We start from the raw sequence: 54,601 nt of genomic DNA on the forward strand, positions 1-54,601 counted from the left end.
AGGTCCGGCACCGGGTCGGCAAAGCTTTCGTCGACCACCAGCCGGCCCACGGCGCCCGACAGTGCCAGCAGATCGGCGGGCGCATGGGCCTGGCCGTCGGGGTTGTTCGGATTGACGACGGCGGCAAGATCGGCACCGGCAAGGTCGGTCAGCCGCGCCACCTCCTCGACCTGCCAGCCGGCGGCGCGCAGCTGCGCGGCATGCTCGTTATAGGTCGGCGCCAGCACCCGGGCGCGCCCGGGCGGGCCAAGGCGCGGCAGCATCTGAATCGCCGCCTGCGCCCCGGCCAGCGCCACGCCCGGCGCTGCGGTGCCGAAGGCCGCCTGCGCGGCGGCAAGCAGCGCGGCCTTCGCCGGGGTCGTGGGCAGCGCCGTCCAGACCTCGGGCGGCAGCGGCGGCAGCGGATAGGGCGCGCGGTTGATCCCGGTCGAGAGGTCGATCCAGCCGGTGCCGCCAAAGCGTGCCCGCGCCGCATCCAGATTGCCACCGTGATCGCGCATCAGATCCCCCAAACTGCGGCCACCGCGAGGAGAATCCCGAGCCCCGCCATCGCCCGGCGGTAAAGCGCAAGGCCACGGGCAAGGTCAAGCGGCGCCGGGTCCGGGGCGGCGCCGTTCAGCCAGGGCTCGGCCGCCACCGTGGTGCCATAGATCCGCGGCCCGGACAGGCGCACGCCAAGCGCCCCGGCAAGCGCCGCCTCGGGCCAGCCGGCATTGGGCGAGCGGTGCGCGCGGGCGTCGCGCACCATCACCGCAAGCGCGCGGCCGGGGGCGCGCGAGACCAGCGCGAAGATGACCCCGGTCAGCCGCGCCGGGATCAGGTTCGCGACATCGTCGATCCGCGCCGCGGCCCAGCCGAAGGCCTCGTGCCGCGCGGTGCGGTGGCCGATCATCGAATCGAGCGTGTTGATCGCCTTGTAGGCGGCAATCCCCGGCAGCCCCGCCACCACGCCCCAGAAGAGCGGCGCGGTGATCCCGTCCGAGCTGTTCTCGGCCAGGCTTTCAAGGGCCGCGCGGGCAACGCCCGCCTCGTCGAGCGCCGCGGGATCGCGGCCGACGATCATCGACACCGCCTGCCGCGCGGCGCCAAGGTCGCCGGCGACCAGCGGCCGGGCGACCGCGGCGACATGGTCGTGCATCGAGCGGATCGCGACGAGCGGCCAGGCCAGCACGCCGCCGATCACCACGCCCAGCGGCCCCGCCGGCAGCAGCGCCTGTGCGACCGCCCCCGCCCCCGCCGCAAGCGCGATGGTGGCGAGCGCGGCAAGGACGCCGCGCGCCCGCCGTGCCGTGCCCTCGCGGTTCAGCCGGCGGTCAAGCGTCGCGATCAGCGCGCCGAGCCAGGTGACCGGGTGGCCGATGCGGCGAAACAGCGCGTCGGGCCAGCCGAACACCAGGTCGATCGCGCAGGCGATCAGCATCATCGCGGCAAAACTCATCTCTCTCCTCCGGTGAAGCGGCGGATGCCGGTGAAGCCCGCCGCGCGCAGCACCGCCCCTGCCCCCGCGGGCAGGGTGCCCGGCACGAAGAGGAAGGCGCGGGCGGCGCCGGTATGGGCAATCGCATACCCCGCGGCCCCAAGGGCGCCGGCGATCTGGGCCGAGGGATCGCCCACGGGGCCGCGCAGCGCAAGGGTGCGGCGTGCGCTTTCGCTGGCAAGTGCCGCCAGGGTGGGCAGATCGCCGCCCCGGGCCCAGAGCCGGGCGAGGTCTGCGATATCGGGAAAGGCCACGTCGCGCGGCTCGGTCCGGCGCGGCGGGCCCCAGAAACCGCCGACCGCATGAAACCGCGGCAGCGCCGGCAGATGCGCCAGCGTCCGGCCCTCACGCGAGGCCCACAAAAGCCGCGCGGGGGCCGCGAACATCAGCGGGTCCGAGGCGCCCTCGGCCGCGATGCAGGCACGGGCGAGCCCCTCGGGCGGGCCCTGCCAGCCCGCAAGCCGGGCGAGCGCCACCAGCGCAGCCGTCGAAACCCCGGTGCCCATGCCGGGAGGCGCGAGCGGGCGCAGCGCCACACGGCCGGGCAGCGGCAGGCTAAGCCGGGCGAGCAGCGCGCGCGCCTGCCCCGGCGGCGGTCCGCCGTGCAGCATCAGCCCCCGCCCGCCGTTCGCCTGCGCCACGACGCCGAGCGACGGGCAGGGCAGCGTGATCAGCGCCACCGGCCCGTCGGGGCCAAGCCGGCCCTGAAGGAACTCGCCGAAATGGCCCGGAACGTGCAGGCTCCCCCTCATCCGCAAACCCGGTTCACGCCGGCGACCGACCAGCCGCCGCCGGGCAGCGCCAGCAGCCGGGTGAGCGACAGCGGCGCCACCTGAAAGGCAAGCGCGCCGGGCACCGATCCGGTGGCGAGCGCCAGCGCCGCCCGCACGATGCCGGCATGGGCGACGATGGCCACCCGCCCCTCGCCCGCGGCCAGCGCCGCGATGGCCGGGGTGGCGCGGGCGCACAGCTCGGCAAAGCTTTCGCCACGCGGCGGGCGATGCGCGGCGAGTTCAGATGCAGAGAGCGTGCCGATGTCGGGCAGATCGGCGAAGGGCAGCCCTTCCCAGTCGCCGAAATCCTGCTCCCACAGCCGCGGGTCGGTCTCGGGCTCCTGATCGGGCCAGAGCGCCGCGGCGGTCTGCCGGCAGCGCAGCGCGGGCGAGGCGACAACGCGCAGCGCCCCAAGCTCGGCGCGCAGCGCGGCAAGCGTGCCCACGTCCGGCAGATCGGCCGGCACGTCGCGGCGGCCGGCGAGACAGCCGCCATGGCGCGCGGGCGCATGACGGATGAAGACCAGCTCGCGCATCCCCTCGGCGGACATCTCGCATTTCTCCTTTCGCGGCTGCGCCGTTTCTGCTTTGAAGCCGGGCGGGGGACAAGAGAAACCATGAGCCAGACCATCCTGATTACCGGCGGCGTGCGTTCGGGCAAGAGCGCGATCGCCGAGGGCCGCACCCTCGGCTTCGGCACGCCGGCGGTCTATATCGCCACCGCACAGGCCTTCGACGGCGAGATGGAAACCCGGATCGCGGCGCATCAGGCCCGGCGCGGCGCCGAGTGGCGGACGGTGCAGGAGCCGCTCGATCTTGTCGGCGCGCTGACCGCGACCGATGGCGTGCCGCGGCTGGTCGACTGTCTGACGCTGTGGCTGACGAACCAGATGCTCGGCGGGCACGACTGGCAGGCGGCGGGGCGCGATCTGTGCGCGGCACTTGCCCGACAGAGCGCGCCGGTGGTTCTGGTGACGAACGAGGTCGGTCTGGGCATCGTGCCCGAGAACCGGCTTGCCCGCGAGTTCCGCGATGCCGCGGGGCTTCTCAACCAATGGGTCGCGGCCGTGGCGGACGAGGTGATCTTCGCCGTGGCCGGCCTGCCGATGAAGGTGAAATGATGACATTCAAATCGCTTGCCGAGATCGCCGCGCTGGCGGACACGCTGCCGGCCCAGGATGAGGGCGCCCGCGCAGCGGCGCTGGCGCGGCAAAACAGCCTGACCAAGCCGCCCGGATCGCTCGGTCGGCTCGAGGATCTGGCGATCTTCATGGCGGGCTGGCGCGGCACCGACCGGCCGCGCATAACGAAGGCGCAGGCGGTGATCTTTGCCGGCAACCACGGCATCTGCGCGCAGGGGGTGAACCCCTATCCGCAAGACGTGACGCAGCAGATGGTGGCGAATTTCGAGGCCGGCGGCGCCTCGATCAACCAGCTGTGCCGGGTGAACGGGGCCGAGCTGAGCGTCGTCGCGCTCGACCTCGATCATCCCACCGCCGATTTCACCCAGGGCCCGGCGATGACCGAGGCCGAGACGCTTGACGCGATGAACCGCGGCGCGGCGGCGGTCGATCCCACGGCGGATGTGCTGATCCTCGGCGAGATGGGCATCGGCAATTCGACGATCGCGGCGGCGCTCGCCTCGGCGCTTTTCGGTGCGACGCCGGCCGACTGGGTCGGGCCCGGCACCGGCTCGGACGATGCCGGGATCAGGCGCAAGGTCGCGGCGATCGAGGCGGGGCTGCGGCTGCATGGCGGCAAGGACGCGATGACGACGCTCGCAAGCCTTGGCGGGCGCGAGCAGGCGGCGATCTGCGGCGCGGTGCTGGCGGCGCGGGCGGCACGGATCCCGGTGATTCTCGACGGCTTCATCTGCACCGCGGCGGCGGCGACGCTCTATGCCGCCGACCCGCGGCTGCTTGACCATTGCCTCGTCGGCCATGCCTCGGCCGAGCCCGGGCACCGGCGGCTGCTCGCCGCGATCGGCAAGCAGGCGGTGGTCGAATTCGACATGCGCCTTGGCGAGGGCTCGGGCGCGGCGCTGGCGCTTGGCATCCTGCGCGCGGCACTCGAATGCCACAACGGCATGGCGACCTTCGGCGAGGCGGGGGTCAGCGAGGCATGATCCGGGCCCGCGCCGCCGAGGCACAGCTGGCGCTGATGCTGCTGACGCGGCTGCCGGCGGGGCGCCTGCCCGAGCCCGCGCCGGCGATCGGCGCGGCGGCCTGGGCCTTTCCGCTGGCGGGGCTCGCGGTCGGGCTGGTCGCGGCGGCGGTGCTGGGCGTGGCCACCGCGCTTGGCCTGCCGCCGATGCTGGCCGCGGGGCTGGCGCTCGCGGCGCAGGTCGTGACCACCGGCGGGCTGCACGAGGACGGGCTGGCCGATGTCGCCGATGGCTTCTGGGGCGGGCACGAGCGGGCGCGCCGGCTCGAGATCATGCGCGACAGCCGGATCGGCTCCTATGGCACGCTTGCGCTGATCCTGTCGCTCGGCCTGCGCTGGCAGGCGCTGGCGGCGCTGACCGCCGCAGGGCACGGCATCGCCGCGCTGATCGTCACCGCCTGCGCCGCGCGGGTGGCACCCGTGGTGCTGATGGCGGCGCTGCCGCCTGCGCGCGCCGACGGCATGGGGCATCTGGCCCGCGGCGTGCCGGGCGAGGCGGTGGGGACGGCGCTGCTGATCGGGCTTGCGGTTCTGGCGCTCGTGCCCGGCACCGCGCTTGCGCTTCTGGCCGCGGCGCTGACCACGCTCGGCGTCGGCCTGCTTGCCCGCGCGAAGATCGGCGGACAGAGCGGCGATGTTCTGGGCACCGGCGAGCAGGCGGCCGAAATCGCCCTTCTTCTGGCGCTGCTCGCTCAGCTCGGCTGAAGCGGCAGGCGCGGCCGGCTCAGCAACCGCTCCATCACGAAGCGCGAGGTCACGGCGCGCATCGGCACCGCCTCGGTCAGGCGCCGGTAAAGCGCATCATAGCTTGCCATGTCGGCGGTGACGATGCGCAGCAGGTAATCCGCCGCGCCGCCAAGGCGCATCACCTCCATCACCTCGGGGATCGGCGCGAGCGCCGCCAGGAAGGCCGCGCGCCATGCCGGCGTGTGGTCGAGTGCGATCACCTCGACATAGACGGTCAGCCCAAGGCCAAGCGCCTCGGGCGCCACCCGGATCGTGCGGCCGGCGATGACACCGGCCTCTTCGAGCTTGTGCACCCGCCGCCAGCACGGGCTTTGCGACAGGCCGACGCGATCGGCAAGCGCAGCGATCGGCAGCGAGGCATCGCCTTGCAGCTCGCTCAGGATGCGCCGGTCGATGGCGTCCATCTTGCCCTCCTCAGGCGGTCAGGAACTCGCGCACGAAGGCCGAGGCGGGGCGGGCGCGCAGATCGGCCGGGCGGCCCATCTGCTCGATCCGGCCCATCGACATCACCACCACCAGATCGGCAAGCTCCATCGCCTCTTCCTGATCGTGGGTGACGAAGATCGTGGTCAGTCCGGTGGTGTCGTGGATCTCGCGCAGGCCATGACGCAGCTCCTTGCGGACCTTGGCGTCGAGCGCCCCGAACGGCTCGTCGAGCAGCAGCATCCGCGGCTCGATCGCCAGCGCACGGGCAAGCGCCACGCGCTGCCGCTGCCCGCCCGAAAGCTGCGCCGGATAGCGCCCGCCGATCTCGGGCAGGCGGATCAGCTCGAGCAGTTTCGTCACGCGTCGGGCGATCTCCTCCTTTTCCGGCCGCAAGGCGCGCGGCCGGGCCTTCAGACCATAGGCGATGTTCTCGAACACCGTCATGTGGCGAAAGAGCGCGTAGTTCTGGAACACGAAGCCGGCGCGGCGCTCCTGCACCGTCAGGCCGGTCGCGTCATGGCCGTCGAACAGCACCCGGCCCGTCTCGGGGAATTCGAGCCCGCCGAGGATGCGCAGCAGCGTCGTCTTGCCCGAGCCCGAAGGGCCGAGCAGCGCCACCAGCGCCCCCGAGGGGATCGACAGCGACACCGGCTGCAGCGCGGCGGTGCGGCCGAAGGTCTTCGCGATCTCGTCGATCTCGATATGCATGGCAGGGCTCCTTTCAGGCACGGCGGATGGCGGAAAGCGCATCGGCGTGACGCCATTCGAGCGCGGTCTTGAGGGCAAGGGTCACCAGCGCGAGGCTCGCAAGCAGCGCGGCAAGCGAGAAGGCGGCAACGGTGAGGTATTCGTTGTAGAGCATCTCGATCGCGATCGGCACGGTCGCGGTGACGCCGCGGATCTTGCCGGACACCACAGCGACGGCGCCGAACTCGCCCATGGCGCGGGCGGTGGCCAGAAGCACGCCGTAAAGCAGTGCCCAGCGGATGTTCGGCAAGGTCACGGTGAAGAACATCCGCCAGCCCGAGGCGCCCAGCGTCAGCGCCGCTTCTTCCTCGGCGCGGCCCTGCTCGACCATCACCGGCAGGATCTCGCGCGCGACGAAGGGGAAGGTGACGAAGACGGTGGCGAGCACGATCCCCGGCAGCGCGAAGACGACCGGCACCCCCTGCCCCACAAGCCAGCCGCCAAGCGTGGTATTGGCGCCGAAAAGCAGCACGAGGCACAGCCCCGCCACCACCGGCGAGACCGAGAACGGCAGGTCGATCAGGGTGATCAGCACCGCCTTGCCGGGGAAGTCGAAGCGCGCGATCGCCCAGCCGGCGGCAAGGCCGAAGACGGCGGTCAGCGGCACCGACAGCGCAGTGACCAGCAACGTCAGCCGGATCGCCGCCTGTGCCTCGGGCTCGGCCAGCGCGGCAAGCGCGGCGCCCGCGCCCTGCGACAACGCCTCGGCAAAGACGGTGACGAGCGGGGCGAAGAGCAGCACCGCCAGCAACACGAAGACCAGGCCGATCAGGCCGCGGCGCAGGGCTGCGGGCTCTTCGGTCGCGGCGCGGAATCGGCGGCGGGCGGGACGGGACGGGGCAAGATGGGCGGCGTCAAACATAACCGATCCTCCGGCGGCTCCAGACCTGGACCGCATTGATGAGCAGCAGCATGGCGAAGGAGATGCCGAGCATGGCGATGCCGATCGCCGCGGCGCCGTCGATGTCGAATTCCTCGAGCCGGATGACGATCAGAAGCGGCGCGATCTCGGTCTTCATCGGCAGGTTGCCAGCGATGAAGATCACCGAGCCGTATTCGCCCACGCCGCGGGCGAGCGCGAGGGCAAAGCCGGTGAGCGCGGCGGGCATCAGGACCGGCGCCACCACCCGGCGCAGCGTGGTCAGCCGCGAGGCGCCGAGCGTCGCCGAGGCTTCCTCGACCTCGCGGTCGATCTCGGCGATCACCGGCTGCACGGTGCGCACGACGAAGGGCAGGCCGACGAAGACCAGCGCCAGCAGAATGCCCGGGGGCGCATAGGCGATGCGCAGCCCGGCCGCGGCCGCGATCTGGCCGAAGACGCCGTTCGGCGCGTAAAGCGCGGTGAGCGCGATGCCCGCAACCGCCGTCGGCAGCGCGAAGGGCAGGTCGATCGCGGCGTCGATCAGGCGTCGGCCGGGGAAGCGGTAGCGCACCAGCACCCAGGCGATGGCGACACCGAGGACAAGGTTGAAGGCCGCCGCGATCAGCGCCGAGCGGAACGAGAGCAGCAGCGCCGAGCGCACCCGCTCGCCCGAGATCGCCGCCGTGAGATCGGCGAGCCCCATCCCGGCGCCGCGCACGAGCAGCGCACCGATGGGCAGAAGCACGATCAGGCTCAGCAGGCTGAGCACCAGCCCCGCGCTGAGCGCGAAGCCGGGCATCGGGGATTTCGCGACGATGCGCATGGCGACCTCACTTCGCGGTATAGATCTGGTCGAAGGTGCCGCCGTCGCCGAAGTGCTCGGGTTGCGCCTTGGCCCAGCCGCCGAAATCCTCGATCGTCACCAGATGCAGCGGGGCGAAGCGGGCGGCATCCTCGGGCGCGGCCTTCGAGCTGTCCCAGGCGCGGTAGAAGTGCTTGAGCGCCAGCGCCTGCGCCTCGGGGCTGTAGAGGTGTTCGAGATAGGCATTGGCCAGCGCGCGCTGCGCGTCGGTCCTGATGTTGGCATCGACCACCGCGACCGGCGGCTCGGCGAGGATCGAGACCGAGGGCACGACGATGTCGAAGGCATCGGCGCCAAGCTGTTTTTCGGCCAGCCAGGCCTCGTTCTCCCAGGCGAGCAGCACGTCACCGATGCCGCGCTGCGCAAAGGTCGTGGTCGCCCCGCGCGCGCCGGTGTCGAGCACCGGAACATGGCGGAAGAGATCGCCGACGAAGGCCTTCGGGTCCTGGCCGTTCTTCTCGGCCCAGGCCCAGGCGGCCAGATAGTTCCAGCGCGCCCCGCCCGAGGTCTTCGGGTTCGGGGTGATGACCTCGACGCCCTCCTTCACCAGGTCGCCCCAGTCGTGGATGCCCTTCGGATTGCCCTCGCGCACCAGGAAGACGATGGTCGAGGTATAGGGCGAGGAATTGTGCGGCAACCGGCCCTGCCAATCGGCCGGCAGCTTGCCGGCGGCGGCGATCTTGTCGATGTCGGAGGCAAGCGCGAGGGTCACGACCTGCGCGTCGAGCCCGTCGATCACCGCCCGGGCCTGTGACCCCGAGCCGCCGTGCGAGACCTCGATCTTCGCCGCCTCATGGCCCTGCGCGCCCCACCAGTCGGCGAACAGCCTGTCGTAATCACGGTAGAATTCGCGGGTCGGATCGTAGCTGACGTTGAGCAGCGTCTCGGCGGCCTGCGTCGGCTGCGGCGCCACGGCAAGGGCCGCAAGCGCCAGCGCCAGCGCCGTCGCCGCGGTGCGCGCCGCCCGCACCAGGTTCACCGGAAATCCGGTGAGGATCTCGCGGCCGGTGGTGATGGTGACGCGCCCGTCGGGATGCGCCTCGACGAGCTGGCCCTGTGCGCTGAGGCGGCCGGCGAACTGGATCGTTCTGAACATGCTTCCCTCCTGTCGTGCAGGGCACCTTGCCCCTTCACGCTTATCACGACAGAGATTGTCGTTATTTGCAACGGAAAAAACTCGCCTTATTTCATCGAGATTTTGGAAAATGATTCCCCGGCGCAGGATGTGGCAACGGGCCGCAGTGCGGCCCGGAGTTTCACGTCAGTTCAGGAAGATGCCGGATCAGCCCGGCGGCAGCGGCTGCGCCAGGATCTTCTGCGCCATCGGCGTGGCATGCAGCATGTCCTCGAGCGTGAGCGATTCGATCAGCACGAGATAGGACCAGTAGAGCTCGGCGAAGACGCGCCGGATCCGGCAGCTGTCCTCGTCGGAACAGTCGTCGCAGCGCTGGTAGGCCTTGCGCGACAGGCAGGGCAAGGGCGCGATCGGCCCGTCGATCATCCGCAGCAGATCCGAGATCGGCACCTGCGCCGGTTCCTTGATCAGCGCATAGCCGCCCGACCGGCCACGAGTCGAGGCGATATAGCCGGCGTTGCGCAGCTCGAGCAGGATGTGCTCGAGAAAGCGCTTCGGCGCACCGGAGCGCGTCGCGATCTCCTCGATGCGCAGCGCCTTGCCCTCGGCGGCCTTCTCGTCGCCCAGCACCATCAGCGCCTTCAGCGCATATTTCATCTTCTGCGTGATCATGTGCCTTGATACCGCAGCCCCGGCGCCCCCGCAACAAAACCGACCGCCCGGGTCGGGTTTTCCCGCCCTGCGCGAGCGCCCCTGCCCCGCCACACCCGGCCCTTGCCGCGCCGGCAATTGCCGCAAGGGCTTGCCGAGCGCGGATTTCCGGCGCTTGATCGGACCAGAGCCCCGAAACCGGAAAGGGAGCGGAAGATGAGCCTGAAGGACGAAATCACCCAGCTTCGCGCGGAATTCGACGCCCATGTCACCTCGCAGGCCGGGCGCGCGCGCAAGGTGGCCGAGCCGGCGCAGGACACGGCCGAGGCAGCGGCAGCCGACAGCGCGCAGCTGGAGGGGCTGATGGAAACCATCGGCGCCGCGCTTGATGACATGTCAGATGAAATCGAGAAGTTTCCGAAGCTGACGGCTTTGGCCGCGCTTGGCGTCGGGCTGGCGCTTGGCGTGGTGATCGGGCGCCAGCTGCGCTGAAAGGGAAAAGCATGACCGGATTCGAATCGACCAAGTTCTACGCCCGTGTCGCGCTGATGCGGCGCCGGCTGCTGCTGAAGCAGATGATCCGCCGCGCGCTCGCGGGCACGCTCGCCGTCGCCGCGCTGATCGTCGCGGCGAGCTTTGCCACCCGGACGCTCTACCTCGCGCTGCTGACGCCGCTGGGCGAGCTCGGTGCAACCGGCGTGCTGGCGGGTGGCTACCTGGTGCTTGCCGTGGGCCTGCTGCTTTTCGCGCTGAGCGAACCCGGCTCGGCCGAGATGACGGCCCTGACCGAGATGGAGGAGATCGCCCGCGCCCGCGCCCTCGCCGAGACCCAGGGCACCGTCGCCGGCGTCGAGGGACGGATCGAATCGCTTGGCAGCTCGATCTCGATCGGGCTCAGCCTGCTTGGCATGCTGCGCCGGATCATGGCCCGGAAGAAGGCGGCGGAGTAAGCCCGCCGTCCGAACTGCGGTCTTGCATGTACAGCGACCAGACCGCGACGAAGAGCGCCGCGATCAGCGGGCCGATGACGAAGCCGTTCACGCCGACGAGCGTCAGCCCGCCCACCGTCGACAGCAGCACGAGATAATCGGGCAGCCGGGTGCTTTTGCCGACCAGCGGCGGGCGCAGGAAATTGTCGATCAGGCTGATCACCAGCATGCCCACCAGCATCAGCGCCACGCCGCGCAGCACCTCGCCCGAGATCAGCAGGTACAGCGACACCGGCAGCCACACGAGGCTTGCCCCCACCGCCGGCACCAGCGACAGCAGCGCCATCAGCACGCCCCACAGCAGCGCCGCGCGGATGCCGAGCGCGGCAAAGGCAAGCCCGCCGATCGTGCCCTGGATCACCGCGATGATGATGTTGCCCTTCACCGTGGCGCGCATCACCGCCTCGAATTCCTCGATCAGCTTGCCGGTGTGGTGGTCGCTGAGCGGGCTGGCACGGCGGATCGTGGCGGCCAGCGCCGGCCCGTCGCGGAACAGGAAGAACAGCAGATAGAGCATCACACCGAAACCGACGAAAAGCTGCGCCGTCCCCTGGGTGATGGTGAAGGCGCGGGTGGCGATGGTCTGGCTGACGTTTTCGAGAAAACTGGTGATGCCCGACTGCATGTCGCCGAAATCGCCCAGGTTCAGCGACGAGAGCACGCGCCGTGCCCCGGCGGGCAGCGCTGCGCGCACCTGGTCGAGCAGCGCTGCGGGATCGAATTCGCGGCTGCTGATCGAGGTGGTGAGCGCCGAGGCCTCGCGCGCCAGCGCCGCGAGGATCAGCACCCCCGGGATCACCACGATGCAGATGCAGGCAAGCACGCTGACGAAGGCGGCCAGCGACCGGCGGCCGCCGAAGCGGCGCTCGAGCCAGACCTGCAGCGGCCGGAACAACAGCGCCAGGATCACCGCCCAGAGCACCGAGCCATACCAGGGCAGCAAGAGCCAGATGAAGGCGACGGAGACCAGCACGACCAGGGCGAAGAAGCTGGCGTTCGGCGAAGGGGATCTGAACATCGGGCGGAGCTCCGCAAGGGTCACGACGGGGGGCGTGCCCCGACAGCGGCAGCATAACGCAGCGCGCCGGCCGAGAACACGCGGATTGCCGCCACGGTTTCCGCAGGGCCGTAAACATCTTGTCAATAAATTGAAAAATATCGGATTTTTCCCCGACGAAACAGTCGAAGACAGCGCATGGCCGCGTTGACAGAGCGGGGCTTTCGCGTCAGCCTGCGCGCAACCGCAACGCCGGCCCCTCCCTGCCGGCCCCGCGTCCCGACGCGCCGGCGCGGGAACCGTTCCGGAAGGAGATCGCGCATGATCCGTGCAAAACAGGTGTCGCTGACTCGGGCTCTTCTTGTCTGCACCTGCCTCGGCGCCACGCTGCCCACTGCCGCCGCCGCCGGCGGTTTCTTCGACGATCTGCTGGTCAGGCTCGGCCTGCGCGAGGCCGAGACCGCGATCGCCAGCTCGAACGGCCGGATCGAGGCGCAAAGCGTCGACGTCGCGCCGAAATACGCCGGGCGGATCACCGAGGTCGACGTGCACGAGGGCCAGATCGTCGAGGCGGGCGAGGTGATCGCGAAGATCGACGACCGCTCCTATCAGGCGCAGCTCTTGGCGGCCGAGGCCTCGGTGCTGCAGGCGAAGGCGGCGAAGGAACAGGCGCAGGCTGCGGTGACCCAGGCGCAAAGCGCGCTTTCCGTGGCGCAGACGACTTACGATCGCACCGTCACCCTGCACGCCGAGGGCCATGCCGCGCAAAGCGTGCTCGATGATGTGACGAATGCGCTCGAGACCGCGAAGGCGGCACTTGCCGCGGCACAGGCGCAGGTGTCGAACGGCGACGCGCTGATTGCTGCGGCCGGGGCGAGCGTCGAACAGGTGAAGGTCGCGCTCGATGACCTGACGGTGCGCGCGCCGCTGCGCGGACGGGTCGAATACCGGCTGCACGAGCCGGGCGAGGTGATCGCCGCGGGCACGCCGGTGGCGACGCTGCTCGACCTGACCGACGTCTACATGAACCTCTATCTGCCGGCGACGGTGGTCGGCACGCTCGCCTCGAATGACGAGGCGCGGATGATCCTCGACCCGATCCCGCAATATGTGGTGCCGGCGAAGATCACCTTCATCGCCCCCGAGGCGCAGTTCACGCCGAAAAGCGTCGAGACCCAGGAAGAGCGCGAGCAGCTGGTGTTCCGCGTCAAGCTGACGATCCCGAAGGAGCTGCTCGAGAAGTTCGAGGATCAGGTGAAGGTCGGCGTGCGCGGCATCGGCTATGTCCGCACCCGCCCCGATGCCGAATGGCCGGCGAACCTTCAAGTCAAACTGCCGCAATAGGCCGGTCATGGGCTTTGCCGCGGAACTCGAGGGCGTCAGCCACCGCTACGGATCAACCGCCGCGCTCGCCGACGTGACGCTGAAGATCCCTGCGGGCTGCATGGCCGGGCTGATCGGCCCCGATGGGGTCGGCAAGTCGAGCCTGCTCGCCCTCGTCTCGGGGGTGCGCAAGCTGCAGTCGGGCAAGGTCACGGTGCTGGGCGGGGACATGGCCAGGACCGCCGCGCGCCGGCGTGCCGCGCCGCGCATCGCCTACATGCCGCAGGGCCTCGGCCGCAACCTCTACCCGACGCTGAGCGTGCGGGAGAACCTCGACTTCTTCGGCCGGCTCTTTGGCCAGAAGGCGGAGGAACGTGCCGCCCGCATCAAGATGCTGCTCGAGGCGACAGGACTTGCGCCCTTTCCCGACCGGCCGGCGGGCAAGCTGTCGGGCGGCATGAAGCAGAAGCTGAGCCTGTGCTGCGCGCTGATCCACGACCCCGACCTGCTGATCCTCGACGAGCCGACGACCGGCGTCGACCCGCTGTCGCGGCAGCAGTTCTGGGAGCTGATCGACAGCATCCGCGCCCGCACGCCCGGGATGAGCGTGATCGTCGCCACCGCCTACATGGAGGAGGCCGAGCGCTTCGACTGGCTCGCCGCGATGGACGACGGCAAGGTGATCGCCCAAGGCACGCCCGCCGAGCTGCGCGCGCAGGCCGGGGCGGAGACACTCGAGGAGGCCTTCATCCGCCTCCTGCCCGAGGACGAGCGCGCCGGCCACAAGCCGGTCGAGCTGCGCCCCCGCGTCATCAGCGCAGACAAGGCGCCGGCGATCGAGGCGCGGCACCTGACCAAGCGCTTCGGCGCCTTCACCGCGGTCGATGATGTCAGCTTCGAGATTCCCGTGGGCGAGATCTTCGGCTTCCTCGGCTCGAACGGCTGCGGCAAGACGACGACGATGAAGATGATGACCGGGCTCCTCGACCCGACCGAGGGTGAGACCCGGCTGTTCGGCGAGGAGCTGAAGAATTCCGACATGCAGGCGCGGCTGCGCATCGGCTACATGTCGCAAAGCTTCTCGCTTTATACCGAGCTGACGGTGCGGCAGAACCTCGAGCTGCACGCGAAACTCTACGGCGTCGCGCCCGAGCGCCGCGCGGCGCGGGTGAACGAGGTGCTGGCCGAATTCGAGCTTGACGAGATCGCCCGCGAAATGCCCGAGAGCCTGCCGCTCGGCATCCGTCAGCGGTTGCAGCTTGCCGTCGCCACGATCCACGAGCCGCGGATCCTGATCCTCGACGAGCCGACCTCGGGCGTCGACCCGGTGGCGCGCGACGCGTTCTGGCGCAAGCTGATCTCGCTCAGCCGCGACAAGGGCGTGACGATCTTCATCTCGACCCATTTCATGAACGAGGCGGCACGCTGCGACCGGATCTCGCTGATGCATGCGGGCAAGGTGCTGGCGGTCGGACGGCCGGCCGATCTGGTTGCCGAGCGGGGCGCACAGACCCTCGAGGCCGCCTTCATCGGCTATCTTCAGGATGCGCTCGGCCCCGAGCCCGCGGCGGGCAACACCGATTTCGATGGCCAGCGCACCCCGCGCAGCCCGCTTCGGCAATCGCTGACCCGGCTGTGGGCCTACACCTGGCGCGAAACGCTCGAGCTGGTGCGCGACCCGATCCGGCTGTTCTTCGCACTGATGGGGCCGGTGATCTTGCTGATCACCGTGGGCTACGGCATCTCCTTCGATGTCGACGACCTGTCCTTCGCCGTGCTCGACCAGGACCAGACCCCGGAAAGCCGGCGCCTGACCGAGCAGTTCAGCGCGATCCGACAGTTCAGCGAGGAGACGCCGCTGCGCGGCACCGGCGACATGACCGCCCGCATGGGCAAGGGCGAGCTGACCGTCGCACTCGAGATCCCGAATGGCTTCGGGCGCGAGCTGCATCAGGGCAAGGTGCCCGAGGTCTCGCTCTGGATTGATGGCTCGATGCCCTTCCGCGCCGAGACCGCACGCGGCTATGCCCTTGGTCTGCTGACCTATTTCTCCGAAATCTATGCCCGCGAAAACGGCCGCTCCGACCGCACGGGCGTTTCGATCGAAACCCGCTATCTGTTCAATCAGGCGTTCAAGAGCACCAATGCGATCATGCCGTCGGTGGTGATGCTGATCCTGATCATGATCCCGGCGGTGATGTCGGCGATCGGTGTCGTGCGCGAGGTCGAAACCGGCACCATCGCCAATTTCCGCTCGACCCCGATCCGCAAGATCGAATTCCTGCTCGGCAAGCAGATCCCCTATATCGTGATCGCGACGCTCAATTTCTGGATGCTCTTCGCACTCGGCATGGTGCTGTTCCGCCCCCCCTTCACCGGCTCGCTCCCCGCGCTGGCGGCGGTGACGCTGCTTTACGTCATCGCCACCACCGGAATCGGCCAGCTGATCTCGTCCTTCACCAAGACCCAGGTCTCGGCGGTGTTTGCCGTCGCGGTGATCACCATCATCCCGACGGTGAACTTCTCCGGGCTGATCGTGCCGATCTCCTCGCTGCAGCCCAGCGGCCACGCCCTTGGTCTCGCCTTCCCCGGCGCTTGGTATCAGACGGTGTCGATGGGCACCTTCCTGAAGGGCTTCGGCTGGGCCGATATCGGCGTCAACACCCTGGCGATCGCCGGCTTCGCCCTTTTCTACATCGTCGCCGCGGTCTTTGCGCTGCGCAAGCAGGAGGCCTGAGCCGATGTGGCGAAGCCTGCTCAACACCCTGCGCCTGACCGGCAAGGAGCTGCGCGCGATCCGGCGTGACACGGTGATGCTGGTGCTGATCTTCTACGTCTTCACCGTGGCCACCTACATGGTGGCCGACGCGATCTCGACCGAGATCAACGACCTCGCCGTTGCCGTGGTCGACGAGGACCAGAGCGCATTGTCGCACCGGCTCACCGATGCGATCCAGCCGCCGCTGTTCAAGCATCCGGTCAGCCTGACCCCGACGCAGGCGGAACAGGCGCTGAAATACGGCGATTACATCCTCGTCGTCTCCTTCCCGCCGAAGTTCGAAAGCGACCTGCTGTCCGGCCACGCGGCGACGCTCTCGATCGACGTCGATGCGACTGCGGTCGCCCATGCCGGCAATGGCGCCGCCTTCATGCAGGAACTGCTGGCGGGCGAGCTTTCCACCTTCTTCACCCCGAACGGCTCTGCCGCCTCGCTCGTCGACGTGGTGTTCCGCAACCGCTTCAACCCGAATCTGACCTCGAAGTGGTTCACCTCGGTGATGCAGCTGATGAACTCGGTCACCATCCTCACGCTGATCCTCGCCGGCGCCTCGCTGATCCGCGAGCGCGAACATGGCACGATCGAGCATGTGCTGGTGATGCCGGTGCGCCCGCATGAGATCGTCTTCTCGAAGATCCTCGCGAATGGCGCCGTAATTCTCGGGGCTTCCGTCTTCAGCCTGCTGGTGGTCATCCAGTGGCTGATCGGGGTGCCGCTGGCGCAAGGTGTGCTGCCGCTCTTCATCGCGGGCACCGCGATCTATGTCATCGCCGTCGCCTCGATCGGGCTGCTGCTGTCGACCTTCACCCATACGATGGGGCAGTTCGGCCTGCTGATCATCCCGGTGATCATCGTGATGATCCTGCTCTCGGGCGGCATGACGCCGATGGAATCGATGCCCGGCTGGCTGCGCGTGCTGATGCAGCTGATCAGCCCCGCGCCGCATTTCGTCGCCTTCACCCAGTCGGTTCTCTACCGCGGCGCGGGGCTTGCCCTGGTCGTCTGGGAGATCGCGGCAATGGCGGCGATGGCGGCACTGGCACTGGCCGTGGCGCTCGCCCGTTTCCGCCGGGTGCTGGCGAATTGATCCGATCGGCCAACCTGTTGCAGGAAGGACAGAACTCGCGCATAGCGTGTAGTCCACTCTGGCGCCGCCGGAATAATTGTGTGACAGTCAACGGATACTGTCGGCGACGGCGAGCGCGAAAAAGAAAAGAATGATGCCCGACAAGAACCGCATCAGACGAATCAACCTGATGATCGAGCTGGCGACCTATGTCGCCATCATGCTCGCATTCGTGTCGCTGTCCTACAACCTCGAACGGTTCTCGCGGCTTGCGGCGCAGGACCAGCAGATGGCCGGTCTTTATACCGCGCAGACCCAGATCACCGAGCGCATCCACGAGGCGGTGAACCGCAAGGAGCTGTTCGCGCGCGGCATCGCCGCGGCGGTGGCGCTGCGCCCGAACATCTCGGAGCAGGAATTCGCGCGGCTCTCGTCCGGCATCCAGCTCGAGGACCCCTCCGTCGTCAACATGGCGCTGGTGCGCGACAAGTTCATCACCCATGTCTACCCCGAAGAAGAGAACCTCGGCCTGATCGGGCGCGACCTGCGCGACGTTCCGCGCCAGAGCGCCGTGCTCGACCGCATCGCCCGGACCGGCAAGTCTGCCCTCGACGGCCCGATCTCGCTGTTGCAGGGCTATGCCGGCTTCATCCTGCGCGAGCCGGTCTTCCTGCTCGGGGATGATGGCGACACCGGCCAGTTCTGGGCCGTCGCCTCGATCGTGTTCGACAAGGACACCTTCCTGGGCGAGCTTGGCCTCGACGACTTCAGCAAAGACTACCAGATCACCATCCGCGCCCACAACATGCTCGGCGACGAGCGCACCATCTATGGCGACAACGCGGTCTTTGCCCGCAATCCGGCAGTCCAGCAGCTCCGCCTGCCCTCCTCGATCTGGACCATCGCCCTCGTGCCGGCGGCCGGCTGGGACGCCGTCCCCGCCCAGACCGAACGCAACCGGATGCTGACCGGCATCGCGATGATCGTCACCCTGGCGATGGCGTGGTATCTGAACCGGCTGCGGGCCGCGAACTGGCGCAGCGCGGCGCAGCTGCGCGCGGCGGTGAATGTGCTGCAGTCGGGCTTCGTGCTCTTCGACCGCAACGACCGGCTGCAGATCTGCAACGAGCGCTACCGCGAGATCCATGGCCCGGCGAGCGACGCCGTCGTCAAGGGCGCGACCTTCGAGAGCATCCTGCGCGAGGGGCTGCGCCACGGCCTCTACCCCGACGCCACCGGCCACGAGGAGGCCTGGCTTGGCAAGCACCTCGCCCGCGGCGACCACAAGGCGAGCCGGTTCGAGCTCGAGCTCAGCAACGGCTACTGGCTGCAGATCCTCGAGCAGGAAACGCCCACCGGCGGCCGCGTCGCGGTGCTGAACGACATCACCGAGCTGCTGCACAGCCGCCAGCGCGCGCAGCTGGCCGAACAGCGCCTGTTCGACGCGATCGACGCGCTGCCGGTGGGCTTCTGGCTGTTCGATGCCGAAGACCGGCTGATCATGTTCAACCGCGTCGCCGGCAACATGCTGCCCGGCATGCAGCGCGCGCTGAAGGAAGGCCGCAATCTGGCCGAGCTGGTCGAGCGCCGCGCCGCGATCTCGAAGGAGATGCTGATCGGCGGCCGCCCCGCCGCCAGCCCGCACGAGATCCTCGACAACCTGCACGCCGAGACCTCCGAGCTCGAGGTCTGCTATGACGGTGATCTGTGGTTCCGCTATTACACCCGCCGGACCTCGGAGAACGGGCTGGTGATGTTCCGCATCGAGCTGACCGACCTGCGCCGCCATCAGCGCCAGATCGAGACCTCGAATACCGAGCTGCGCGCGGCGCTGGCCGAGCGCGATGCCGCCGAAAGCCGCTTCCGCGACGTGGCCGACATCAGCACCGAATGGTTCTGGGAGCAGGACGAGCACCTGCAGTTCACCTATCTTTCGGAAGGCTTCCGCCGCGCGATGGGACGCGATCCCGCCGATTTCATCGGCTGTTCCCGCGTCGAGCTTCTGGTCGAGCCGGACGGCAGCCCCGAGGCGGAGAACCTGATCGCCCTGCGCCAGACGATGGAGCGCCACGAGCCGTTCAAGGACGTGGTCTACAGCTATCGTTTCCATCCCGACCGCGAATCCTGGATCCGCACCAGCGGCAAGCCGGTCTTCGCCAAGGACGGCAGCTTCCGCGGCTACATCGGTACCGCGGCGGACGTGACGCAGTTCTATGCCGCGCTGCGCCGTGCCGAGCAGGCCGACGAGGCCAAGACCCAGTTCCTGAACATCATCAGCCACGAGCTGCGCACACCGCTGACCGTGGTCACCGGCTTCAACAGCTTCATCTACAATTCGGACCGCCTGCCCTCCTACGTCACCTTGCACAAGCTGCTCGAGGCGCAGGACAACCCCTCGCTGCGGCGGCTGTTCGACGCCTATCGCACCGACATCCGCTCCTTCTCCGACCGGATCCGCAATGCCGGCGTGCAGTTGCAGACGCTGATCGACGACATGCTCGACCTGGCCCGGATCGAGGCGAACACGATGCGCATCGAGACCACCCGCGTGGACAGCCTGCGGGTGACGCAATCGGTCCTCGACCAGATGCAGTCGATGGCTGCCGAGAAGCACCTCGAACTGCGCTGCGAGATGGCCGACCTGCCGATCGCCGCCGACGAAATGCGCTTCCGCCAGATCCTGACCAACCTGCTCGGCAACGCCCTCAAGTTCACCGATCACGGCTCGATCACCGTGCGCAACGAGCGCCAGGGCGACATGGTGGTGTTCCGGGTCGAGGATACCGGCATCGGCATTTCCCACGACAAGCTCTCGATCATCTTCGACCGTTTCGCCCAGGTCAACGAGGGCACCGGCACCACGCGCCGCAACCAGGGCGTCGGCCTTGGTCTGGCGATCTGCAAGGACCTGACGCGGCTGCAGGGCGGCTGGATCCGCGCCGAAAGCCGGCTCGGCCAGGGCAGCACCCTGATCTTCGCCCTGCCCGCCTGGAAGGACGCCTGACCCCGCCGGCCAGCCCCGGAGGCGATCCGTGTCGAGACGGCGGCACCGTGCCACGATTTCGACCTTTTCTATCCATAGTCCCGGACCAATTCGGTGCGACACCTGATGTTAACCACGAAGAAGCGGTGTCCCTCCCGGGGTCTCCGGTCGGTAGAATCGGGCTGCAACGAGGTTCGGCATCCGACGGCACGGCATTCAGGGGCTGATCATTGATGGGGTTTTGTTGACGATGGAACGGTCTGTTCGACTCGCTGTCCCGGCTGTGCCTGGGGCTTTTTCGCGCACGGCGCTTGCGTCGCTGGAGGGCATGACCACAGTGACGGCGGACGCCGGCATCGCCCCGCCGAATCCGGCCGGGGACGCAGGCGCGAGGCCGGCGATGGACGGCAATGCCATGGTCATCATCTCGGGCCCGGATGGCCGGATCCGCGAGGTGAGCGAGAAGTTCCTGCACGCCACCGGCTACCGCCGCGAGGAGCTGCTCGGCATGATCGCCGAGCGCCTCTATGCGGACGAGGGCGGGGTGCTGCGCGCCGAGATCCGCGAGACCACCGGTCAGGGCCGGATCTGGTCGGGCGCGCCGCAGGTCAGGGCCGCCGATGGCCACCTGCTCGGCACCCGCTGCGTCATCGTCCCGGTGCTCGAACCCGACGGCCGGAGCCGGCGCAACGTAGCGCTGCACCTCGAGCTGACCGGCGCCCGGCTGACCCAGATGGAGCACATGATCGCCTCGGCCTTCAACAAGATGCGCGAGGCCGTCTATGTCGTCGATCCGGCGACGCAATACCTGTGCTTCATGAACGATTTCGCGCTGCACGAGCAGGGCTGGTGTCTGGGCGAGATCGGCACGCGCACCATGGCCGACACCGATTACCACGCCGAAAAGCAGGTGATCGACGATCTCTTCCGCATGGTCGAAAGCGACGGCAAGGGCTCGGCCCTGTTCCAGTCGGACCACGGCGCGCGCACCTGCGAGGCCCAGGCCTATGCGATCACCACCGAAACCGGGCACCACCGCATCCTGCTGCTCCTGCGCGACATCTCGCTGCAGGCCAAGGCCGAGCGCGACCGCAAGGAATTGCTTGCGGTCATCACCCACGAGCTGCGCACGCCGCTGACCAGCATCAAGGGCGCGCTCGAGCTGCTGAAGGCCGGGGCCGTCGGTGCGCTTTCCGAGCAGGCAAACTCGCTTGTCACCATCGCCGCGAACAACAGCGAGCGCATGCTCGGCCTGATCCGCGACATCCTCGACATGGAAGAGATCGGCCAGGACAGCTTCGAAATCGAGAGCGAGCCGGTCGATCTGAGTGCGCTGGTGCGCAACGCGATCGAGGCGCACCGCGGCTATGGCGCGCATCTGGGCGTCAGCTTCATCGACGGCGGCACCGCGCCGGGGGTCTTCGTCCTGGCCGAACCCGTGCGCCTGGCGCAGGTCCTGTCGAACCTGCTGTCGAATGCCGCCAAGGTCACCGCACCGGGCGGCACGATCGAGATCTGGGCCAGCCGCGAGGCAGGCTGCGGCGTGATCTACGTGCGCGACCACGGCCCCGGCATCCCGCCGCAGCTGCGCGACAAGCTGTTCAGCCGCTTCACCAAGTCCGAGGCGCCGAACCGCTCGCGCGTGTCGGGATCGGGGCTCGGGCTGAGCATCGTGAAAACCATCGTCGAGAAGCTCGACGGCGAGATCAGCTTCTCGACCGAGACCGGCAAGGGCACCACCTTCCGGGTGGCGCTGCCGTCGCTCTGATCCTCCGCCCCGCCGGGGCGCACCGCAGACGAAAGCCGCCGGCACCGGGTGCGGGCGGCTTTCGTCTGCGGCGGGGATAGGGGGGATCAGCCGTCGAAGGCCGCGTCTTCCATCAGGTCCATCAGCCGCTCGAGCATGGCCGACAGCCCCGTCGGCACCCTCGGCCGCGGCGTGCGCAGCAGGCGCTGCAGCTGCAGGTCGAGCGCCGCCGCCTGCGCGCCGAGATCGGGAAAGCCCACGGTCGCGGCAACGCCGCTGATCTTGTGAATGATGGCCGCCAGCCTGCTGATCGCCCCGGCGAGCTGACCGGGATCGTCAAGCGCCGCCTGCAGCCGCTCGATCTCGACGATCTGCGGCACGAGACGCCGGGTGAACTGCTCGCGTGCATCGGCCAGCGCCTTCGCCAGCTGGGCCGGCATCGGTCCGGAGAAGGAAGGAGCAGGCATGCGCGTCGCCTTTGCGGCAGGGAGCCTCAGTTGAACAGACCGCGGAACTGCTGCAGCGCGCCCGACCGCGTCCGGGTCTGAGCGTAGGCCTGCGAGATCGTCTTCGCAATCAGGTCCTTCGGGCTCGTGTCGAACATCGAGGTATGGACCTGATCGCCGACCGAGACCGAGACGTTCATCGGCAGCCCGCAATCGACCGTCAGGCCGAACTCCGCCAGCGTCATGCCAAGCGCCACCTCGAGATCCTCGCGCTCGATGTCGTTCACCCGCGGCACGATCGCGACGAAGCTGCCGTTGCCGTAATAGGTGATCATCACCTCGAGATGGCGCAGGTTCTCGAACACCGCCTCGGCGACGTCGGTCAGGATGCCGCGGAACTCGGACGGGCTGCTCATCGAATAGAGGCTTTCCACCCGGCGGATCTGGAAGCCCACCGCCGCCACCATGAAGCGGCGCAGCCGGCTCAGCCGGTGCAGGTAGTTCTCCATCGCCAACGCGTTGATGACGCGCGGCACATCGTAAAGCGTGATCGGGTCGGCCAGCTCGAAGGGCACGGCCTGGCCCTGCTGCAGGCTGTCGATCTCGGAGCGCAGCGCCTGCGCCGCCTTCACCGAATCGGAGGCGCGCTGCTGCTCGGAATAGAGCACCTGCGCCACCCGCAGCCGCGCACCGAGTTCCTGCACCTCGATCGGCTTGGTGATGTAATCGGTGGCGCCGGTGGCAAAGGCCGCGTCGATGAAGGGCTTCTCGGTGACCGAGGTCAGCATCAGGATCGGCGTGCGCCGGTGCAGCGGATTGGCGCGGATATGGCGGACGAGTTCGATCCCGTCCATCCCCGGCATCTTGATGTCGAGCAGGAAGGTGCTGAACAGATCACCGCCACGGCCGATCTTCTGCAACGCTTCCTCGCCGCTCATCGCATATTGCACATCGGCGTAACCGAGAGAGGACAGGACCCCTTCCATCAGCCGCAGGATGATCGGGTCGTCGTCGACCACAAGCAGTGCCATCGTTTCGTCTCCGCTTCTGCAGGACGGGAACACGGCCACGGGCTACACACCCTGAAGGACCGCCTTCCCTGTTGCAAACAACCATGAGACGAACGTCAGGGTTAATTCGGGCGCATTTAAGGCAATTTTTGGGAAACCATCCCGGGGCGCCGTTACCGCGACGGCAGCCGCCGCGCCCCGGCGCCGCACAGCGGGCGCGGGGGCGCGGACCGGCTCAGTCGTCCATCTTCAGCGCCGAGATGAAGGCCGATTGCGGGATCTCGACCTTGCCGAACTGCCGCATCTTCTTCTTGCCGGCCTTTTGCTTTTCCAGCAGCTTCTTCTTCCGGGTGGCGTCGCCGCCATAGCACTTCGCCGTCACGTCCTTGCGCATCGCGCTGAGCGTCTCGCGCGCCACGACCCGGCCGCCGATCGCCGCCTGGATCGGGATCTTGAACATGTGCCGCGGGATCAGCTCTTTCAGTTTCTCCACCATCGCCCGGCCACGGGCCTCGGCGCGGTCGCGGTGCACCATGATCGACAGCGCATCGACCGGCTCGTCGTTCACCAGGATCGACATCTTGACCATGAAATCTTCGCGGTATTCGCTGAGCTGGTAGTCGAAGGAGGCATAGCCCTTCGTCACCGATTTCAGCCGGTCATAGAAGTCGAACACCACCTCGGCGAGCGGCAGGTCATAGACCACCATCGCGCGCGAGCCGGCATAGGTCAGATCGAGCTGGATGCCGCGGCGGTCCTGGCACAGCTTGAGCACGTCGCCCAGATATTCGTCGGGCACCATGATCGTCGCCTTGATCCGCGGCTCCTCGATATGGTCGACATAGGTCAGATCGGGCATGTCGGCGGGGTTGTGCAGATCGCGCACCTCGCCGTCCTTCATGTAGATCTTGAACACCACACTCGGCGCGGTGGTGATCAGATCGAGGTCATATTCGCGCTCCAGCCGGTCGCGCACCACTTCGAGGTGCAGAAGACCAAGGAAGCCGCAGCGGAAGCCGAAGCCGAGCGCCGCCGAGGTCTCCATCTCGTAGCTGAACGAGGCGTCGTTCAGCGCGAGTTTCTCGATCGCGTCGCGCAGCGCCTCGAAATCATTCGCATCGACCGGGAAGAGGCCGCAGAACACCACCGGCTGCGCCGGCTTGAAGCCCGGCAGCGGCGTCGCGCAGGGTTTCTTCTCATGGGTGATGGTGTCGCCCACACGGGTGTCGCGCACCTGCTTGATCGAGGCGGTGAAGACGCCGATCTCGCCCGGGCCGAGCTCCGCGATGTCGACCATCTGCGGCTTCAGCACGGCGAGCTTGTCGATGCCGTAGACCGCGCCGGTCTGCATCATCTTGATCCGGTCGCCCTTGCGGACCACCCCGTCCATGACGCGGATCATCACCACGACGCCGAGATAGGCGTCATACCAGCTGTCGACCAGCATCGCCTTCAGCGGCGCGTCGCGGTCGCCCTTCGGCGCGGGCAGCCGGTGCACGATCGCCTCGAGCACCTCGGGAATGCCGAGCCCGGTCTTCGCCGAGATCGGGATCGCGTCCGAGGCGTCGATGCCGATCACGTCCTCGATGTTCGCCTTCACCGCGTCGGGGTCGGCCGCCGGCAGGTCGATCTTGTTCAGCACCGGCACGATCTCGTGGCCGGCGTCGATCGCCTGATAGACGTTCGCAAGGGTCTGCGCCTCGACACCCTGGCTCGCGTCGACGACCAGCAGCGAGCCCTCGACCGCGCGCATGCTCCGGCTGACCTCATAGGCGAAGTCGACATGGCCGGGGGTGTCGATCAGGTTCAGGATATAGGTCTCGCCATCCTTCGCCGGATATTCGATGCGGACGGTGTTCGCCTTGATGGTGATGCCGCGTTCGCGCTCGATATCCATGCTGTCGAGCATCTGCGCCTTCATGTCACGCGCGGCCACCGTCCCGGTCAGCTGGATGAGCCGGTCGGCGAGCGTGGATTTACCGTGGTCGATATGCGCCACGATGGAGAAGTTGCGGATGTGATCGAGCTGGGTCATGGCGCGCGTATAGCTGTAAAAACAGGGGCCGGGAAGAGGGATTGCGTGCCCTGCCCGGCCCCGTTGCGGGCGGCGTTCCGGCCCGGGCTCAGCGCGGGCGCGACAGCAGCGCGCCGGGCCGGTAACGGGCAATGGTGGCGGTGAGCCAGCCGGCGAGTGCGGCCTTGATCAGGTCGCCCGGCACGAAGGGCAGCGACAGCATCAGCGCCTCGAGCGGGCCCTTGCCCAGCACCGCCATCAACCCGAGCGTGCCGCAGGCATAGAGCACCACGATGCCGCCAAGCGCCGCGCCAAGGGCCGCGGCGAGGCCGACATGCAGCCCGCGCAGTTTCTCGACGACGAGGCCGGTGACGAAAGCCGCGGGCAACCAGCCCAGAAGGAAGCCGACGGTCGGCCCGGCGAAGACGCCAAGGCCGCCGCGCCCGCCGGCGAGCACCGGCAGGCCGAGCGCGACGATGATCTCGACCACCAGCACGGCAAGCGCGCCGCGCAGCGGGCCGAGCACCGCGCCCGCCAGCATGACGCCCAGCGATTGCGCCGAGACCGGCACACCCGAGGCAAGCGGGATCGGCGGCACGAGGCCAAGCACCGCGATCAGCGCCGCGAACAGCACGACGAGGGTGAAATTGCGTTCCAAGTCAGTCTCTCCCTTGGGTTGGGGGGGCCGGGCGCGGGGCAAGCCCGCCGCGCGCGCGCAGCGCATCGGCCAGATGATCCGAATCGTCGAGCAGCGACAGCACGAGCGGCGCGATCAGCCGCGGCCCCGGCCGGCGGCGCGAACGCGCCCGCCAGGACAGCGCCAGCAGCTCCATCCGCCCGCGCAGCACCGGGATGAAGCGCAGCACCAGCGCCACGGCGAGGGCCGGCAGCCGCGGCGACAGGCCAAAGCGGGCGAGCGGCTGCGCCAGCCGCTCGATCAGTGCGATCAGGTCCGGCAGCGGCGTCACCAGGGTGACGAAATTCGCCAGCGCCACCATGGTGCAGATCCGCAGACCGAGAACGAGGCCGAGCATCGGCGCCCCCTCCCAGAGCTGCCAGGCGGCGATGAAGGCGACGATCCACAGCACCGGGCGCAGCGCGCGGGCGCCCTCGGCCACCGCGCGGCGGCCAAGGCCGAAGTAGAGCGCCGCGGTCGCCACCAGCGCCGCGGCAAGCGGCAGCGGCGCGGTGAGCCAGGTCAGCCCCAGCATCGCCGCAGCAAGCGCGCCGAACTTCAGCCCGACCGGCAGCCGGTGCGCCCAGCTCGTGCCCGGCAGCGCAAGGCTCAGCATGGCTCGTCCTGCGCGGCGGCCTGCATCGCGGCGACATAGGCGGGCAGCACCGCAGCGGGCGGGCCGTCGGCGGCGACGCGCCCGGCCTCGATCCAGATCACCCGGTCATAGCCTGCGACACGGGCCGGATCGTGGGTGATCAGCATCACGTTCTGCGCAAGCGCCGCGATGCGGGCCTCGATCCGCAGCGCGGCGGGGATGTCGAGGCTGTTGAACGGCTCGTCGAAGAGGATCCAGCGCGGCTCCATCGCCAGCACCGCCATCAGGCAGACAAGCTGGCGCTGGCCCTGCGACAGGGTGTGGCACAGCCGCTCTTCCCAGTCGGCATGGCCGAACCGGGCGAGCATGGCGCGGGCGCGCTCGCGGGCCGGGCCGCGCGGATGGCCCTGCTGCTCAAGGCCGAAGGCAAGCTCCTCGATCACCGTCGGGAAGATGATCTGGTGATCGGGGTTCTGAAACAGGATACCGACGGCCGACAGCGCCCCCGCCCGGTCCCGCGCCACGTCGACGCCCGCCACCCGCAGCCGCCCCGCCTTCGGCGCGATCAGGCCGGCGACGGCGCGCAGAAGCGTGCTTTTCCCCGAGCCGTTGCGGCCGACGACGCCCACGCGCCGCTCGCCGATATGCAGGCTCAGCCCGTCGAAGATGCGGGTGCCCTCGCGCTCCAGCGTCAGGGTCTCGATCTCGATGCTGCCGTCCATCACGCCCTCCGGTCGCGGTGGTTTGCCCGCTTGTCGGTCGCGGGTCAAACGAAACCCGCGCGGCGGTGGCGGCGCGCAAGAAATTCCGCACGCGGGGCATTGACGCGGCGCCGGCGCGGGAGAATCTGTAGCGCAGAAGATCAGGAGGCACAGATGATCCTTTCCGTCCCGAACATGACCTGCGGTCACTGCAAGGCCGCCGTCGAATCCGCCATCATCGAGGTCGGCGGCAAGGCCGTCGTCAGCCTCGAGGACCGCGAGGTCGAGGTGAACGGCCTGCCCGAATCGACCGTGCTCGCCGCGCTGAAGGCGGCGGGTTACGAGGCCGAGGTGATCGCCTGACGGGCCCCCGCCCGGCCAGCGACAGACGCAAGGGGTTGGGCCGGAAACGGCCCCGCCCGCAATGGCTGCTGCTGCGGTTCCCGACGAAATTCCGCATCGGCGAAATTTTGCCTGTTTCATTGTGAAATCTTGCGTGATCGGCTAAGATCGGCTGCTAATTGACGGGACTCGGGCAACGGACCCACCCGCAGGAATGAGGCAGCAGCAGATGAAGAAATCCCTCCTTGTGGCGGCCTGCATGATGGTCGCCGGTGCGGCCGGTGCCGGCCCGATCGATAACGCCTGCATGAAAGCCGGGCGCGCGAACAACCGCGCCCTGTGCGGCTGCATCCAGCAGGTCGCCGACATGACACTTGGCACCGCCGACCAGCGCCGCGCCGCGGCCTTCTTCAAGGACCCGGACAAGGCGCAGCAGGTGCGGATGTCGGACAGCGCCTCGGACAACGACTTCTGGGCGCGCTACAAGAATTTCGCCGCGACCGCCGAATCCTACTGCGGCGGCTGAAGCCGGGCGAGCAGGGCGCGTGCGCCGGCCTCGATGATGTCGAGGCAACCGTCGAAATCGCGGGTATAATAGGGATCGGGCACCTCTTCGGCGCCCGTTTCGCCATTCAGGAACAGCGCAAGCCGCGCCCGGGCGCCGGCGGGGGCCAGACGCGCGGCATCGCGCAGGTTCTGCCGGTCCATCGCCAGGATCAGGTCGAAGCGGTCGAAATCGGCGCGCACCAGCTGGCGGGCGCGCAACGCGGCCAGATCATAGCCGCGCGCCCGCGCCGCCACCTGCATCGGGCCATAGGGCGGCTCGCCCGCATGCCAGTCGCCGGTGCCGGCGCTGTCGAGCTCGAGCGCAAGGCCCGCCTCCTGCGCGAGCCGGCGCACCACGCCTTCGGCGGCGGGAGAGCGGCAGATGTTGCCAAGGCAGAGAAACAGGATACGCATGACACGTTGCTAACCGAGGAGCGGGCGGATGGCCAGAATCGTGATTCTCACCGGCGCCGGGATCTCGGCCGAAAGCGGCCTCCGCACCTTCCGCGCCGCGGACGGGCTGTGGGAGGACCATCGGATCGAGGATGTGGCGACGCCCGAGGGCTTTGCCCGTGACCCGGAGCTGGTGCTGCGCTTCTACAACGAGCGCCGCGCGGCGGCCGCGGCGGCCGAGCCGAATGCCGCACACCGCGCGCTCGCCGCACTCGAGGCCGACGGCCGGCACCAGGTGCTGGTGGTGACGCAAAATGTCGACGCCCTGCACGAGCGGGCAGGCACGCGCGCGCTGATCCACATGCACGGCACGCTGACAGGGGCGCTGTGCGCCGCCTGCGGCCATCGCTGGCCGGCGCCCGCGGTGATGCGGGTCACCGACCCCTGCCCGGCCTGCGCGGCGCATGCGGCGCGCCCCGACATCGTCTGGTTCGGCGAGATGCCCTATCGGATGGAGGAGATCTGGACGGCGCTGCGCGCGGCCGATCTCTTCGTCTCGATCGGCACCTCGGGCAATGTCTATCCGGCGGCAGGGTTCGTCGCCGATGCCCGCCATACCGGGGTGGAGACGCTCGAGCTGAACCTCGAGCCCTCGATGGGCACACGGCTTTTCGATGCGGCGCGGCATGGGCCGGCGACGCAGGTGGTGCCCGCCTGGGTTGCGGAAATGCTGGCCTGAGCGGAAAGGAGGGGCGCCGCCCCTCTTCGGCTGCGCCGAATTCACCCCGAGGTATTTTCGGCAAGGAGAAAGCGCGCGGGCAGGCAGGGCCGACGCGCGATGAATCGCTTGACGCGGCGGGGCTTTGCCCTTATGCCCCGCAAACAGATTTCCGGGCGCCGCCTTTGCGGTGTCCGCTTGGTATGAACAGGGCCGACACGCGCCCCGAGGAAACGAAGGATTGATGCCATGTCGCGCGTCTGCGAACTGACCGGCAAGGGCCCGATGTCGGGCAACAATATCAGCCACGCGAACAACAAGACGCGTCGCCGGTTTCTGCCGAACCTGAATGAAGTCACCCTGATCTCCGACGTGCTGGGCCAGTCGTTCAAGCTGCGCATCTCGGCCGCCGGCCTGCGCACCGTGGACCACCGCGGCGGGCTCGACGCCTTCCTGATGAAGGCGGCCGATGCCGAGCTGTCGGGCACCGCGCTGAAGATCAAGAAGGCGATCCTGAAGGCTCAGGCCGCCGCCTGATCCGGGATACCCCGACGAATCGGAAGGCCTCGCTTCGGCGGGGCCTTTTCCGTTTTGCCTGCGGCATGATGACGGCACGTGGCCTCTGGCGCGCCCCGAGCGGCGCCGATATGCTGATCTCATGTCCGTGCGATCCCTGCGCCCCCTCTTCCTCGCCCTGATGGCGACGATCCTCGCGGTGACGAGCCTGACCATGGCCGTCGCCCGGGGGCAGGTTCAGATTGCCGGCGAGATCGTGATCTGCACCGGCTACGGCATCACCACGGTCACGGTGGACGAAGAGGGCAATCCCACGGGCCCCGTCCACCTGTGCCCCGACATGGTGCTCGGCATGATGGCCGCGCTCGACACGCCGCCCCCGGTCCTCACGCGTCCCGAAGGACGGGTGGAGCGGATCGAGGCGTCCGCCCCCGCGCTACTGCGGGGCAGCTCGGTGCCCCAGCCGCGGGCGCGCGATCCGCCGGCTCTCGTCTGATCCCTTCGTCACAGATCCATCAGACTTCCGGGAGGACATGATGTCCCGTTTCTCGCGCGCGGCCGCTGCCGCTGCTTTCGCCTTTGCCCTGCCCGCCTTCGCCCCTGCGGCCTTCGCCCATGACGGCGTCGCGATCAAGGATGCCTATGCCATCGTCTCGACGACGATGTCGAAATCCGGCGCGGCCTTCATGGAAATCGACAACCATTCGACCACCCCCGACCGGCTGGTCAAGGCCAGCTCGGAGATTGCCGACCGGGTCGAGCTGCATACCCACAAGGCCGACGCCAATGGCGTGATGCAGATGATCGAGGTGAAGGAAGGATTCCCGATCCCCGCCGAAGGCAGCCACATGCTGCAGCGCGGCGGCGACCACGTCATGTTCCTCGGCCTGAAGCAGCCGCTGAAGGACGGCGACACCGTGCATGTCGTGCTGACCTTCGAACATGCGGGCGACGTTCCGGTCGACATTCCGGTCGATCTGAAGCGCGTGCCGGCCGCTGCCGCCCCCGCCGCCGGACAGATGAAGATGAACGGCATGGACCACGGCGCGATGCCCGGCATGAACATGTCGAACTGAGCCCGCCCCTGCGGCACAGCCAAACGCCGCCCCGAAGGGCGGCGTTTTCCATTGCCGTATCGTGTTGCCCTCAGGCGCCGAGCGCGGCAAGCATCTCGGCCGCCGCCGCTGCCGGGGCGGCCTGCCCCTCGGCCACGGCGGTGCCGAGCGCGACCATCTTCGCGCGGATCGCGGGGTCGCTGTGCAGCCGGGCAAGCAGCCCCTCGCGCACCTCGCTTTCGAACCAGTGGCGCGCCTGCGCGGCGCGGCGGCGGTCGAAGAAGCCATGCGCGCGCCGCCAGGCGGCGAGCGCCGACATCTCCTCCCAGGCCGATTTCAGCCCCTGCTCCTCGAGCGCCGAAACCGGCAGCGCCTTTGGAAAGCCCTCCGGGTCCTGCGGCCGCTTGCGCAAAAGCCGCAGCGCGCCGGCATAATCGCTGACGGTGCGCATCGCCGCGGGCTTCAGATCGCCGTCGGCCTTGTTCACCAGGATCATGTCGGCCATCTCCATGATGCCGCGCTTCACCCCCTGCAGCTCGTCGCCGCCCGCAGGCGCCATCAGCAGGATGAAAAGGTCGGTCATCTCGGCCACCAGGGTCTCGGACTGGCCCACCCCCACGGTCTCGATCAGCACCACGTCGAAGCCCGCCGCCTCGCACAGCGCCACCGCCTCGCGGGTGCGCCGCGCCACGCCGCCGAGATGGGCCTGGCTGGGCGAGGGCCGGATGAAGGCCATCGGGTCGCGCGACAGCCGCTCCATCCGGGTCTTGTCGCCAAGGATCGAGCCGCCCGAGCGCGCCGAGGACGGGTCGACCGCCAGCACCGCGACCTTCAGCCCCTGTCCGGTCAGCATCAGCCCGAAGGCCTCGATGAAGGTCGACTTTCCGACGCCCGGTGTGCCCGACAGCCCGATCCGCAGCGCCTGCCGGCCCGCGCCCGCAAGCGTCTCGAGCAGCGCCGCGGCCTGCGCGCGGTGATCCGCCCGCCCCGATTCCACCAGCGTGATCGCCCGCGCCAGCGCGCGCCGCTCGCCCGCCAGGATGCGCGGCACCAGATCGGCGACGAGGGGATCGGAGACGGCGGGATCGGAGACGGAGACGGCGGAAATCGGATCGGTCATCGGCGGGCCTTCGCTGACGGGGCGGGATGCACGATCCCTCAGCGGATCGTGAAACGGTTTCGGTTTTCTGCCCCCATCGGGCAGTGTATGTCCAGTGCGAAGGCCGAGTTTCCGAGGAGAGCCATGACCCGCGCGTTTCCGACCCCCCTGCGCCGTGCCTCCCTGCCGCTCGCGGGCGCGCTGGCTGCGACGCTGTGTCTCGCCGCGCCGCTGCAGGCCGATCAGACCGACCGCATCGTCTTCGACGTCTCGCTGCGTGGCATCCCGGCGGGCCGGCTCAGCATCAATGGCAAGATCGAGGGGGCCAATTACGGCGCGAACGGCACGCTCGAGACCACCGGGCTGCTCGGCTTCCTGCGCAAGATCCGCTACGATGCCTCGGTCAGCGGCAGCCGCACGGCGGACCGCTTCACCCCGCAGCGTTTCGACGAGACGGCGAACCGGCCGGGCGACGAATCGGAACACGTGATCGTCTATCAGAACGGCACGCCGGTCTCGGTCAGCCGCAACCCGCCGCGCAAGCCGCGCAAGACCGATGTCGACCCGGCGAAACAGGGCGGCACCGTCGACCCGCTCACCGCGCTTTATGCCGTGCTGCGCGACGTCGACCGCGACGAGGCCTGCAAGCTGAACGTGACCATGTATGACGGCGCACGGCGCAGCCAGGTCAGCCTGAACGCCCCGCAGGCGGGGGGCGACGGCGTCACCTGCTCGGGCGAGTATCGCCGGCTCGAGGGCTTCTCGGCCAAGGATATGAAGGAGAAGAGCCGCTTCCCCTTCACCCTGATCTACGCCCCCACCCCGGACGGCAAGCGCCTGCAGGTGGTCGAGATCAACACCGATACGATCTATGGCACCGGCCGGCTGAAACGGCGATAAGGGCTGGGTGAGAGACCAACTGCCCATAGACGCGGTTCTGCCGGACCTCACCTCGGCGCTTGCGCGCACGGGGCGTGTCGTGCTGATGGCACCGCCGGGCGCCGGCAAGACCACGCGGGTGCCGCTGGCGCTCCTCGACCATGTCGCGGGCCGGATCGTGATGCTGGAACCGCGCCGCCTGGCCGCCCGCGCCGCGGCCGAGCGCATGGCCGAGACGCTGGGCGAGCCCGTGGGCGGGCGCGTCGGCTACCGCATCCGTGGCGAGGCGAAGGTGTCGAAGGCCACCCGGATCGAGGTGGTGACCGAGGGCATCCTCACCCGGATGCTGCAGTCCGACCCCGAGCTGTCGGGCATCGGCTGCCTGATCTTCGACGAATTCCACGAACGCTCGCTGAACGCCGATCTCGGCCTTGCGCTGGCCTGGGAGGCGCGGGGCGCGCTGCGCCCGGATCTGGCGATCGTGGTGATGTCGGCAACGCTTGATGCCGGGCCGGTGGCCGCGCTGCTCGACGATGCGCCGGTGATCGTGTCGGAAGGCCGGGCCTTCCCGGTCGAAACCCGCTGGCTCGGCCGCCCGGTCGCGGCGGGGATGCGGCTCGAGGCGGCGGTGGCGGCTCTCATCGCCGAGGCGGTGGCCGACAGCACCGGCGGCGTGCTCGTCTTCCTGCCGGGCGAGGGCGAGATCCGCCGCACCGAGGCGCTGCTGAAGGGCCGCCTGCCCGCCGAGGTGGCGATCCGCCCGCTCTTCGGCGCGATGGAGTTCGCCGCACAGCGCGCCGCCATCGCGCCGGTTGCGCAGGGCCGCAAGGTGGTGCTGGCAACGGCGATCGCCGAGACCTCGCTCACCATCGAGGACATCCGCGTCGTCGTCGATGCCGGCCGCGCCCGGCGGCTGCGCTTCGACCCGGCCTCGGGCATGGCGCGGCTGGTCACCGAGCGGGTCAGCCGCGCCGAGGCCGAGCAGCGCCGCGGCCGCGCCGGCCGCGTCGCCGAGGGCACCTGCTACCGGCTCTGGACGAAGGGCGAGGAAGGCGCGCTCGCGGCCTTCGCCCCGCCCGAGATCGCGGTGGCCGATCTCGCCGGCCTCGCGCTCGAGCTCGCGCTCTGGGGCTCGGACGGCAGCGACCTTGCCTTCCTGACGCCGCCGCCGGCCCCGGCACTCGCCGAGGCGCGGGCACTGCTCGAAGGCCTCGGCGCGCTTGCGGGCGGGCGGATCACCGCCCATGGCCGGGCGCTCGCCGCGCTGCCGCTGCACCCGCGGCTCGCGCATATGCTGGTCACCGCCGGGCCCGAAGCGGCGACACTCGCCGCGCTGCTCGAGGAACGCGATCCGCTGCGCGGCGCGCCGGCCGATCTGAGCTTGCGCCTTGCCGCCATCGCCAGCCCCGGCCGGTTCGAGGCCGAGCACCCCTGGCCCGTCCATCGCGGCACGGTCGAACGGGTCCGGCAGGAGGCACGGCGCCTCACCCGGCTGGTCGCGCCGGCGCCCGCCCCACGGCCCGCGGCCGAGGCCGCGGCGCTTGCCTATCCCGACCGTATCGGCCTGCGCCGCAAGGGGGATGCCCCGCGCTATGTGCTCTCGGGCGGCAAGGGCGCGGTGGCCGATGCCGGCGATCCGCTTGGCGCGCATCGGCTGATCGTCGCGACCGACCTTGATGGCGACCCGCGCGAGGCCCGCGTGCGCCAGGGCGTGGCGCTGAGCGAGGCGGGCCTGCGCCGGCTCTATGCCGGTCAGATCGGCTGGCACGATGTCTGCGAATGGTCGAAGCGCGAGGGCCGGGTGGTGGCGCGCCGGCAGGAGCGCTTCGGCGCCCTTGTGCTCGAGGACCGGCACTGGCCCGAGGCCCCGCCCGAGGCCCTCGCCCGCGGCGCGCTCGACGGGCTGCGGCAGATCGGCCTGACGCTGAGCCCCGCCGCCGCACGCTTCCGTGCCCGGGTCGAGATCCTGCGCGCCGATGGCGCGGCGCTGCCCGACCTCTCGGACAGCGCACTTCTGGCGAGCGAAGCGCTGCTGCCCGTCCTGCGCGGCAAGCGCACCGAGGCCGAGCTGCGCGCGCTCGATCTGACCGAGGCGCTGCGCGCCCAGCTGAGCTGGGAGCAGATGGCCGAGCTCGACCGCCTCGTGCCCAGCCATTTCGAGACCCCGCTCGGCCGGCGCGTGCCGATCGACTATGCGGGCGCAGCCCCCTCGATCGAGGTGAAGCTGCCCGAGATGTATGGCGTGACCGTGCACCCGACGGTGGGGCCGAAACGCCACCCGCTGCGGATCTCGTTGCTCAGCCCCGGGGGCAAACCGATCCAGGTGACGATGGACCTGCCCGGCTTCTGGGACGGCTCCTATGCCGAGGTGCGCAAGGAGATGCGCGGCCGCTATCCGCGCCACCCCTGGCCCGAGAACCCGCGCGAGGCGGCCCCGACGACGCGGGCAAAGCCGCGCGGCACCTGAGTGCGACAACGCCCGGGCTCCGGCCCCGCGGAAGGAAGGGGGCGCTGCCCCCTCGCGGCTGCGCCGCTCACCCCCGGGATATTTGCCGCAATTGGAAGCCCTGAAGGCGGGCGAAAGGGGAATGGCGGAAAGACACCCGGCTCGGGCCGCAGCGGGGCGGGCAAGCCGGGCGCTTCCAATCGCACGGTCATCGGCGTCCCCGCCTGTACCGTGCGATCAGGCTGGCCGATTCTCTTTAAGAAAGGCTTTCGCCCTTCCAATCGCCCGAAATATCCCGGGGGGTGAATTTGCCGAAGGCAAAGAGGGGGGCAGCGCCCCCCTCCCTTTCCGTCGCCCGGGCCCCGGTCAGCGGCCGAGGCACCAGCGCATCACCGCCTTTTGCGCATGCAGCCGGTTTTCCGCCTCGTCGAAGATCACCGAATGCGGCCCGTCCATCACCGCGCTCGTCGCCTCGTCGTTGCGATGCGCGGGCAGGCAATGCATGAAGAGCGCGTCGGGCTTCGCCTGCGCCATCAGTGCCTCGTTCACCTGATAGGGGCGCAGCTGGTTGTGCCGCCGCTCCTTCGCCGATTCCGGGTCATGCATCGACACCCAGGTGTCGGTGACGATCAGATCGGCGCCCTCGACCGCCTTCGCCGGATCCCGCTCGATCTCGACCTTCACCCCTTTGGCGCGGGCGAAGTCGATCCATTCGCGCTCGGGGTCGAGGGTCTGCGGCCCGGTGAAGGTGAAGTCGAAGCCGAACTGCCCCGCCGCCTGCAGGAAGGAGGCACAGACGTTGTTGCCGTCACCCGACCAGACCACCTTGCGCCCGGCGATCGGGCCGCGGTGTTCCTCATAGGTCACGATGTCGGCCATGATCTGGCACGGGTGGGTGCGGTTCGTCAGGCCGTTGATGACGGGCACCGAGGCGTATTCCGCCATCTCGAGCAGCGTCGCCTCCTCGAAGGTGCGGATCATGATCATGTCGACGTAACGGCTCAGCACCCGCGCGGTATCGGCGATGGTCTCGCCGTGGCCGAGCTGCATCTCCTTGCCCGACAGCACCATCGTCTGCCCGCCCATCTGCCGCACGCCGACATCGAAGCTGACGCGGGTGCGGGTCGAGGGTTTCTCGAAGATCAGCGCAACCATGCAGCCCGCCAGCGGCAGGTCGTCGTCGGGCGCGCCCTTCGGGCGGCCGGCGCGGGCGTCCTTCATCGCGCGGGCAGAGTCGATGATCTTGCGCAGCTCGGTGGCGTCGGTGGTGTGGATGTCAAGGAAGTTGGTCATCAGTTCGTCTTTCTGGCGCAGGCCGGGGCACAACCCCCGCGCCTGCGAAGCATGGGCCGGGTCAGGCCGCGGGTTTGACAAGGGCGGAGGCGGCGGCATCGAGGCGGCGGACGGCCTCGGCCATCTCCTCCTCGGTGATCGTCAGCGCCGGCAGGATGCGCAGCACGTTGTCGGCCGCAGCGACGGTCAGCAGCTGCCGGGCATAGCCCGCGGCCACCAGCTCGCCCGGCGCCACCTTGCATTTCAGCCCGAGCATCAGGCCGACACCACGCACTTCCTCGAAGATCTCGGGATGCGCGGCCACGAGCCCCTCGAGGCGCTGGCGCAGGAAGCCGCCCTTGGCGTTCACCGCGGCGAGGAAACCGGGCTCGGCGACGATCTCCATCACCTTCGCGCCGACCGCACAGCCGAGCGGGTTGCCGCCATAGGTCGAGCCATGCGTGCCCGCGGTCATCCCCGCCGCGGCCGCCTCGGTCGCGAGCACCGCGCCGAGCGGGAAACCGCCGCCGATGCCCTTCGCCACCATCATGATGTCGGGGGTCACCCCCGACCATTCATGCGCAAAAAGCCGCCCGGTGCGGCCCATGCCGCATTGCACCTCGTCGAAGATCAGAAGCGTGCCGGTCTCTTCCGAGATCTGCTTGAGCGCCTTCAGGAAGGCGTCGGGCGCGGGCCGGATGCCGCCCTCGCCCTGCACCGGCTCGAGCATGATCGCGCAGGTCTTCTCCGACACCGCCGCCGTCACCGCCTCGAGGTCGAGCCAGTCGACATGGACGAAGCCCGGCAGCACCGGGCCGAAGCCCTTCACCATCTTCTCGGACCCCGCCGCCGCGATTGCCGCCGAGGACCGGCCATGGAAGGCGCCGCGGAAGGTGATGATCTCGACCCGCTCGGGCGCGCCCTTCTCGTACCAGTACTTGCGCGCCATCTTCACCGCGAGCTCGCAGGCCTCGGTGCCCGAGTTGGTGAAGAACACGGTGTCGGCGAAGGTCTTCTCGACCAGCGCGTCGGCAAGCTTCTGCTGCTCGGGGATCTGGTAGAGGTTCGACACATGCCAGACCTTGTGCGCCTGTTCCGTCAGCGCCTCGACGAGGACGGGGGCGGCATGGCCGAGGGCGTTCACCGCGATCCCGGCGCCAAGGTCGAGGTATCGGGTGCCGTCCGCCGTCTCGAGCCAGGAGCCCGCGCCCTTCACGAAGGCGAGGGGCGCGCGATTATAGGTGGGCAGGACGGAAGAAATCATCGTCAGTCTCCAGAAAGGAAGGCCAAAGGCGTGCCCGACACCCGGGAGGCTGTCAACGGCTTTGGCCATATTTCGGCGGGTTTGCAGGGAAATGTGGCGATGAGCCACGGGCGATCGGACGTCAGGCGCTGGCGCGGCGACGTCGGGGACGGGCGATATGGCTGGTCCGTGCGATCATGGCCGCCCGATAGCGCGCGGGGCCCCTTCTGTCAAAGGAAATGCGCGCCGGCTTGACCTGTGGCGCGCTTCGCGCCATTGCGGTCACAACCCGAAAGGAGCCGCCATGCCCACCTTCACCGCCTTTGCCACGCTTGACGACCGCGACCGCGCCGAGGCGCTGGCGGAACTGCTCGAAGACATCGACCCCGCGCCCTATGGCGTCGGCGTGTTCGAGATCGAGGACGGCTCGGATCGCTGGGAGGTCGGCGCCTATTTCCTTGCCGCGCCCGACGGCGTGGTGCTCGAGCTGCTCGCCGCGGCGCATGGGGCGACGCATTTCGTGATCTCGGAACTGCCCGAGACCGACTGGGTCGCGCATGTGAAGCGCGAGCTCGCCCCGGTCGTCGCCGGCCGCTTCTTCGTCTATGGCAGCCACGATGCCGACAAGGTGCCCGCCGATGCCGTGCCGCTGCTGATCGAGGCGGCGATGGCCTTCGGCACCGGCCACCACGGCACCACGCTTGGCTGCCTCACCGCGCTCGACCGGCTCGAACGGGCCGGGCTGCGGGCGACGAAGGTCGCCGACATCGGCTGCGGCACCGCGGTGCTGGCGATGGCGGCGGCAAAGCTCTGGCCCGAGACGGTGCTTGCCTCCGACATCGACCCGGTGGCGGTCGAGACGGCGGCGGCGAACGTGGTCGCGAACGGGCTTGCGGGCCGGGTGATCTGCCTCGAAGCGGCGGGCTTTGCCCATCCGCAGATCGCGGCGGCCGCCCCCTTCGACCTGATCTTCGCCAATATCCTGAAGGCGCCGCTGATCTCGCTCGCCCCCGACATGGGGCGGTTCTGCGCCGAATCAGGCCACGTGATCCTGTCGGGCATCCTGCACGAACAGGCCGACGAGGTGATCGCCGCTTACGAAACGCAAGGGTTTACCCTCGTTTCCCGCGACGAATACGGCGACTGGACGACATTGGTGATGCGCCGGAAATAATGCCGCAATTGATCAGTCGCGCCCCAGCCACATTTGCGCCATAATCCGTTAATGCCTTGTTAGGCATGTCATTCGGATGACGTGGCGAGTGGACCGGGGAGTGCGACGATGAGCGACCATGGCCTGAAGAGTTTCGAGAAGCGGCTGGCCCGGATCGACCGGATCCACGCCGCCGGCGGCGCCTTCGAGGCGACGGGGGCGCTCGGGCGCTCCTATTTCGACTCGCTGCGGCCCCGGCCGCGGCGGGCCATCCCGTTCAAGGCGATCGCTCTGCTCTTCATCGGCGCGCTGCTGTTCAAGGGGGCGATCTTCGCGCAGCTCGGCGCCGAGACCTATGACGCCCGCGTCGGGGCGCTGGCCCGGGGCACGCTGCCCGAGCAGGTCGGGGCCTGGGTGCTGCATGCCGATCCCGTCACGCGGGGGATCGGAGACCTGCTGCACGGGCTGCTTTACTGATTTCGGGGGAGGGCGCCGGCCCGGCGGGGTCGGCAGAAACAGAAAGGGCCGCGCGGCGTCACGCCTGCGCGGCCCTTCCGATTGCGGCGCTCACGTCAGAGCCCCATGTTCTCGGCGTCGTAGCGGGTCAGGCCGATGTCGGTCAGCTCGCGGTCGCTCAGCTTGGCGAGTTCGTTGCGGGTCACGCGCGCGTCGTTCCAGGCGATGACGGCGTCGACGAGCTTCGAGAAGGTGCCGGTGCGGCCAGCGCGGCCGAGCACACGGTTGGTGTCGATAGCGGACATTTCAGGTTTCCTTGGTTTTTTCAAACTGCGTAATTCGTGGGCGATGCCCTTGTGAGGACGCACATAGAGGGGGCCATTTGCAAAAACAACAGCAGCGCGGGCAGTCCCGCCATGCGTTTTCTGCATGTCGTGGCCGGGCGAAACAGCGGCGCGCAGGCACCTGCCAGAAAGCCGGCGAAATCAGTCATTCTGCAGCGCAGCGACGACGCGGATCGGGCATTCCGCCCGCTTTTTCCGCCACCGCACGGAAACCGGCCCGGGGGGCTTTCCTGTTTGCGATGTTCACTTTTCGTGCTAGTCGTTGGAAAAATGCCACAGCGAAGGGCGAGCAGGATGCGGGTGATCGGAATCGATCCGGGGTTGCGAAACCTCGGCTGGGGCGTGATCGAGATGGAGGGCTCGCGCCTGCGCCACCTCGGCAACGGCATCATCCATTCGGCGGGCGAAGAACTCGCGCTGCGCCTCGTCACCCTGCACGAAGGCCTGACCGAGGTCGTCGCCCGCTTCGCCCCCGAGGCCGCGGCGGTCGAGCAGACCTTCGTCAACAAGGATGCCGTGGCGACGCTGAAACTTGGCCAGGCGCGCGGCATCGCGCTTCTGGTGCCGGCGCAGGCCGGCATTCCGGTGGGCGAATATGCGCCCAATGCGATCAAGAAGGCGGTGGTCGGCGTCGGCCATGCCGACAAGGTCCAGGTGCAGCACATGGTGCGCCACCAGCTGCCCGGCGTCACCTTCGAGGGGCCCGACGCCGCCGATGCGCTGGCGATCGCGATCTGCCACGCCCATCACCTGCAATCGGCCCGCCGCGCCAATGCCGCCCAGCTCGGCCGCGGCGCGCTCGAGATCACCGCCGGTCAGGCCCGGATCCGGAGGACCGTGCAATGATCGGCCGCATTGCCGGCACCATCCTGCACCGCGCCATGGATCACGTGCTGATCGACGTGCGCGGCGTGGGCTATATCGTCCATGTCTCGGCCCGCACCGCCTCCGCCCTGCCGCCGGTGGGCGAGGCCTGCGCGCTCTATACCGACCTGCTGGTGCGCGAGGATCTGCTGCAGCTTTTCGGCTTCCCGACGCTGCTTGAAAAGGAATGGCACCGGCTGCTGACCTCGGTGCAGGGGATCGGCGCCAAGGCCTCGCTCGCCATTCTCGGCACGCTCGGGCCCGAGGGCGTGGGCCGCGCGCTGGCGCTTGGCGACTGGTCGGCGATCAAGGCCGCCCCCGGCGTCGGGCCGAAACTTGCGCAGCGCGTGGTGATGGAGCTGAAGGACAAGGCGCCGACGGTGATGGCCATGGGCGGCACACTGACCGTCGACACCGCCCCTTCGGACGAGGTGATCGAGGCGGCGCCGAAACCCCGCACCCGCCCAGCCCCCGCCGCGACGCCGAAGGTGAACTTCACCGCCGAGGCGCTGTCGGCCCTCACCAACCTCGGCTACAACCCGTCCGAGGCGGCCGGCGCCGTGGCCCAGGCCGCGGAAAACCCCGAGGCCACCGACACCGCGAAACTGATCCGCGCCGCACTGCGGCTGCTTGCGCCGAAGGACTGATCCCTTCATCTTGCCGAAAATACCTCGGGGGCGCGGGGGCAGCGCCCCCGCCCTCGCCGCAAAGGCCCTGACCGATGACCGACCCCGACCCCACCCTTCGCCCCGACCGCCTGCCCGAGGACGCCGATCGCGCGCTGCGGCCGCAGGTGCTCGAGGATTTCGTCGGCCAGGCCGAGGCCCGGGCGAACCTGCGCGTCTTCATCGAAAGCGCGAAGATGCGCGGCCAGGCGATGGACCACACGCTGTTCCACGGCCCGCCCGGGCTCGGCAAGACGACGCTGGCGCAGATCATGGCGCGCGAGCTCGGCGTCAATTTCAAGATGACCTCGGGCCCGGTGCTGGCGAAGGCGGGCGACCTTGCCGCGATCCTGACCAATCTCGAGGCGCGCGACGTCCTCTTCATCGACGAGATCCACCGGATGAACCCCGCGGTCGAGGAAGTGCTCTATCCGGCGATGGAGGATTTCGAGCTCGATCTGGTGATCGGCGAGGGCCCGGCCGCGCGCACCGTGCGGATCGAGCTGCAGCCCTTCACCCTGGTCGGCGCCACGACCCGCCTCGGCCTGCTGACGACGCCCTTGCGCGACCGCTTCGGCATCCCGACGCGGCTGCAGTTCTACACCGAGGACGAGCTTGACCTGATCGTCGCGCGCGGCGCACGGCTTCTGGGCATTCCGGCCGACCCCGACGGCACGCGCGAGATCGCGAAACGCGCCCGCGGCACGCCGCGCATCGCCGGCCGCCTGCTGCGCCGCGTCGTCGATTTCGCGCTGGTCGAGGGCGACGGCCGGCTGAACCGCGCCATCGCCGACCGGGCGCTGACCCGGCTGGGTGTCGACCATCTCGGCCTCGACGGCGCCGACCGGCGCTACATGATGCTGATGGCCGAGCATTATGGCGGCGGCCCGGTGGGCGTGGAAACGCTGTCGGCGGCACTGTCCGAAAGCCGCGACGCGATCGAGGAGGTGATCGAGCCCTACCTGCTGCAGCAGGGGCTGGTGCAGCGCACCCCGCGCGGGCGGATGCTGGGAAGCCGCGCCTGGCGCCACCTTGGCCTTGAGGCGCCGCCCGTCCCGGGCGCCGTGCCGCCGCCGCAGGGCGAGCTGTTCGAGGACCGCTGAGACATCGTGTCGCTGGACGCGCCCGACCGTGTGCCCTAGCTCACGGCGGGAAGGAGACCCGCATGACCGCCATTCCGCCGCGTTTCGAGATCACCGAGGCCGAGATCGACCTCGTCGTGCAGCGCTTCTACAGGCGTGTGCGCGCCCATCCCGAGCTCGCCCCGATCTTTGCCGCCCATGTCACCGACTGGCCCGCGCATGAGGCAAAGATCGCGCGGTTCTGGAAGGGGGCGATCCTGCATGCGCCCGGCTACGAGGGCAGCCCGATGATGGCGCATCGCCGCGCGGGCAATGTGGCGCCCGGGCATTTCCCCGACTGGCTCGGCACTTTCGATGCGGTGCTGAAGCAAAGTCTCGCGCCCGAGGCGGCGGCGGGCTGGTCGGCGCTTGCACACCGCATCGGCCTTGGTCTGCGCCAGGGGGTCGAGGATGTGGGGCGCGCCCCGGGCGCGGCGCCGAACCTGCGCTGAACCGCCCGGCCCCGCGAGCAGGTTTCGAGTATTTTTGCCAGGAAAAAGCCCGGGATCGGTCAGGCGGCCGGGTCTTCGGGCGCCTTGTCGCGGCCGAAGAGCCCGGTCAGGGCGCGCCGGGTCAGGTTCGTCACCCGTGGCTTTGGCAGGGCGCGGAACGGCATCGGCCGGCACACCTCGATCGCCGCGACGCCGACGCGGGCGGTGAGCGCACCGTTCACCACCCCCTCGCCGAAGCGGCGCGAGAGTTTCGCGAAGAGATGCCCGCCGGTCACCGTCTCGATCAGGTCGTCGCCCGCGGCAACCGCGCCGGTCGCGACGAGATGGGTCATCACCGTGCGCGCAAGCCGCATCGACCCCAATGTGCCGGCGCGGCCGCCATAGATCTCGGCCACGCGGCGGATCATCCGCAGGTTCGCGGTGAGCGCGGCGAAGACATCGGCGAGCGCCAGCGGGACGACTGCCGTCACCGTCGCCACCGCGCGCGCCGCCGCCTCGACCTCGAGCCGCGCCGCGGTGTCGAGCGGCGCCATCAGCTCGGTCTCGGCGAGCCGCAGCAGGGTGTCGGTGTCGAGCTGCTCGGGCCCGCGCTCGGCCAGGCTGCGCCGCGGCCAGTCCATCTCGGCGCGCGCGGCATAAAGCCCCGAGACATGGGCGACGACCTTGCGCGCGCGGGACAGGTCGTCGGCCTGCGCCGCCTCCAGCACCTCGCGATGCACCCGGTCGAGCCGGCCAAGCCGGGCAAAGGCCGCAAGCTCGCGCGCGGCAAGCAGCAGCGCCGCCAGCACGAAGGTTGCAAACAGCACCGTGGCGATCCAGCCGAGCACCGGGTTCGACGCGAACAGCCCCTCGACGAAGCGCCAGGCCGCAACCGAGGCAAGGAAGGTGACAAGCGCCCCGGCGGCGCGCCAGAAGAAGCGGCCAAGTTTCGACGGAGGGCGGGCGGCGAGCCGGGCCGCGATCTGCATCGCGCGCCCCTCGGGCGGTGGCGCATCGCTCAGGTCGGTGACCGGCGGCGCCTCGGCCGGGGAGGGCGCGGCCTCCTCGATCTCGATCAGGAGGGGTTTCTTCACAGCTTGTCTCCGATCAGGAATTCGGCGGCGCGGTCGAGGCGGATATGCGGCGGCCCCTCGCCCGGGCGCAGGGTGACCGGGGCAGGGACGAACTCCATCAGCGTGTAATCGGCATCGAGCCAGCGCGTCGCGCCGTCCCGCGCGGGCGCCAGCAACTGCGCCGGATCGGCGGGCAGATCGCCCGGAAAGAGCGCGACCGAGCGGCCGTCCGCCAGCCTGCCGCGCAGCGCCGGAAGCTCCTCGCCCTCGTGGCGGATCACATCCTCGGTGGTGGTGCGCAGGCTCGCAAGCGAGAGCGCGAGCGTCTGCGCCCCGGCAAAATCGGCGCGGTCCTTCGCCTCGCGCAAGAGCGCGCCGGTGATCGCGGTCAGCCGCGCGTGCTGGGAATGGTGCAGATGGTCGGCCTTGGTCGCGGCAAAGAGAATGCGCTCGATCCGCCGCGCGCCAAGGAGCGCGGCCAGCACCCCGGTCTTGCCGGGGCGGAAGGCGGCAAGGATCCCCGCCATCGCGGCGCGCAGATCCTCGAGCGCTGCGGGCCCGGCATGGATCGCGCCGAGCACGTCGACCAGCACCACCTGCCGGTCGATGCGGGCGAAATGCTCGCGGAAGAAGGGCTTGACCACCTTGTCCTTGTAGGCCTCGAAGCGGCGCGCCATCTCGCGGCCAAGCGAGCCGCGGGGATACTCGCCCGCCGGCACCGGCGCGAAGGTGAGCGCGGGGGAGCCCGCCATCTCGCCGGGCAGCAGGAAGCGCCCGGGAGAACAGTCGGAAAAGCCTGCCTCGCGCGCGGCATGCAGATGCGCGGTGAAAGGCGCAGCGAGCGCCCGTGCGGCGGGTTCGGTGAAGGGCGCGGCCAAGTCGGCCGCCGCGAGCGCGGCGAGGAAGGGCGCGCTTTCGGGCCGCCCGGGCAGGCGCGCCAGCACCGCCGCCGACCATTGCGCGAAAGAGCGGTCGAGCAGGCCGAGGTCGAGAAGCCACTCGCCCGGATAGTCGACGATGTCGAGATGCACGGTGCGCAGCCCGCGCAGCCCGCCCAGAAGCCCGGTCGGCGCGACGCGAAAGCTCAGCCGCAGTTCGGAGACGGCGCGCGTGCCCTCGGGCCAGTGCGGCGCGGGGCCGGTCAGCGCGGCAAGGTAACGCTCGTAGTCGAAGCGCGGCACGGTGTCGTCGGGTTGCGGCTGCAGGAAGGCCGCGCGGACATTCGCCCCCCCGGTCAGCGCCGGCATCCGGCCGCGGTCAAGCAGGTTCGCGACGAGCGAGGTGATGAACACCGTCTTGCCCGCCCGCGACAGACCGGTGACGCCAAGCCGGATCACCGGCTCGAACAGCGCCCCGGAGACGGTGGCGCCCAGCCCCTCGACCTGGCGGGTGAGCGTGTCGGCGATGTCGGAAATGCCCAATGCGCTGCCTCGTGTCTTGCCGTCCCAAGATAGGCAACCGCCTGCCGGTTTCACAGGGGGAAAGGCGGGGGCGCTGCCCCCTCTGCGCCTGCGGCGCAGTCACCCCCGGGATATTTGGCGCAATTGGAAGCGGGAAGCCTGCTGCTTTCTCCTTGCCGGAAATACCTCGGGGGTGAGGCCGCGAGGCCGAGGGGGCAGCGCCCCCTGCCCCGCTCGGGGCCCTGCGCGCTCGGGGATTGCGCGCGGGCCGGCGGCAGGCTATCGCCGGGACATGCCCAGATATGCGTTCAGGATCGAATATGACGGCGGCCCCTTCGCGGGCTGGCAGCGACAGGCGGACCAGCCCTCGGTGCAGGGCGCGGTCGAGGCAGCGCTGTCACGGCTCGAACCCGGCGCCCATACCATCGCCGCGGCGGGCCGCACCGATGCGGGCGTGCATGCGACCGCGCAGGTCGCGCATGCGGATCTCGCCAAGGACTGGGACCCGTTCCGGCTGTCCGAGGCGCTGAACTTCCATCTGAAGCCCGCGCCGGTGGCGATCAGCGCCTGCGCGCGGGTGGCCGATGATTTCCACGCCCGCTTCTCGGCGCTCGAGCGGCGCTATCTCTTTCGTCTCGTCGCCCGCCGCGCGCCGGTCGTGCACGACCGCGGTCTGGTCTGGCAGGTGCAGAACCCGCTTGATGTCGCCGCGATGCGGGCGGGGGCGGCGCATCTGCTTGGCCGGCACGACTTCACCACCTTTCGCTCCTCGCTGTGTCAGGCGGCAAGCCCGGTGAAGACGCTCGACGAGATCCGGATCGAGGAGATCGACTACCCGTCCGGCCGCGAGATCCGCTTTCACCTGCGCGCGCGCAGCTTCCTGCACAATCAGGTGCGCTCGATCGTCGGCACGCTCGAACGGGTCGGCGCGGGGTCCTGGGCGCCCGATCAGGTGCGCACGGCGCTCGAGGCGCGCGACCGCGCCGCCTGCGGGCCGGTCTGCCCGCCGCAGGGGCTCTACCTGAACGGGGTGAGCTATCCGGAAGAGCCGTTCGGCTGAGTCATTCGGCCGGCACGTCGGCGGCGTGCTGCGCCTCGACGATGCGGCATTGCAGCGCCGATTTCGGCAGGCTCTGCGGGTTGTATTCGCGCACCGCCCGCGCCACGACCGAAATCACCTCGGCATCGCTGCCACGATCCACCGCATCGCGCAGGTCGCGCAGCGCCGCGGCGGTTTCCAGCTCGGACAGGTGATCCTCGCGCACCCGGATGATCTTCGGATGCGCCGTGGCCTGGGCGCCCTTGCGCACCATCAGCTCCTCGTGCAGCTTCTCGCCCGGGCGCAGGCCGGTGACCACGATCTCGATGTCGCCATGCGGGGTCTCGGCATCGCGCACGCTATAGCCCGAGGCCGCGATCATCCGCCGCGCCAGATCGCCGATGCGCTGCGGCTTGCCCATGTCGAGCACGTAGACCTCGCCGCCCTCGGCAAAGGAGCCCGCCAGCAGCACGAGGCGGGAGGCCTCCTGGATCGTCATGAAATAGCGCGTCACCCGCTCGTCGGTCAGCGTCACCGGGCCGCCGCGGGCGATCTGTTCCTGAAACAGCGGGATCACCGAGCCCGAGGAGCCGAGCACATTGCCAAAGCGCACGATCGAGAAGATCGTCTTCGGCGCGCGCGCGGCAAGATCCTGGATCATCAGCTCGGCGAAGCGTTTCGAGGCGCCCATCAGGTTGCCCGGCCGCACCGCCTTGTCGGAGGAGACGAGCACGAAGCGCTTCACCCCGGCGTCGCGCGCGGCCCGCGCCAGCGTTGCGGTGCCGAGCGTGTTGTTCGCCATGCCGACTCGTGGATTCATCTCGACCAGCGGCACATGCTTGTAGGCCGCGGCATGCAGCACCACGGCGATCTCGTTGCGCTCCATCACCTGGATCACGTGGATGCCGTCGCAGACCGAGCCGAGCACCGCGACGATCTCGACACCGAGCGCCTCGGCCAGCACCCGCATCTCCGCCTCGGCGTTGTAGAGCGCGATCTCGGACAGCTCGAACAGCACCAGCCGCGCCGGGCGGCAACCGATCACCTGGCGACACAGCTCGAGCCCGATCGAGCCGCCGGCGCCGGTGATCATCACATTCGCGCCGCGATAGGCCGAGCAGCCGGTGGTCAGCGCCTCGTTCAGCGGGTCGCGCATCAGCAGCGCCGCGGGCCCCGCGGGCAGCAGCCGGCTCATCAGCTCGTCGCCGCCATGCAACTGCGAGAAGGCCGGCAGGGTCTGCACCTCGAGCCCGAGCTTGTCGAGGCGCTTCGAGATGAAGGTCTGCTTGTCGACCGACACCGAGGGCATCGCGAGGATCACCCGGTTGATCTTGTAGCGGTCGCGCAGCACCGCCGCATGCACCCCCGAAAAGATCGGCAGCCCGTTGACGTTCATCCCCGACAGCGTCGCGTTGTCGTCGAGGAAGGCGTAGACAACGAGCCCGTCGACCGCCCTCAGCTCGCGCGCAAGCGCCATGCCGGTGCGGCCGGCGCCGTAGATCGCGACCCGGGTGAAGATCCGCGACCGGCGGTAAAGCTGCGTCAGCAGCCACACCATGAGCAGCCGCGAGCCGAAATAGGCGGCAAAATAGACCAGCGCAAAGATGACGTGGAAGCCACTGGAGATCCCGGTGCCGGTCGCCTGTGAGAAGATCGCCGAAATGATGCCGAGCGCCGCCGCCATCAGCATCGAGCGGCCGACGGCCTCGCTCGAATAGTCCTTCAGCTTGATCCGGTTCATCCGGAGCGCGATGCAGAGCACCCCCGCCGAGACCATCAGCACCGGCAGCAGCAGCCAGTGCCGCAGCAGCAGCGTGTCGAACAGCACCTCGGCGCGCGTGCCCTTGAGTGCCATCGTCGCCAGCAGGGCGAGCGGAACAAGGCAGACATCAATCACGAGAAGGATAAATGCCTTCTGCACGCGGGTTAGCGAGATGATTTTCTTAATCATGTGTTCCGGCCGTCCGCGGGCAAAGTCTCAGGAGAAACATACTTTGTCGCAGGGATTCCCGCAACTCTTCGCAGGTGCAGAAACCCCGGGCTATGCCGAAAAAAGCGGCAAAACTCCGCCGAGCCTAATGCAGCACCCGGGTGATCGTCCTGAAAATCAGCACGATGTCGAAGCAGACCGAGGCGTTCTTCGCGTAGATCAGATCGAGCCGGGCCTTGGCCGGCACGCAACGGGCGCAATAGACCCGGTCGGTCTCGGCAGCGGTTCGACAGCGCGCCAGCAGCCATTCCTCGTGCCGGTGGTAATGGATCGAGGCGAGCCCCGTCACCCCCGGGCGCGAGCGCAGGACCGGGCCATAGATCTCGGGGAAACGCTCGACATACTGGCGCAGCGGCGGGCGCGGGCCGACGAAGGAGATGTCGCCCGCGAGGATGTTCCACAGCTGCGGCACCTCGTCGAGGCGGAAGCGGCGCAGGACCCGCCCCGCCGGCGTGATGCGCGCGGCCTTGTGGGCGCCCGAGACGCCGGAATCGCGCGCCACCGTGGTCATCGTGCGGAATTTCCACAGCCGGAAGCCGCGGGTCGGGGTCTTCATCCGCTCGGCCGCATAGAAGAGGGGGCGCCCCTGGGTGAGCAGCAGCGCCGCCGCCACGATCAGCCCGACCGGCAGCACGAGGGGCAGGATCGCAAGCGCAAAGAGGATGTCGAACAGGCGCTTCGAAAGGGTCACGCACGGGCCTCCTGCAGGGCGCGCAGATCGGCCACCACCGCCGCGGCGCGGGCCGGCGCCTCGGGCACCAGGCCAAGATCGACGGCGCGGGTCACATCGAGCTCGACCTCGGGGATCACGCCTGCGGGCGCCGGCCGCGGCACCCAGGTCTCGCCCGCCGCCGCCAGCAGGGCGTCCATCGGCAACGCGCCGGCCAGCGAAAGGTTCAGCACCGCGGGCAGATCCGCCCCCACCGCCGCCAGCCGCACGAGGCGCGCCAGCGCCGCCGCCAGCGCCTGCGGGCCGATGAAGCTGCGCCGTGGCCCGTGCCCGTCGGCGAGGATGTCGAGCGCCCGCCCGCCCTCGGGGGCCGCGCGGCCCAAAAGCGCATCCGCCCCGGCGACATTGCCGATGCGCAGCCAGATCGCGCCCGGCCGGCCCGCAAGCTCGGCCTCCATCGCCGCCTTCGCCGCGCCATAGGGGGCAAGCGGCGCGGGCGTGTCGGTTTCGCGGCAGATCCCGCCTCGGCCCGCGCCATAGACCGCCGCCGAGGAGGCGAGCAGCACCGGCTGCCCGCCCGCCGCATCCGCGGCGTCCAGCGCCGCGCGGGCAAGGGCGGTGTTCTGCGCCAGCGCCTCGGGCGGGCCCGAGGTCACGCCGGCAAGGTTCACGATCACGTCACAGGCGCGCGCCGCGGCAGCGAAGGCCTCGGGCTCGTGCAGCGGGTCAAAGACCAGCGACGGACCGCCCTGCCCGCTGAAGGCCGACTCACGCCGGGCCTGCCAGACCACGCCTTCGGGTGCGGGTTCAGCGGATGCCGCGAAAGCAGGCGACCACGCCTGCCGCAGCAGCGGACCCAGGCGCCCACTTCCGCCGATGACCAGAAGCCGCGGATTCTTCGGCTTGAGAAATGGCTGTTTTGTGCTCATAGACGAAGGACGAAATGCTGATGTGACTCGCGCTGCCATCGCAAAGCCTTAGCATTGGTCGCAAGACCGCGAAACGGGGGATGTCTGAATGAAGTCGATGCGCCGACTGCCGGCCGCAGCCGTATTCTTGTGCGCACTTGCCGCCTGCACCCTGCCCCGCGGGGCAGCCATGCAGTCGGAAATCCTGAAGAACTCGGAAGCGGAAGCGCCGCAATTCGCGCATTATGCCGTCGACAGCAAGCTTCTGCCCGCGATCCAGCACTGGCCCGCCAGCAAGGCAGCGGTATCGCGGCAATGGCTCTCGGGCGGGATCGGCCGCACCGGACAGGTGCTGTCGGCCGGCGACGCGGTGCAGATCGCGGTCTGGGAAAACGGCGAGAACAAGCTGATGACCAACGCCGGTTCGCCCACCACGCAGCTGCAGACCACGCAGATCTCGAGCGCGGGCGCGATCTTCCTGCCCTATGCCGGTCCGGTCAAGATCGCCGGCCTCACCCCCGACGAGGCCCGCGAGAAGATCCAGACCAAGGTGTCCGAACTGATCCCCTCGGCGCAGGTGCAGCTTGAATCGACCCCCGGCAAGTCGAATGCCATCTCGCTCGTCGGCGGCGTGGCGCGACCGGGCAACGTGCCGCTCACCGACCGCTCGCTCACCGTGCTCAACGTGCTCTCGGAAGGTGGCGGCGTTCTGCCCTCGATCGTCAACCCGCAGCTGCGGCTGCTGCGCGGCGGCAAGGTCTACGAGACGTCGATGCAGCGCGTGCTCGACGATCCGGCGCTGGATGCCGGGGTGCGTCCGGGCGACAAGATCGTGGTCGAACCCGACCGGCGCAGCTTCCTTGCGCTTGGCGCCGCCGGGCGGGAACAGGTGGTCAAATTCCCGCAAGATCACGTCAGCGCACTCGAGGCCGTGACCCTCGTCGGCGGCATCGACGGCGCCCGCGCCAACCCCAAGGGCGTTCTGGTCTTGCGCGAATACCCGGCCTCGGCCGTGCATGCCGACGGCAAGGGCGGTCCGGCGCAGCAGCGCGTGGTGTTCTCGATCGACCTGACCACCACCGACGGGCTGTTCTCGGCGCAGAATTTCGAGATCCAGCCGAGCGACCTCGTGCTCGCCACCGAAAGCGCGCTGGTCAACGTGCGGACCGTGCTCGGGCTGTTCAATGCCTCGCTCAACACCGCGCGCACGGCGCAGAAGGTCGAGGCGAACTGAGCCGCGCCCACGTGCAGCTTCCGGGTGGCGACGAAGCCGCCGCCCGGCCCGCAGCTTGATACCGATACAATCGTGGCGCTGGACCTTTGCCGGGCCCGGGGCTTAGTCTCCGCCCCCGACAAAGGAGAGCAGACATGTCTTTCGGCAAGAATATCCGCACCTATTTCGAAGGCAAATGGCATGAGGGCGACATCCCGGTCATGCGCGCGGCCGACCACGGCCTGTGGCAGGGCTCGTCCGTCTTCGACGGCGCCCGCCTGTTCGACGGGCTCGTCCCCGACCTCGAGGCGCATTGCGCGCGCGTGAACCGCTCGGCGCAGGCGCTGATGATCACCCCCACCCTCGGCGACGAGGAGATCTTCGAGATCGCCCGCGAGGGGCTGAAGAAATATGAAAAGGGCGCCGCGGTCTATGTGCGGCCGATGTATTGGGCGATCGACGGCTCGGACGTCGGCGTCTCGCCGGCGCCGAACTCGACCCGCTTCGCGCTCTGCCTCGAAGAGGTGCCGATGCCTGCGGCCGATGCCGCGACGACGCTGACCACCACCTCGTTCCGCCGCCCGGTGATGGCCGACAACGTGTGCAACGCGAAGGCCGGCTGCCTTTACCCGAACAACGCGCGGATGCTGGTCGAGGCGCGCGCGAAGGGCTTCGGCAACGCGCTGGTGCAGGACGCGATGGGCAATGTCGCCGAAACCGCCACGGCGAACGTCTGGATGGTGAAGGACGGCGAATATTTCACCCCGATCGCGAACGGCACCTTCCTGTCGGGCCTGACCCGCAGGCGCCACATGGGGCTGCTGCGCGAGGCGGGCTATACCGTGACCGAGGCAGTGCTGACGCTCGATGATTTCCGCGGCGCCGACGAGGTCTTCCTCACCGGCAACTTCTCGAAGGTGACGCCGGCGGTGGCCTTCGACGAGGTGAAATATGCCCACGGCCCCTTCACCAAGAAGGCGCGCGAGCTTTACATGGACTGGGCGCTCAGCCGTCCGCTCTGAGCCCTGCCACCGGTGCGCGGACGGCGGGGGCGGATGCGGCCCGATCACAGGAGACCGCCGATGCCCCCGTTCCCGCCCGGCCAGCGGAGCCCGCGATGATCCGCGCCGCGGCGCGGCTGGCCCTCGCCTTCTGGGCGGTGGCCTGTCTGGCCGGGGCGCTCTGGGGGCTTGCCCAGAACCCCCTCGCCGCACCGTTTGTCGACCGCAGTCTGACCGAGGCGCGGGCTGTGCTCACATGGGCCACGGCGCGCGAGGCGACGCCCGACTGGCTGCTGCCGCGCCTGAGTGCGGCGATCGCCGCCGATGACCCCGACGAGGTGGCCCTGCTGCGCGACATCGGCCGCGACCATGCCATCCCCATTCCGCCCGATCTGGCCGCCGAGGCCGAGGCGCTGATCGCCCGCCATGAAAGCCTTCAGGCGCAGGCCGGCGCCTGCCTGCAGTGCATGGCCGACATCTCGACCTGCCCGTCGCTCACTCTGGTCGCGGTCTGCGCGCTCCCCTTCGAGCTGAGCCCGGCGGGCGATGTCGCGGCCCTTGGCCGGCAGGGCGCGAACCTCGTCACCGGACAGGATTTCGACGGCATCGAAGCGGGGCTGGCCGCCGTGGGGCTGGCCGCGACCCTGGTCGCGATCCCCTCGCTCGGCACCTCGGTTCCGGTGAAGATCGGCGCCAGCGTGCTGCGCGTGGCGCGCAAGGCCCGCGCGCTGTCGCCGGGCATGACCGGGGCGCTGCGGCTGGCCGCGCGCGGCAGCGGCCGGATCGAACGGCTGACCGCCTTCGCCAGTGACGCCACCCGGATCGCCGCACAGACCTCGCCCGCCGAGGCGCTGCGGGTGCTGCGGCTGGCCGACAGCCCGGCGGAACTGAGTCGCCTTGCGCGGCTTGCCGATGCCGCCGGCCCTGACACGCGCAAGGCCCTTGCGGTTCTGGGCAAGGCGCGTAGCCTGCGCATGCTGCACCGTCTGAGCGATCTTGCGGTGATGACGGCGGGGTTCCTGTTGTCGATCGCCGCGCAAACCGGCACTCTGATCGGCGCGATTTTGAAACTGATGCTGCGCCGCGCCTTGCGCCGCCCGCCGCCCCGGCACCTGCCGCCCGGGCTGCGGACCCGGCCGGGGCCCGGCTGAAGGAGACCCGATGCGCAAGTTCCTTGTCGTGCTCGACGACACGCGCGAATGCCTGAACGCGATGCGCTATGCCGCGATGCGCGCCGCCCATACCGGCGGCGGCGTGACCATCCTTTCGGTGATCCCGCCCGAGGAATACCAGCACTGGATCGGCGTTGCCGAGATCATGCGCTCGGAGGCGCGCGACCGGATCGAGGCGCATTTCGAGGTCTTCGCGAAATGGATGCGCGACCGGCAGGGGGTGGACCCGGAACTGGTGATCCGCGAGGGCGAGCCGGCACACGAGATCCTCGATGTGATCCGCACCGATTCCGAGATCGGCGTGCTTGTCCTTGGCGCCGGCACCGACAAGTCGGGCCCCGGCCCGCTCGTCACCCAGCTCAGCCGCACCTCGGGTTCGCTGCCCTGCCCGCTCACCGTGGTGCCCGGCGACATGTCGAAGGAACGGCTCGAGGCGATCACCTGAACCGCCGTCATCGCGGCCCGACCTGCGCCAAAGCCGCGCATTTCGGCCCGCAAAACTTGACGGAAACACTCGGCGGACGCATATGTGCCACAAGCCAAGGAGGCGCGCCATGTTCATCCAGACCGAAACCACCCCGAACCCCGCCACGCTGAAGTTCCTGCCCGGCATGACCGTGCTCGAGGCCGGCACCGCCGATTTCCCCTCGGCCGAGGCGGCGGGGAAATCGCCGCTCGCGAAGCGGCTGTTCTCCGTGCCGGGGGTGGCCGGGGTGTTCCTCGGCGCCGATTTCGTCACCGTGACCAAGGATGCCGCGACCGACTGGGCCCATGCGAAGCCCGCGATCCTCGGCGCGATCATGGAGCATTTCCAGTCCGGCGCCCCGGTGATGGACGGCGAAGGCGCCCCGGTGCACGCCGAGCATGACGGCGAGGACGGCGCGATCGTCGCGCAGATCAAGGAGTTGCTCGACACCCGCGTGCGGCCTGCCGTGGCGCAGGACGGTGGCGACATCACCTTCCACGGTTTCGAGCGCGGCGTCGTCTATCTGCACATGAAGGGCGCCTGCGCCGGCTGCCCGTCCTCGACCCTGACCTTGAAGATGGGCATCGAGAACCTGCTGCGGCACTACATCCCCGAGGTCACCGAGGTGCGCCCCGTTGCCGGCTGAGGGATACGTTCTCGCCTTCGACACGTCGGCCGCGCATTGCGCGGCCGCTTTGCTGCACGCAGGGCGCCCCGTCGCCGAGCGGCGCGAGGAGATGGCGAAGGGCCAGGCCGAGCGGCTGATGCCGCTGCTCGAGGAGCTGCTTGCCGGTGCGGGCATCGGCTGGCACGACCTTTCCGTGATCGGCGTCGGCACCGGCCCCGGCAATTTCACCGGGGTGCGGATCTCTGTCGCTGCGGCGCGCGGGCTGGCGCTGTCCCTCGGCATCCCGGCGATCGGCGTCAGCACGCTCGAGGCGCTGGCCGAGGGCCTGCCCCGCCCGGTGACCGTGATCGAGGATGCCCGCCGCGGCGAGGTCTATCTGCAAAGCTTCA

Annotated in this window: 58 protein-coding genes (2 of these 58 cut by a window edge); 31 read left to right on the top strand and 27 right to left on the bottom strand. The window is 69.4% G+C overall.

Going from position 1 to position 54,601, the window contains the following annotated elements; all coding sequences use genetic code 11:
* The 4 genes in view from cobD to EOW66_RS07195 are tightly spaced (each overlapping or abutting the next) and all read right to left on the bottom strand, a layout consistent with a single transcriptional unit that may run on beyond the window.
* Positions 1-500, bottom strand: partial view of a threonine-phosphate decarboxylase CobD gene (cobD, locus tag EOW66_RS07180; protein WP_128155740.1) — the 5' portion only. 460 nt of this gene lie to the left of the window's left edge; 500 of the gene's 960 nt are visible here — the first part of the coding sequence; its start codon is at positions 498-500; the stop codon falls past the left edge of the window.
* The gene (gene cbiB / locus EOW66_RS07185) at positions 500-1,438 is read right to left on the bottom strand and encodes an adenosylcobinamide-phosphate synthase CbiB (RefSeq protein WP_128155741.1); all 939 of its coding nucleotides are present in this window, start codon (positions 1,436-1,438) and stop codon (positions 500-502) included. The genes cobD and cbiB overlap by 1 nt, the downstream gene beginning before the upstream one ends.
* Positions 1,435-2,229 carry a propanediol utilization protein gene (locus EOW66_RS07190; protein ID WP_128155742.1) on the bottom strand — a complete coding sequence of 265 codons (795 nt, stop codon included), beginning with the start codon at positions 2,227-2,229 and terminating at the stop codon, positions 1,435-1,437. The genes cbiB and EOW66_RS07190 overlap by 4 nt, the downstream gene beginning before the upstream one ends.
* A complete protein-coding gene (locus EOW66_RS07195) occupies positions 2,226-2,801 on the bottom strand; it encodes a histidine phosphatase family protein (RefSeq protein WP_128155743.1) in 576 nt (191 codons plus the stop codon). The genes EOW66_RS07190 and EOW66_RS07195 overlap by 4 nt, the downstream gene beginning before the upstream one ends.
* Before the next feature lie 66 nt (positions 2,802-2,867).
* Between EOW66_RS07195 and cobU the strand changes: the two genes are divergently transcribed.
* The 3 genes from cobU to cobS are packed head-to-tail and all read left to right on the top strand — an operon-like array spanning position 2,868 to position 5,118.
* Complete coding sequence (gene cobU / locus EOW66_RS07200; RefSeq protein ID WP_128155744.1) at positions 2,868-3,371, top strand: bifunctional adenosylcobinamide kinase/adenosylcobinamide-phosphate guanylyltransferase; 504 nt, start codon at positions 2,868-2,870, stop codon at positions 3,369-3,371.
* On the top strand, positions 3,368-4,375 hold the full coding sequence (gene cobT, locus EOW66_RS07205) for a nicotinate-nucleotide--dimethylbenzimidazole phosphoribosyltransferase (RefSeq protein ID WP_128155745.1): 1,008 nt from the start codon (positions 3,368-3,370) through the stop codon (positions 4,373-4,375). Before cobU ends, cobT begins: the two co-directional genes overlap by 4 nt.
* The gene (gene cobS / locus EOW66_RS07210) at positions 4,372-5,118 is read left to right on the top strand and encodes an adenosylcobinamide-GDP ribazoletransferase (RefSeq protein ID WP_128155746.1); all 747 of its coding nucleotides are present in this window, start codon (positions 4,372-4,374) and stop codon (positions 5,116-5,118) included. Before cobT ends, cobS begins: the two co-directional genes overlap by 4 nt.
* Here cobS and EOW66_RS07215 read toward each other — a convergent pair.
* The 6 genes from EOW66_RS07215 to EOW66_RS07240 form a co-directional block, all read right to left on the bottom strand.
* A complete protein-coding gene (locus tag EOW66_RS07215; protein WP_128155747.1) occupies positions 5,106-5,564 on the bottom strand; it encodes an Lrp/AsnC family transcriptional regulator in 459 nt (152 codons plus the stop codon). The two genes, cobS and EOW66_RS07215, sit on opposite strands and share 13 nt — an antisense overlap.
* A 10-nt stretch (positions 5,565-5,574) precedes the next feature.
* The gene (locus tag EOW66_RS07220) at positions 5,575-6,294 is read right to left on the bottom strand and encodes a sulfate/molybdate ABC transporter ATP-binding protein (RefSeq protein WP_128155748.1); all 720 of its coding nucleotides are present in this window, start codon (positions 6,292-6,294) and stop codon (positions 5,575-5,577) included.
* A 13-nt stretch (positions 6,295-6,307) separates the two neighbouring features.
* Positions 6,308-7,195, bottom strand: a complete 888-nt coding sequence (gene cysW, locus EOW66_RS07225) for a sulfate ABC transporter permease subunit CysW (protein ID WP_128155749.1) — start codon at positions 7,193-7,195, stop codon at positions 6,308-6,310.
* Positions 7,188-8,018 (bottom strand): sulfate ABC transporter permease subunit CysT, encoded by an 831-nt coding sequence (gene cysT / locus EOW66_RS07230; protein WP_128155750.1) that lies wholly within the window; start codon positions 8,016-8,018, stop codon positions 7,188-7,190. Before cysT ends, cysW begins: the two co-directional genes overlap by 8 nt.
* 7 nt (positions 8,019-8,025) lie before the next feature.
* Positions 8,026-9,153, bottom strand: a complete 1,128-nt coding sequence (locus EOW66_RS07235) for a sulfate ABC transporter substrate-binding protein (RefSeq protein WP_128155751.1) — start codon at positions 9,151-9,153, stop codon at positions 8,026-8,028.
* A 186-nt stretch (positions 9,154-9,339) separates the two neighbouring features.
* Positions 9,340-9,804, bottom strand: coding sequence for an RrF2 family transcriptional regulator (locus tag EOW66_RS07240; RefSeq protein ID WP_113899931.1), 465 nt, complete (start codon positions 9,802-9,804; stop codon positions 9,340-9,342).
* Between the two features lie 195 nt (positions 9,805-9,999).
* Here EOW66_RS07240 and EOW66_RS07245 point away from each other — a divergent pair, with 195 nt between their 5' ends.
* Positions 10,000-10,275, top strand: a complete 276-nt coding sequence (locus EOW66_RS07245) for a hypothetical protein (protein ID WP_128155752.1) — start codon at positions 10,000-10,002, stop codon at positions 10,273-10,275.
* A gap of 11 nt (positions 10,276-10,286) precedes the next feature.
* Positions 10,287-10,733: a hypothetical protein gene (locus EOW66_RS07250; protein WP_128155753.1), complete on the top strand. Its 447-nt coding sequence runs from the start codon at positions 10,287-10,289 to the stop codon at positions 10,731-10,733.
* On the opposite strand, the gene EOW66_RS07255 is transcribed toward EOW66_RS07250, so the two are convergent.
* The gene (locus tag EOW66_RS07255) at positions 10,705-11,790 is read right to left on the bottom strand and encodes an AI-2E family transporter (protein WP_128155754.1); all 1,086 of its coding nucleotides are present in this window, start codon (positions 11,788-11,790) and stop codon (positions 10,705-10,707) included. The two genes, EOW66_RS07250 and EOW66_RS07255, sit on opposite strands and share 29 nt — an antisense overlap.
* A gap of 300 nt (positions 11,791-12,090) precedes the next feature.
* Between EOW66_RS07255 and EOW66_RS07260 the strand changes: the two genes are divergently transcribed.
* The 5 genes from EOW66_RS07260 (at position 12,091) to EOW66_RS07280 (ending at position 21,688) form a co-directional block, all read left to right on the top strand.
* The gene (locus EOW66_RS07260; RefSeq protein WP_128155755.1) at positions 12,091-13,113 is read left to right on the top strand and encodes an HlyD family secretion protein; all 1,023 of its coding nucleotides are present in this window, start codon (positions 12,091-12,093) and stop codon (positions 13,111-13,113) included.
* Positions 13,114-13,120: 7 nt separating this feature from the next.
* Complete coding sequence (rbbA, locus tag EOW66_RS07265) at positions 13,121-15,829, top strand: ribosome-associated ATPase/putative transporter RbbA (protein ID WP_128155756.1); 2,709 nt, start codon at positions 13,121-13,123, stop codon at positions 15,827-15,829.
* A gap of 4 nt (positions 15,830-15,833) precedes the next feature.
* A complete protein-coding gene (locus EOW66_RS07270; protein ID WP_128155757.1) occupies positions 15,834-16,958 on the top strand; it encodes an ABC transporter permease in 1,125 nt (374 codons plus the stop codon).
* Positions 16,959-17,091: 133 nt separating this feature from the next.
* Positions 17,092-19,941, top strand: coding sequence for a sensor histidine kinase (locus EOW66_RS07275; protein WP_164881054.1), 2,850 nt, complete (start codon positions 17,092-17,094; stop codon positions 19,939-19,941).
* A 307-nt stretch (positions 19,942-20,248) separates the two neighbouring features.
* Positions 20,249-21,688 (top strand): PAS domain-containing sensor histidine kinase, encoded by a 1,440-nt coding sequence (locus EOW66_RS07280; RefSeq protein WP_164881055.1) that lies wholly within the window; start codon positions 20,249-20,251, stop codon positions 21,686-21,688.
* Between the two features lie 86 nt (positions 21,689-21,774).
* Here the strand turns inward: EOW66_RS07280 and EOW66_RS07285 are convergent, their stop codons facing one another.
* From EOW66_RS07285 to EOW66_RS07310, 6 genes are all read right to left on the bottom strand, one after another.
* Positions 21,775-22,134, bottom strand: coding sequence for an Hpt domain-containing protein (locus tag EOW66_RS07285; RefSeq protein ID WP_128155760.1), 360 nt, complete (start codon positions 22,132-22,134; stop codon positions 21,775-21,777).
* Between the two features lie 26 nt (positions 22,135-22,160).
* Positions 22,161-23,144 (bottom strand): response regulator, encoded by a 984-nt coding sequence (locus EOW66_RS07290; protein WP_113899941.1) that lies wholly within the window; start codon positions 23,142-23,144, stop codon positions 22,161-22,163.
* 214 nt (positions 23,145-23,358) lie between these two features.
* The gene (lepA, locus tag EOW66_RS07295; protein WP_113899942.1) at positions 23,359-25,158 is read right to left on the bottom strand and encodes a translation elongation factor 4; all 1,800 of its coding nucleotides are present in this window, start codon (positions 25,156-25,158) and stop codon (positions 23,359-23,361) included.
* A gap of 88 nt (positions 25,159-25,246) precedes the next feature.
* A complete protein-coding gene (locus EOW66_RS07300; protein ID WP_128155761.1) occupies positions 25,247-25,795 on the bottom strand; it encodes a biotin transporter BioY in 549 nt (182 codons plus the stop codon).
* Position 25,796: 1 nt separating this feature from the next.
* The gene (locus EOW66_RS07305) at positions 25,797-26,429 is read right to left on the bottom strand and encodes an energy-coupling factor transporter transmembrane component T family protein (protein WP_128155762.1); all 633 of its coding nucleotides are present in this window, start codon (positions 26,427-26,429) and stop codon (positions 25,797-25,799) included.
* The gene (locus EOW66_RS07310) at positions 26,423-27,130 is read right to left on the bottom strand and encodes an energy-coupling factor ABC transporter ATP-binding protein (protein WP_128155763.1); all 708 of its coding nucleotides are present in this window, start codon (positions 27,128-27,130) and stop codon (positions 26,423-26,425) included. Before EOW66_RS07310 ends, EOW66_RS07305 begins: the two co-directional genes overlap by 7 nt.
* Before the next feature lie 153 nt (positions 27,131-27,283).
* Between EOW66_RS07310 and EOW66_RS20345 the strand changes: the two genes are divergently transcribed.
* Entirely contained in the window at positions 27,284-27,472 is a 189-nt protein-coding gene (locus EOW66_RS20345; protein WP_164881056.1) for a heavy-metal-associated domain-containing protein, read from the top strand.
* A gap of 208 nt (positions 27,473-27,680) precedes the next feature.
* A complete protein-coding gene (locus tag EOW66_RS07320) occupies positions 27,681-27,977 on the top strand; it encodes a hypothetical protein (RefSeq protein WP_113899947.1) in 297 nt (98 codons plus the stop codon).
* Here EOW66_RS07320 and EOW66_RS07325 read toward each other — a convergent pair.
* Positions 27,962-28,411, bottom strand: a complete 450-nt coding sequence (locus EOW66_RS07325) for a low molecular weight protein-tyrosine-phosphatase (RefSeq protein WP_128155765.1) — start codon at positions 28,409-28,411, stop codon at positions 27,962-27,964. The genes EOW66_RS07320 and EOW66_RS07325 overlap by 16 nt on opposite strands.
* 28 nt (positions 28,412-28,439) lie before the next feature.
* Between EOW66_RS07325 and EOW66_RS07330 the strand changes: the two genes are divergently transcribed.
* The 4 genes from EOW66_RS07330 (at position 28,440) to EOW66_RS07345 (ending at position 30,700) form a co-directional block, all read left to right on the top strand.
* Complete coding sequence (locus EOW66_RS07330) at positions 28,440-29,129, top strand: NAD-dependent deacylase (RefSeq protein ID WP_128155766.1); 690 nt, start codon at positions 28,440-28,442, stop codon at positions 29,127-29,129.
* 228 nt (positions 29,130-29,357) lie between these two features.
* On the top strand, positions 29,358-29,645 hold the full coding sequence (rpmB, locus tag EOW66_RS07335) for a 50S ribosomal protein L28 (RefSeq protein ID WP_113899950.1): 288 nt from the start codon (positions 29,358-29,360) through the stop codon (positions 29,643-29,645).
* 121 nt (positions 29,646-29,766) lie between these two features.
* Complete coding sequence (locus tag EOW66_RS07340; protein ID WP_164881057.1) at positions 29,767-30,120, top strand: hypothetical protein; 354 nt, start codon at positions 29,767-29,769, stop codon at positions 30,118-30,120.
* 40 nt (positions 30,121-30,160) lie between these two features.
* The gene (locus EOW66_RS07345; RefSeq protein WP_128155768.1) at positions 30,161-30,700 is read left to right on the top strand and encodes a copper chaperone PCu(A)C; all 540 of its coding nucleotides are present in this window, start codon (positions 30,161-30,163) and stop codon (positions 30,698-30,700) included.
* A 70-nt stretch (positions 30,701-30,770) separates the two neighbouring features.
* Here the strand turns inward: EOW66_RS07345 and meaB are convergent, their stop codons facing one another.
* Entirely contained in the window at positions 30,771-31,799 is a 1,029-nt protein-coding gene (meaB, locus tag EOW66_RS07350) for a methylmalonyl Co-A mutase-associated GTPase MeaB (protein ID WP_128155769.1), read from the bottom strand.
* Positions 31,800-31,922: 123 nt separating this feature from the next.
* On the opposite strand from meaB, the gene EOW66_RS07355 reads away from it, so the two are divergent.
* Both EOW66_RS07355 and hrpB read left to right on the top strand, forming a co-directional pair.
* Positions 31,923-32,678 carry a DUF3108 domain-containing protein gene (locus EOW66_RS07355; RefSeq protein WP_128155770.1) on the top strand — a complete coding sequence of 252 codons (756 nt, stop codon included), beginning with the start codon at positions 31,923-31,925 and terminating at the stop codon, positions 32,676-32,678.
* Between the two features lie 7 nt (positions 32,679-32,685).
* Positions 32,686-35,124: an ATP-dependent helicase HrpB gene (gene hrpB / locus EOW66_RS07360; RefSeq protein WP_128155771.1), complete on the top strand. Its 2,439-nt coding sequence runs from the start codon at positions 32,686-32,688 to the stop codon at positions 35,122-35,124.
* 345 nt (positions 35,125-35,469) lie between these two features.
* Here hrpB and argF read toward each other — a convergent pair whose 3' ends face one another.
* Positions 35,470-36,396 (bottom strand): ornithine carbamoyltransferase, encoded by a 927-nt coding sequence (gene argF / locus EOW66_RS07365; protein WP_128155772.1) that lies wholly within the window; start codon positions 36,394-36,396, stop codon positions 35,470-35,472.
* Between the two features lie 61 nt (positions 36,397-36,457).
* Positions 36,458-37,639: an aspartate aminotransferase family protein gene (locus tag EOW66_RS07370; RefSeq protein ID WP_128155773.1), complete on the bottom strand. Its 1,182-nt coding sequence runs from the start codon at positions 37,637-37,639 to the stop codon at positions 36,458-36,460.
* A 283-nt stretch (positions 37,640-37,922) separates the two neighbouring features.
* On the opposite strand from EOW66_RS07370, the gene EOW66_RS07375 reads away from it, so the two are divergent.
* Both EOW66_RS07375 and EOW66_RS07380 read left to right on the top strand, forming a co-directional pair.
* Positions 37,923-38,792 (top strand): 50S ribosomal protein L11 methyltransferase, encoded by an 870-nt coding sequence (locus EOW66_RS07375; RefSeq protein WP_128155774.1) that lies wholly within the window; start codon positions 37,923-37,925, stop codon positions 38,790-38,792.
* Between the two features lie 108 nt (positions 38,793-38,900).
* A complete protein-coding gene (locus EOW66_RS07380; protein WP_128155775.1) occupies positions 38,901-39,248 on the top strand; it encodes a hypothetical protein in 348 nt (115 codons plus the stop codon).
* Between the two features lie 95 nt (positions 39,249-39,343).
* Here the strand turns inward: EOW66_RS07380 and EOW66_RS07385 are convergent, their stop codons facing one another.
* The gene (locus tag EOW66_RS07385; protein WP_128155776.1) at positions 39,344-39,532 is read right to left on the bottom strand and encodes a DUF1127 domain-containing protein; all 189 of its coding nucleotides are present in this window, start codon (positions 39,530-39,532) and stop codon (positions 39,344-39,346) included.
* A gap of 333 nt (positions 39,533-39,865) precedes the next feature.
* Here EOW66_RS07385 and ruvC point away from each other — a divergent pair, with 333 nt between their 5' ends.
* The 4 genes from ruvC (at position 39,866) to EOW66_RS07405 (ending at position 42,673) form a co-directional block, all read left to right on the top strand.
* The gene (ruvC, locus tag EOW66_RS07390) at positions 39,866-40,417 is read left to right on the top strand and encodes a crossover junction endodeoxyribonuclease RuvC (RefSeq protein ID WP_128155777.1); all 552 of its coding nucleotides are present in this window, start codon (positions 39,866-39,868) and stop codon (positions 40,415-40,417) included.
* The gene (gene ruvA / locus EOW66_RS07395; RefSeq protein ID WP_128155778.1) at positions 40,414-41,082 is read left to right on the top strand and encodes a Holliday junction branch migration protein RuvA; all 669 of its coding nucleotides are present in this window, start codon (positions 40,414-40,416) and stop codon (positions 41,080-41,082) included. The genes ruvC and ruvA overlap by 4 nt, the downstream gene beginning before the upstream one ends.
* 74 nt (positions 41,083-41,156) lie before the next feature.
* Entirely contained in the window at positions 41,157-42,203 is a 1,047-nt protein-coding gene (ruvB, locus tag EOW66_RS07400) for a Holliday junction branch migration DNA helicase RuvB (protein ID WP_128155779.1), read from the top strand.
* A gap of 62 nt (positions 42,204-42,265) precedes the next feature.
* A complete protein-coding gene (locus tag EOW66_RS07405; protein WP_128155780.1) occupies positions 42,266-42,673 on the top strand; it encodes a group III truncated hemoglobin in 408 nt (135 codons plus the stop codon).
* A gap of 59 nt (positions 42,674-42,732) precedes the next feature.
* On the opposite strand, the gene EOW66_RS20640 is transcribed toward EOW66_RS07405, so the two are convergent.
* Positions 42,733-43,746 (bottom strand): YcjF family protein, encoded by a 1,014-nt coding sequence (locus EOW66_RS20640; RefSeq protein WP_239017527.1) that lies wholly within the window; start codon positions 43,744-43,746, stop codon positions 42,733-42,735.
* Positions 43,743-45,146 (bottom strand): YcjX family GTP-binding protein, encoded by a 1,404-nt coding sequence (locus tag EOW66_RS20645; RefSeq protein WP_239017528.1) that lies wholly within the window; start codon positions 45,144-45,146, stop codon positions 43,743-43,745. The genes EOW66_RS20640 and EOW66_RS20645 overlap by 4 nt, the downstream gene beginning before the upstream one ends.
* Positions 45,147-45,417: 271 nt before the next feature.
* Here EOW66_RS20645 and truA point away from each other — a divergent pair, with 271 nt between their 5' ends.
* Positions 45,418-46,185 (top strand): tRNA pseudouridine(38-40) synthase TruA, encoded by a 768-nt coding sequence (gene truA, locus EOW66_RS07415; protein ID WP_128155781.1) that lies wholly within the window; start codon positions 45,418-45,420, stop codon positions 46,183-46,185.
* 1 nt (position 46,186) lies between these two features.
* On the opposite strand, the gene EOW66_RS07420 is transcribed toward truA, so the two are convergent.
* The 3 genes from EOW66_RS07420 to EOW66_RS07430 form a co-directional block, all read right to left on the bottom strand.
* Positions 46,187-48,115, bottom strand: a complete 1,929-nt coding sequence (locus EOW66_RS07420) for a polysaccharide biosynthesis protein (RefSeq protein ID WP_128155782.1) — start codon at positions 48,113-48,115, stop codon at positions 46,187-46,189.
* 124 nt (positions 48,116-48,239) lie between these two features.
* Positions 48,240-48,845, bottom strand: a complete 606-nt coding sequence (locus tag EOW66_RS07425) for a sugar transferase (protein ID WP_128155783.1) — start codon at positions 48,843-48,845, stop codon at positions 48,240-48,242.
* The gene (locus tag EOW66_RS07430; RefSeq protein WP_239017529.1) at positions 48,842-49,615 is read right to left on the bottom strand and encodes an NAD-dependent epimerase/dehydratase family protein; all 774 of its coding nucleotides are present in this window, start codon (positions 49,613-49,615) and stop codon (positions 48,842-48,844) included. The genes EOW66_RS07425 and EOW66_RS07430 overlap by 4 nt, the downstream gene beginning before the upstream one ends.
* Positions 49,616-49,922: 307 nt before the next feature.
* Between EOW66_RS07430 and EOW66_RS07435 the strand changes: the two genes are divergently transcribed.
* From EOW66_RS07435 to tsaB, 6 genes are all read left to right on the top strand, one after another.
* A complete protein-coding gene (locus EOW66_RS07435) occupies positions 49,923-50,966 on the top strand; it encodes a polysaccharide biosynthesis/export family protein (protein ID WP_164881058.1) in 1,044 nt (347 codons plus the stop codon).
* Between the two features lie 134 nt (positions 50,967-51,100).
* On the top strand, positions 51,101-51,967 hold the full coding sequence (locus tag EOW66_RS07440) for a branched-chain amino acid aminotransferase (RefSeq protein WP_128155786.1): 867 nt from the start codon (positions 51,101-51,103) through the stop codon (positions 51,965-51,967).
* A gap of 95 nt (positions 51,968-52,062) precedes the next feature.
* Positions 52,063-53,097, top strand: coding sequence for a hypothetical protein (locus tag EOW66_RS07445; RefSeq protein WP_128155787.1), 1,035 nt, complete (start codon positions 52,063-52,065; stop codon positions 53,095-53,097).
* A gap of 10 nt (positions 53,098-53,107) precedes the next feature.
* On the top strand, positions 53,108-53,563 hold the full coding sequence (locus EOW66_RS07450; RefSeq protein WP_128152204.1) for a universal stress protein: 456 nt from the start codon (positions 53,108-53,110) through the stop codon (positions 53,561-53,563).
* Between the two features lie 109 nt (positions 53,564-53,672).
* A complete protein-coding gene (locus EOW66_RS07455; protein WP_113899974.1) occupies positions 53,673-54,230 on the top strand; it encodes a NifU family protein in 558 nt (185 codons plus the stop codon).
* Positions 54,220-54,601, top strand: the 5' portion of a protein-coding gene (gene tsaB / locus EOW66_RS07460; RefSeq protein ID WP_128155788.1) for a tRNA (adenosine(37)-N6)-threonylcarbamoyltransferase complex dimerization subunit type 1 TsaB. 272 nt of this gene lie beyond the right edge of the window; only the first 382 of its 654 coding nucleotides appear in the window; its start codon is at positions 54,220-54,222; its stop codon lies beyond the right edge, outside the window. The genes EOW66_RS07455 and tsaB overlap by 11 nt, the downstream gene beginning before the upstream one ends.

Source organism: Paenirhodobacter huangdaonensis, from assembly GCF_004022465.1.
Taxonomy (GTDB): domain Bacteria; phylum Pseudomonadota; class Alphaproteobacteria; order Rhodobacterales; family Rhodobacteraceae; genus Rhodobacter; species Rhodobacter huangdaonensis.

Bases quoted from the DNA above. Each gene is read 5' to 3' on its own strand.
- truA (WP_128155781.1), top strand. From the start codon at position 45,418: ATGCCCAGATATGCGTTCAGGATCGAATATGACGGCGGCCCCTTCGCG.
- EOW66_RS07330 (WP_128155766.1), top strand. From the start codon at position 28,440: ATGGCCAGAATCGTGATTCTCACCGGCGCCGGGATCTCGGCCGAAAGC.
- ruvB (WP_128155779.1), top strand. From the start codon at position 41,157: ATGACCGACCCCGACCCCACCCTTCGCCCCGACCGCCTGCCCGAGGAC.
- EOW66_RS07255 (WP_128155754.1), bottom strand. From the start codon at position 11,790: ATGTTCAGATCCCCTTCGCCGAACGCCAGCTTCTTCGCCCTGGTCGTG.
- EOW66_RS07305 (WP_128155762.1), bottom strand. From the start codon at position 26,429: ATGCTGAGCCTTGCGCTGCCGGGCACGAGCTGGGCGCACCGGCTGCCG.
- EOW66_RS07435 (WP_164881058.1), top strand. From the start codon at position 49,923: ATGCAGTCGGAAATCCTGAAGAACTCGGAAGCGGAAGCGCCGCAATTC.
- EOW66_RS07325 (WP_128155765.1), bottom strand. From the start codon at position 28,411: ATGCGTATCCTGTTTCTCTGCCTTGGCAACATCTGCCGCTCTCCCGCC.
- EOW66_RS07280 (WP_164881055.1), top strand. From the start codon at position 20,249: ATGACCACAGTGACGGCGGACGCCGGCATCGCCCCGCCGAATCCGGCC.
- EOW66_RS07320 (WP_113899947.1), top strand. From the start codon at position 27,681: ATGAAGAAATCCCTCCTTGTGGCGGCCTGCATGATGGTCGCCGGTGCG.
- ruvA (WP_128155778.1), top strand. From the start codon at position 40,414: ATGATCGGCCGCATTGCCGGCACCATCCTGCACCGCGCCATGGATCAC.
- EOW66_RS07340 (WP_164881057.1), top strand. From the start codon at position 29,767: ATGTCCGTGCGATCCCTGCGCCCCCTCTTCCTCGCCCTGATGGCGACG.
- ruvC (WP_128155777.1), top strand. From the start codon at position 39,866: ATGCGGGTGATCGGAATCGATCCGGGGTTGCGAAACCTCGGCTGGGGC.
- EOW66_RS07235 (WP_128155751.1), bottom strand. From the start codon at position 9,153: ATGTTCAGAACGATCCAGTTCGCCGGCCGCCTCAGCGCACAGGGCCAG.
- EOW66_RS07260 (WP_128155755.1), top strand. From the start codon at position 12,091: ATGATCCGTGCAAAACAGGTGTCGCTGACTCGGGCTCTTCTTGTCTGC.
- lepA (WP_113899942.1), bottom strand. From the start codon at position 25,158: ATGACCCAGCTCGATCACATCCGCAACTTCTCCATCGTGGCGCATATC.
- rbbA (WP_128155756.1), top strand. From the start codon at position 13,121: ATGGGCTTTGCCGCGGAACTCGAGGGCGTCAGCCACCGCTACGGATCA.
- EOW66_RS07250 (WP_128155753.1), top strand. From the start codon at position 10,287: ATGACCGGATTCGAATCGACCAAGTTCTACGCCCGTGTCGCGCTGATG.
- cysT (WP_128155750.1), bottom strand. From the start codon at position 8,018: ATGCGCATCGTCGCGAAATCCCCGATGCCCGGCTTCGCGCTCAGCGCG.
- EOW66_RS20345 (WP_164881056.1), top strand. From the start codon at position 27,284: ATGATCCTTTCCGTCCCGAACATGACCTGCGGTCACTGCAAGGCCGCC.
- EOW66_RS07240 (WP_113899931.1), bottom strand. From the start codon at position 9,804: ATGATCACGCAGAAGATGAAATATGCGCTGAAGGCGCTGATGGTGCTG.
- EOW66_RS07445 (WP_128155787.1), top strand. From the start codon at position 52,063: ATGATCCGCGCCGCGGCGCGGCTGGCCCTCGCCTTCTGGGCGGTGGCC.
- cbiB (WP_128155741.1), bottom strand. From the start codon at position 1,438: ATGAGTTTTGCCGCGATGATGCTGATCGCCTGCGCGATCGACCTGGTG.
- EOW66_RS07345 (WP_128155768.1), top strand. From the start codon at position 30,161: ATGTCCCGTTTCTCGCGCGCGGCCGCTGCCGCTGCTTTCGCCTTTGCC.
- EOW66_RS07245 (WP_128155752.1), top strand. From the start codon at position 10,000: ATGAGCCTGAAGGACGAAATCACCCAGCTTCGCGCGGAATTCGACGCC.
- EOW66_RS07215 (WP_128155747.1), bottom strand. From the start codon at position 5,564: ATGGACGCCATCGACCGGCGCATCCTGAGCGAGCTGCAAGGCGATGCC.
- EOW66_RS07450 (WP_128152204.1), top strand. From the start codon at position 53,108: ATGCGCAAGTTCCTTGTCGTGCTCGACGACACGCGCGAATGCCTGAAC.
- EOW66_RS07310 (WP_128155763.1), bottom strand. From the start codon at position 27,130: ATGGACGGCAGCATCGAGATCGAGACCCTGACGCTGGAGCGCGAGGGC.
- EOW66_RS07270 (WP_128155757.1), top strand. From the start codon at position 15,834: ATGTGGCGAAGCCTGCTCAACACCCTGCGCCTGACCGGCAAGGAGCTG.
- EOW66_RS07380 (WP_128155775.1), top strand. From the start codon at position 38,901: ATGAGCGACCATGGCCTGAAGAGTTTCGAGAAGCGGCTGGCCCGGATC.
- EOW66_RS07375 (WP_128155774.1), top strand. From the start codon at position 37,923: ATGCCCACCTTCACCGCCTTTGCCACGCTTGACGACCGCGACCGCGCC.
- EOW66_RS07290 (WP_113899941.1), bottom strand. From the start codon at position 23,144: ATGGCACTGCTTGTGGTCGACGACGACCCGATCATCCTGCGGCTGATG.
- EOW66_RS07440 (WP_128155786.1), top strand. From the start codon at position 51,101: ATGTCTTTCGGCAAGAATATCCGCACCTATTTCGAAGGCAAATGGCAT.
- EOW66_RS07455 (WP_113899974.1), top strand. From the start codon at position 53,673: ATGTTCATCCAGACCGAAACCACCCCGAACCCCGCCACGCTGAAGTTC.
- argF (WP_128155772.1), bottom strand. From the start codon at position 36,396: ATGACCAACTTCCTTGACATCCACACCACCGACGCCACCGAGCTGCGC.
- EOW66_RS07420 (WP_128155782.1), bottom strand. From the start codon at position 48,115: ATGATTAAGAAAATCATCTCGCTAACCCGCGTGCAGAAGGCATTTATC.
- EOW66_RS07370 (WP_128155773.1), bottom strand. From the start codon at position 37,639: ATGATTTCTTCCGTCCTGCCCACCTATAATCGCGCGCCCCTCGCCTTC.
- cobU (WP_128155744.1), top strand. From the start codon at position 2,868: ATGAGCCAGACCATCCTGATTACCGGCGGCGTGCGTTCGGGCAAGAGC.
- EOW66_RS07355 (WP_128155770.1), top strand. From the start codon at position 31,923: ATGACCCGCGCGTTTCCGACCCCCCTGCGCCGTGCCTCCCTGCCGCTC.
- rpmB (WP_113899950.1), top strand. From the start codon at position 29,358: ATGTCGCGCGTCTGCGAACTGACCGGCAAGGGCCCGATGTCGGGCAAC.
- EOW66_RS07385 (WP_128155776.1), bottom strand. From the start codon at position 39,532: ATGTCCGCTATCGACACCAACCGTGTGCTCGGCCGCGCTGGCCGCACC.
- cysW (WP_128155749.1), bottom strand. From the start codon at position 7,195: ATGTTTGACGCCGCCCATCTTGCCCCGTCCCGTCCCGCCCGCCGCCGA.
- cobS (WP_128155746.1), top strand. From the start codon at position 4,372: ATGATCCGGGCCCGCGCCGCCGAGGCACAGCTGGCGCTGATGCTGCTG.
- EOW66_RS07275 (WP_164881054.1), top strand. From the start codon at position 17,092: ATGCCCGACAAGAACCGCATCAGACGAATCAACCTGATGATCGAGCTG.
- meaB (WP_128155769.1), bottom strand. From the start codon at position 31,799: ATGACCGATCCGATTTCCGCCGTCTCCGTCTCCGATCCCGCCGTCTCC.
- EOW66_RS07220 (WP_128155748.1), bottom strand. From the start codon at position 6,294: ATGCATATCGAGATCGACGAGATCGCGAAGACCTTCGGCCGCACCGCC.
- EOW66_RS07195 (WP_128155743.1), bottom strand. From the start codon at position 2,801: ATGTCCGCCGAGGGGATGCGCGAGCTGGTCTTCATCCGTCATGCGCCC.
- EOW66_RS07405 (WP_128155780.1), top strand. From the start codon at position 42,266: ATGACCGCCATTCCGCCGCGTTTCGAGATCACCGAGGCCGAGATCGAC.
- cobT (WP_128155745.1), top strand. From the start codon at position 3,368: ATGATGACATTCAAATCGCTTGCCGAGATCGCCGCGCTGGCGGACACG.
- EOW66_RS07285 (WP_128155760.1), bottom strand. From the start codon at position 22,134: ATGCCTGCTCCTTCCTTCTCCGGACCGATGCCGGCCCAGCTGGCGAAG.
- EOW66_RS07190 (WP_128155742.1), bottom strand. From the start codon at position 2,229: ATGAGGGGGAGCCTGCACGTTCCGGGCCATTTCGGCGAGTTCCTTCAG.